At 59.7% G+C, this 57671-nt stretch carries 50 protein-coding genes, 1 tRNA gene, 1 pseudogene and 1 riboswitch (1 of these 53 running past the window's edge); of the genes and pseudogenes, 32 read left to right on the top strand and 20 right to left on the bottom strand.

Going from position 1 to position 57671, the window contains the following annotated elements; translation table 11 throughout:
* The 5 genes from EJ576_RS23300 to EJ576_RS23280 all read left to right on the top strand — a co-directional run.
* On the top strand, nt 1-215 hold the end of the coding sequence (locus EJ576_RS23300; protein ID WP_126571236.1) for an ABC transporter permease. 550 nt of this gene lie to the left of the window's left edge; only the last 215 of its 765 coding nucleotides appear in the window; the start codon falls outside the window, past its left edge; it ends in the stop codon at nt 213-215.
* 24 nt (nt 216-239) lie between these two features.
* The gene (locus EJ576_RS23295; RefSeq protein ID WP_126571235.1) at nt 240-1280 is read left to right on the top strand and encodes an ABC transporter substrate-binding protein; all 1041 of its coding nucleotides are present in this window, start codon (nt 240-242) and stop codon (nt 1278-1280) included.
* Complete coding sequence (locus EJ576_RS23290; RefSeq protein ID WP_126571234.1) at nt 1277-2161, top strand: PhzF family phenazine biosynthesis protein; 885 nt, start codon at nt 1277-1279, stop codon at nt 2159-2161. Before EJ576_RS23295 ends, EJ576_RS23290 begins: the two co-directional genes overlap by 4 nt.
* Nucleotides 2158-2619, top strand: coding sequence for a RidA family protein (locus tag EJ576_RS23285; protein ID WP_123474205.1), 462 nt, complete (start codon nt 2158-2160; stop codon nt 2617-2619). Before EJ576_RS23290 ends, EJ576_RS23285 begins: the two co-directional genes overlap by 4 nt.
* A 70-nt stretch (nt 2620-2689) precedes the next feature.
* On the top strand, nt 2690-3310 hold the full coding sequence (locus EJ576_RS23280) for a hypothetical protein (protein WP_126571233.1): 621 nt from the start codon (nt 2690-2692) through the stop codon (nt 3308-3310).
* 51 nt (nt 3311-3361) lie between these two features.
* Here EJ576_RS23280 and EJ576_RS23275 read toward each other — a convergent pair whose 3' ends face one another.
* The 4 genes from EJ576_RS23275 to EJ576_RS23260 form a co-directional block, all read right to left on the bottom strand.
* Complete coding sequence (locus EJ576_RS23275; RefSeq protein ID WP_164393618.1) at nt 3362-4534, bottom strand: hypothetical protein; 1173 nt, start codon at nt 4532-4534, stop codon at nt 3362-3364.
* Nucleotides 4535-4548: 14 nt separating this feature from the next.
* Nucleotides 4549-5436, bottom strand: a complete 888-nt coding sequence (locus EJ576_RS23270) for a nitrilase family protein (RefSeq protein ID WP_126571232.1) — start codon at nt 5434-5436, stop codon at nt 4549-4551.
* Nucleotides 5437-5527: 91 nt separating this feature from the next.
* A complete protein-coding gene (locus EJ576_RS23265; protein ID WP_126571231.1) occupies nt 5528-7498 on the bottom strand; it encodes an FAD-dependent oxidoreductase in 1971 nt (656 codons plus the stop codon).
* Nucleotides 7499-7669: 171 nt separating this feature from the next.
* Nucleotides 7670-7915 carry a DUF6124 family protein gene (locus EJ576_RS23260; RefSeq protein ID WP_126571230.1) on the bottom strand — a complete coding sequence of 82 codons (246 nt, stop codon included), beginning with the start codon at nt 7913-7915 and terminating at the stop codon, nt 7670-7672.
* Between the two features lie 400 nt (nt 7916-8315).
* On the opposite strand from EJ576_RS23260, the gene EJ576_RS23255 reads away from it, so the two are divergent.
* The 7 genes from EJ576_RS23255 to EJ576_RS23225 all read left to right on the top strand — a co-directional run bounded on the left by EJ576_RS23255 (nt 8316) and on the right by EJ576_RS23225 (nt 18229).
* Nucleotides 8316-8660: an FKBP-type peptidyl-prolyl cis-trans isomerase gene (locus tag EJ576_RS23255; protein WP_092249737.1), complete on the top strand. Its 345-nt coding sequence runs from the start codon at nt 8316-8318 to the stop codon at nt 8658-8660.
* Nucleotides 8661-8671: 11 nt separating this feature from the next.
* The gene (locus tag EJ576_RS23250; RefSeq protein ID WP_126571229.1) at nt 8672-9274 is read left to right on the top strand and encodes a GNAT family N-acetyltransferase; all 603 of its coding nucleotides are present in this window, start codon (nt 8672-8674) and stop codon (nt 9272-9274) included.
* A 420-nt stretch (nt 9275-9694) separates the two neighbouring features.
* Nucleotides 9695-12400, top strand: a complete 2706-nt coding sequence (gene mgtA / locus EJ576_RS23245) for a magnesium-translocating P-type ATPase (RefSeq protein ID WP_126571228.1) — start codon at nt 9695-9697, stop codon at nt 12398-12400.
* 16 nt (nt 12401-12416) lie between these two features.
* Nucleotides 12417-13133: an MgtC/SapB family protein gene (locus tag EJ576_RS23240; RefSeq protein ID WP_010211291.1), complete on the top strand. Its 717-nt coding sequence runs from the start codon at nt 12417-12419 to the stop codon at nt 13131-13133.
* Nucleotides 13134-13432: 299 nt separating this feature from the next.
* Nucleotides 13433-14059 (top strand): response regulator transcription factor, encoded by a 627-nt coding sequence (locus tag EJ576_RS23235; RefSeq protein WP_126571227.1) that lies wholly within the window; start codon nt 13433-13435, stop codon nt 14057-14059.
* Between the two features lies 1 nt (nt 14060).
* Nucleotides 14061-17675, top strand: coding sequence for a transporter substrate-binding domain-containing protein (locus tag EJ576_RS23230; protein ID WP_126571226.1), 3615 nt, complete (start codon nt 14061-14063; stop codon nt 17673-17675).
* A gap of 134 nt (nt 17676-17809) precedes the next feature.
* Nucleotides 17810-18229 (top strand): chemotaxis protein CheY, encoded by a 420-nt coding sequence (locus EJ576_RS23225; protein ID WP_122724323.1) that lies wholly within the window; start codon nt 17810-17812, stop codon nt 18227-18229.
* Here the strand turns inward: EJ576_RS23225 and dkgB are convergent.
* The 4 genes from dkgB to EJ576_RS23205 form a co-directional block, all read right to left on the bottom strand.
* The gene (gene dkgB / locus EJ576_RS23220) at nt 18226-19044 is read right to left on the bottom strand and encodes a 2,5-didehydrogluconate reductase DkgB (RefSeq protein WP_122724325.1); all 819 of its coding nucleotides are present in this window, start codon (nt 19042-19044) and stop codon (nt 18226-18228) included. The genes EJ576_RS23225 and dkgB overlap by 4 nt on opposite strands.
* A gap of 87 nt (nt 19045-19131) precedes the next feature.
* Nucleotides 19132-20064: an ABC transporter substrate-binding protein gene (locus tag EJ576_RS23215; RefSeq protein WP_123474197.1), complete on the bottom strand. Its 933-nt coding sequence runs from the start codon at nt 20062-20064 to the stop codon at nt 19132-19134.
* Nucleotides 20061-20420: a ferredoxin gene (locus EJ576_RS23210; RefSeq protein ID WP_122684258.1), complete on the bottom strand. Its 360-nt coding sequence runs from the start codon at nt 20418-20420 to the stop codon at nt 20061-20063. The genes EJ576_RS23215 and EJ576_RS23210 overlap by 4 nt, the downstream gene beginning before the upstream one ends.
* On the bottom strand, nt 20420-22348 hold the full coding sequence (locus EJ576_RS23205) for a TonB-dependent siderophore receptor (protein WP_126571225.1): 1929 nt from the start codon (nt 22346-22348) through the stop codon (nt 20420-20422). The genes EJ576_RS23210 and EJ576_RS23205 overlap by 1 nt, the downstream gene beginning before the upstream one ends.
* Nucleotides 22349-22438: 90 nt before the next feature.
* A riboswitch (cobalamin riboswitch) is annotated at nt 22439-22643 on the bottom strand.
* A 138-nt stretch (nt 22644-22781) separates the two neighbouring features.
* Here EJ576_RS23205 and EJ576_RS23200 point away from each other — a divergent pair.
* Entirely contained in the window at nt 22782-23147 is a 366-nt protein-coding gene (locus EJ576_RS23200) for an outer membrane protein (RefSeq protein ID WP_371923954.1), read from the top strand.
* Nucleotides 23148-23157: 10 nt separating this feature from the next.
* Here EJ576_RS23200 and EJ576_RS23195 read toward each other — a convergent pair whose 3' ends face one another.
* The 4 genes from EJ576_RS23195 to EJ576_RS23180 all read right to left on the bottom strand — a co-directional run bounded on the left by EJ576_RS23195 (nt 23158) and on the right by EJ576_RS23180 (nt 26815).
* Entirely contained in the window at nt 23158-23985 is an 828-nt protein-coding gene (locus EJ576_RS23195) for a hypothetical protein (protein WP_126571224.1), read from the bottom strand.
* Complete coding sequence (locus EJ576_RS23190; RefSeq protein ID WP_122724334.1) at nt 23973-24173, bottom strand: hypothetical protein; 201 nt, start codon at nt 24171-24173, stop codon at nt 23973-23975. The genes EJ576_RS23195 and EJ576_RS23190 overlap by 13 nt, the downstream gene beginning before the upstream one ends.
* A gap of 120 nt (nt 24174-24293) precedes the next feature.
* Nucleotides 24294-24872, bottom strand: a complete 579-nt coding sequence (locus tag EJ576_RS23185) for a helix-turn-helix domain-containing protein (protein WP_126571223.1) — start codon at nt 24870-24872, stop codon at nt 24294-24296.
* Nucleotides 24860-26815, bottom strand: a complete 1956-nt coding sequence (locus EJ576_RS23180; RefSeq protein ID WP_126571222.1) for an FAD-dependent oxidoreductase — start codon at nt 26813-26815, stop codon at nt 24860-24862. The genes EJ576_RS23185 and EJ576_RS23180 overlap by 13 nt, the downstream gene beginning before the upstream one ends.
* Before the next feature lie 131 nt (nt 26816-26946).
* Between EJ576_RS23180 and EJ576_RS23175 the strand changes: the two genes are divergently transcribed.
* From EJ576_RS23175 to EJ576_RS23125, 11 genes are all read left to right on the top strand, one after another.
* On the top strand, nt 26947-27705 hold the full coding sequence (locus tag EJ576_RS23175; RefSeq protein ID WP_028619638.1) for a class II aldolase/adducin family protein: 759 nt from the start codon (nt 26947-26949) through the stop codon (nt 27703-27705).
* A 41-nt stretch (nt 27706-27746) separates the two neighbouring features.
* Nucleotides 27747-28385: a TetR family transcriptional regulator C-terminal domain-containing protein gene (locus EJ576_RS23170; RefSeq protein ID WP_068931796.1), complete on the top strand. Its 639-nt coding sequence runs from the start codon at nt 27747-27749 to the stop codon at nt 28383-28385.
* A 151-nt stretch (nt 28386-28536) separates the two neighbouring features.
* Complete coding sequence (locus tag EJ576_RS23165) at nt 28537-29328, top strand: enoyl-CoA hydratase/isomerase family protein (RefSeq protein ID WP_126571221.1); 792 nt, start codon at nt 28537-28539, stop codon at nt 29326-29328.
* A gap of 27 nt (nt 29329-29355) precedes the next feature.
* Nucleotides 29356-30516 (top strand): acyl-CoA dehydrogenase family protein, encoded by a 1161-nt coding sequence (locus tag EJ576_RS23160; RefSeq protein ID WP_033902111.1) that lies wholly within the window; start codon nt 29356-29358, stop codon nt 30514-30516.
* Between the two features lie 16 nt (nt 30517-30532).
* Nucleotides 30533-32641 (top strand): acetate--CoA ligase family protein, encoded by a 2109-nt coding sequence (locus EJ576_RS23155; protein WP_126571220.1) that lies wholly within the window; start codon nt 30533-30535, stop codon nt 32639-32641.
* Nucleotides 32631-34238: a 5-guanidino-2-oxopentanoate decarboxylase gene (locus EJ576_RS23150; RefSeq protein ID WP_126571219.1), complete on the top strand. Its 1608-nt coding sequence runs from the start codon at nt 32631-32633 to the stop codon at nt 34236-34238. The genes EJ576_RS23155 and EJ576_RS23150 overlap by 11 nt, the downstream gene beginning before the upstream one ends.
* 19 nt (nt 34239-34257) lie before the next feature.
* Nucleotides 34258-35844 (top strand): ABC transporter substrate-binding protein, encoded by a 1587-nt coding sequence (locus tag EJ576_RS23145; protein WP_126571218.1) that lies wholly within the window; start codon nt 34258-34260, stop codon nt 35842-35844.
* A gap of 150 nt (nt 35845-35994) precedes the next feature.
* Nucleotides 35995-36954, top strand: coding sequence for an ABC transporter permease (locus tag EJ576_RS23140; RefSeq protein ID WP_126571217.1), 960 nt, complete (start codon nt 35995-35997; stop codon nt 36952-36954).
* A gap of 3 nt (nt 36955-36957) precedes the next feature.
* Complete coding sequence (locus EJ576_RS23135; protein WP_126571216.1) at nt 36958-37785, top strand: ABC transporter permease; 828 nt, start codon at nt 36958-36960, stop codon at nt 37783-37785.
* 3 nt (nt 37786-37788) lie between these two features.
* The gene (locus EJ576_RS23130; RefSeq protein WP_126571215.1) at nt 37789-39408 is read left to right on the top strand and encodes an ABC transporter ATP-binding protein; all 1620 of its coding nucleotides are present in this window, start codon (nt 37789-37791) and stop codon (nt 39406-39408) included.
* Nucleotides 39409-39417: 9 nt separating this feature from the next.
* On the top strand, nt 39418-40119 hold the full coding sequence (locus EJ576_RS23125; RefSeq protein ID WP_126571214.1) for an NAD(P)H-dependent oxidoreductase: 702 nt from the start codon (nt 39418-39420) through the stop codon (nt 40117-40119).
* Nucleotides 40120-40241: 122 nt separating this feature from the next.
* On the opposite strand, the gene EJ576_RS23120 is transcribed toward EJ576_RS23125, so the two are convergent.
* Nucleotides 40242-41321 (bottom strand): 3-deoxy-7-phosphoheptulonate synthase, encoded by a 1080-nt coding sequence (locus tag EJ576_RS23120; protein ID WP_122724359.1) that lies wholly within the window; start codon nt 41319-41321, stop codon nt 40242-40244.
* Between the two features lie 609 nt (nt 41322-41930).
* Between EJ576_RS23120 and EJ576_RS23115 the strand changes: the two genes are divergently transcribed.
* From EJ576_RS23115 to EJ576_RS23080, 8 genes and pseudogenes are all read left to right on the top strand, one after another.
* On the top strand, nt 41931-42680 hold the full coding sequence (locus EJ576_RS23115) for a carbon-nitrogen hydrolase family protein (RefSeq protein ID WP_126571213.1): 750 nt from the start codon (nt 41931-41933) through the stop codon (nt 42678-42680).
* A gap of 1 nt (nt 42681) precedes the next feature.
* A complete protein-coding gene (locus tag EJ576_RS23110) occupies nt 42682-43113 on the top strand; it encodes a GNAT family N-acetyltransferase (protein ID WP_123474181.1) in 432 nt (143 codons plus the stop codon).
* A 32-nt stretch (nt 43114-43145) separates the two neighbouring features.
* A pseudogene (locus EJ576_RS23105) lies at nt 43146-43332 on the top strand (transcriptional regulator); the annotation flags it as partial.
* Between the two features lie 151 nt (nt 43333-43483).
* Nucleotides 43484-44125, top strand: coding sequence for a UvrY/SirA/GacA family response regulator transcription factor (gene uvrY, locus EJ576_RS23100; RefSeq protein ID WP_016977368.1), 642 nt, complete (start codon nt 43484-43486; stop codon nt 44123-44125).
* A 1-nt stretch (nt 44126) separates the two neighbouring features.
* Complete coding sequence (gene uvrC, locus EJ576_RS23095; RefSeq protein WP_122724365.1) at nt 44127-45950, top strand: excinuclease ABC subunit UvrC; 1824 nt, start codon at nt 44127-44129, stop codon at nt 45948-45950.
* A 32-nt stretch (nt 45951-45982) separates the two neighbouring features.
* Nucleotides 45983-46543 (top strand): CDP-diacylglycerol--glycerol-3-phosphate 3-phosphatidyltransferase, encoded by a 561-nt coding sequence (pgsA, locus tag EJ576_RS23090; protein ID WP_003232771.1) that lies wholly within the window; start codon nt 45983-45985, stop codon nt 46541-46543.
* A gap of 63 nt (nt 46544-46606) precedes the next feature.
* Nucleotides 46607-46682, top strand: a tRNA-Gly gene (locus EJ576_RS23085).
* Nucleotides 46683-46911: 229 nt separating this feature from the next.
* Nucleotides 46912-47373 carry an integrase arm-type DNA-binding domain-containing protein gene (locus EJ576_RS23080; RefSeq protein WP_122724367.1) on the top strand — a complete coding sequence of 154 codons (462 nt, stop codon included), beginning with the start codon at nt 46912-46914 and terminating at the stop codon, nt 47371-47373.
* Here the strand turns inward: EJ576_RS23080 and EJ576_RS30085 are convergent.
* From EJ576_RS30085 to tssI, 7 genes are all read right to left on the bottom strand, one after another.
* On the bottom strand, nt 47336-48100 hold the full coding sequence (locus tag EJ576_RS30085; RefSeq protein ID WP_256656643.1) for a hypothetical protein: 765 nt from the start codon (nt 48098-48100) through the stop codon (nt 47336-47338). The two genes, EJ576_RS23080 and EJ576_RS30085, sit on opposite strands and share 38 nt — an antisense overlap.
* A 120-nt stretch (nt 48101-48220) precedes the next feature.
* Entirely contained in the window at nt 48221-48733 is a 513-nt protein-coding gene (locus tag EJ576_RS30080) for an RHS repeat domain-containing protein (RefSeq protein ID WP_256656642.1), read from the bottom strand.
* Between the two features lie 38 nt (nt 48734-48771).
* Nucleotides 48772-50454, bottom strand: coding sequence for a DUF6531 domain-containing protein (locus tag EJ576_RS30075; protein WP_256656641.1), 1683 nt, complete (start codon nt 50452-50454; stop codon nt 48772-48774).
* Nucleotides 50455-50529: 75 nt separating this feature from the next.
* A complete protein-coding gene (locus tag EJ576_RS23070; RefSeq protein WP_126571212.1) occupies nt 50530-51231 on the bottom strand; it encodes an Imm25 family immunity protein in 702 nt (233 codons plus the stop codon).
* A 17-nt stretch (nt 51232-51248) separates the two neighbouring features.
* Nucleotides 51249-55865 (bottom strand): RHS repeat-associated core domain-containing protein, encoded by a 4617-nt coding sequence (locus tag EJ576_RS23065; RefSeq protein WP_126571211.1) that lies wholly within the window; start codon nt 55863-55865, stop codon nt 51249-51251.
* Between the two features lie 53 nt (nt 55866-55918).
* A complete protein-coding gene (locus tag EJ576_RS23060) occupies nt 55919-56347 on the bottom strand; it encodes a DcrB-related protein (protein ID WP_126571210.1) in 429 nt (142 codons plus the stop codon).
* A 46-nt stretch (nt 56348-56393) separates the two neighbouring features.
* On the bottom strand, nt 56394-57671 hold a 1278-nt coding region (tssI, locus tag EJ576_RS23055; RefSeq protein ID WP_256656640.1), incomplete at its 5' end, for a type VI secretion system tip protein TssI/VgrG.

The following is a 57671-nucleotide window of genomic DNA, read 5'->3' as shown; positions in this document are numbered from 1 at the left end:
TGATCGGCGCGCTGGTGGGCGAGATCATCGCGGCCAACCGTGGCCTGGGTTACCTGCTATCGGATGCAGCCTCGCAGTTCGACACCGCCGGCGTGTTTGCCGCTTTGGTTGGGATCATTGCTTTGGCGCTGATCCTGAACACGGCGGTGAAGGTGGCCGAAAGCAAGCTGATGCCGTGGAAAGCCAATGAAGCGGAACGTGAAGTCGCGGTTTAACCCCCTCTGGTTTGGAGCTTGATCATGCATAAGCGTCTTGTGATTGTCGGTCTGTTGTGCGCTGCCTTCCTGCCCGCCGCCCAGGCCCAGGACCTCACCAAGGTCACCCTGGCGTTCCCCAGCGAAGGCTTTCTGTATGTGCCGATCTATGTCGCGCAGAAACAGGGCTACTTCGCCGAAGAAGGCCTTAATGTGGAAGTGATCGTGTTTCAAAAAGGTGGCTCGGCAGCGTTGACGGCCGTGCTCGGTCGCGATGCCGATGCCTATGTCGGTTTGCCTGCGGTCGCAGTGCGCGCGCGGTCCAAAGGCCAGAGCGTGCAGGCGTTTGCCGCCGTGCAGACCCAGTTCGGCAGCACCGTGGTGATCGATGGCGAGTCGGCGCGCAAAGCCGGTGTGTCGGCCGCGTCGCCCATCTCGGCGCGTGCCGAGGCCCTCAAGGGCTTGAAGATCGGCGTGACTGGCCCCGGCAGCACCACCGACATGTTGGTGCGCTACCTGGCCAAGGACGCCGGCCTGAACCCGGACAAAGATTTCACCATCATGCCCATCGGCGGAGCGCCGAACATGCTGGCGGCGTTTTCCCAGGGCAGCATCAACGGTTTCTCGCTGTCGCCGCCCACCGTCACCACGGCGGCACAGCAGGGCGGGTTTGTGCTGATGGACCTGGCCAAGGGCGAATACAAACCCTTGGACGGCTTCCTGTTCACCGCGATGATCGCCCGCGAGGACTGGTTGAGCAGCAACAAGGCCACCGCCGAGAAACTGGTGCGCGCTATCTGGAAAGCCGAACATCTGATCGCCAGCGAACCGGACAAGGCCCGCGAGTCGGTGCGCCCGTACTTCGCCCACACCGATGCGGCGATCTTCGACGCCGCCTGGACGGCTTCGTTGCCTTCCTATCCGGCCACGCCGCGTATCGAAAAAGACGGCGTCGAGAAGAACATCAGTTTCATGAACGCCGTCGAGAATGACCCGGTGACACTCGACCCGCAGCAGGTCTACACCAACACCATCGTCGACGCCGTGGCGCCGACTGTTTCCACCCTCAAGGGAGAGGCGAAATGACGCCCGAGGTTCATCTGGTCAATGTCTTTCCCGCCACCGCGCGTGGCGGCAACCCGGCGCCCACCGTGGCGCTGGCCGACGGCATGAGTGATGCCGACATGCAGCAAGTCGCCCGCGACTACGGGCATGAATGCGGCTTTGTGTTTGCCGCACCGGCCGGCAGCGATTTCGATTTTGCCCTGCGTTTCTGGGTGCCCAACCATGAGATGGAAATGTGCGGCCATGCCACCGTCGGCGCCATTTGGCTGCTGGATCAATTGGGCATGCTGCACAAGGAGCGCCTGGCGCTGTGGACATTGAGCGGGCGGGTTGATGCACGGATTACCAATGCCGGCACGCCGCAGATTCAAGTCGAAATCAGCCAACCCAAGGGGCAGGTTGAAACCTTGAGCGACCCGCAGGTGGAGGCCGAAATTCTGTCGGTGTTGGGCATCACGTCCAATGAACTGGCGCCGTTGCCGATCCAGAACGCCCGCACCAGCCGGGTCAAGACCCTGGTCGCGCTGAAGAGCGTGGCCGTGCTGGACAGCCTCAAGCCGGACTTCCGCCGCATGGAGCAACTGTGCGAGCGCATTGGTTCCACGGGGTTGTATCCCTACGCGCCGTCGGACCTTGAAGGTCGCCAGTTTGATGCCCGGCAATTCCCCAAATCCTCTGGTTACCCGGAAGACGCCGCCACTGGCATCGCCGCCGCGGCCTTGTCTTTTGGCCTGCTGGAAAATGGCTTGGTGACCGCTGACGATCGTCCGGTGTACATCCGCCAGGGCCGCGCAATGGGCCGGCCTTCGCAGATTTCCCTGCGCTTTCGTCACGATGGGGCAGGGCAGCTACAGGGTTGCTGGTTGGGTGGGCATGTGGCGTTTGTCGAGGAGCCCGCATGAGTATTCGCGAGCGTATCGCCGCCTTGGGCTTGCAACTGCCCGAGGCGCCAGGCCCCAAGGGTGACTACGTGCCGGTGACGATTCATGCGGGTGTGGCCTATGTAAGTGGACAAGTGTGCCGGCTGGGCGATGGCGTGATCAGCGGACCGGTGACGGACCAGACCTCGCCAGCGCGGGTGACACAGGCCGGTCAAACCTGCGCGTTGCGTGCCTTGAGCGTGCTGGATCAGGCGGTAGGGTTGGAGAACGTCGAGCGCATTTTGTTTGTGCGAGGGTTTGTGTTTGGCGGCGAGGGTTTCCAGCGCTTTTCCAACGTGGTCGACGGCGCTTCCCAGGTGTTGATTGATGTGTTTGGCGAGCAGGGCCGGCATGCACGTTCGGCAGTCGGCGTGGCGGGGTTGCCCAGCGGCGGAATGCTGGAATTGGAAGTCACCGCCGTTATCAAAACAACTGGATGACACATCGGCACTCACCTCAATGAACGCGTAAAATGCCGGTCTTTTTACGCGTATCTCGCAAAGGTGCCCCTTGAGCGCAGGCAAAGCCGTCGGACTGTTACTACTCACCTCCCTGTTGGCGGCGTGCGGCACCTCGCCGCCACGCACGCCCAATGACCTCTGCGGCATCTTCCGCGAAAAGGACGACTGGTACGACGCCGCCAAAGTCACGCAAAAACGCTGGGGCGTGCCGATTCAGGTGCCGTTCGCCATCATGTACCAGGAGTCCGGCTTCCGCCAGGACGCCCTGGCCCCCCGCAAATACCTGCTGTGGATCATCCCCTGGGGCCGCGTCTCCACCGCCGCCGGCTACGCCCAGGCCAAGGACGAAGTGTGGAACGACTACCGCAAGAGCACCGGCCGCAGCGGCGCCAGTCGCCAGGACTTCGACGACGCCATCGACTTTGTCGGCTGGTACATGGACAAGACCTACACCGTCAACGGGGTCTACAAATACGACGCGTATGGCCAGTACCTGAACTACCACGAAGGCTGGGGTGGCTACCGCCAACGCACCTACACCGCCAAGGCCTGGCTGCCGCCGGTGGCGAGCAAGGTGCAGGCGCGTTCACAGCTGTATGCGGCGCAGTATGCGCGGTGCAAGGATGATTTGGGGCGGGGGTTTTGGAGTCGATTTTGGCATTGGCTGTAAGGGGGAAAAGCTGTTCCCACGCTGCATGAAGAATACAGCGTGGGGCAAGGGCTACATCTCGATCAACCAACCCACCAAAGGCACTATCATCAACGTACTCAACGCCATTGAGGTGACATTGCCAATATACGGGTGAAAATGTGCGGGCAAACGACCCGCAATCGCACAAGCCAGCGGCGGCGCGATTAGAGCCCCGAGCAGAGCACTTGAACCGATGACTGTCCAACTACCACCATGAGTTAATACAGCTGCTGGCACTGCAGAGACCAATGGAACGTAGGTCGGAAACCATCCTCGTTTCATCCACTGTTTTCGCCAGATCACGACGCCCAGAGCCGATGTTAGCGCCTGGGCCGCGAGCAGGTGCAATACCAGGCCTGATCCGTACGCCGGGCTGATCGGGTTCAGTGCATAGGCCACCAACACACCTGCCAGCAACCCGAGACTCGCGAGTTCGTTTCCGAAAAATGGCGCTTCGGAGAAATCTGCCAACACCCGACGCAGGCCCCAGACGATACCGTAAGTGGGCGGCTTCGCGGGTGCCGGCTTGGCGGGGGCTATGTAATCAGAACTCACCAGCGACGGCACTCGACGACACGCTACAAATGCAATGACACTGCCGATCGCCATGCCCACCACATTGCCGATCACTACTGGAAGACCCAGTGGAACGCACACAAAGTTCACGATCAGCAGGCAAATGGGGGTCACCAGCAATGCGCCTAACACTGCACCGTTTACGGCAACTTTCCAGCCGCCGCCGAACATCAGTACCATGGCTGCTGGTAACGAGACGAATGCCGCAAACGTTGGTTGCCACGTCTGTGCGGTGACGCTCCAGCCCCACAGTAGATTACTCAGCATTAACCCCATCAGTGAACTGGTTACCAACCAAGGCCATAACCCTGTTCCGTAGGAAATAGAAAATCCCTGCCAGGCTTTACCGTGCTTGCTCGCCCACCATGCCAGGTAGGCGCCGCCCAACAAACCGAGCGATGCCAGTTCGTGCTTGTAGAAGGCTACTTCACTGATATCCCCGACTATCCAACGTAGCCAGGCAACAGGGTGGGGCAGGCTTGCGACCATCTCGGCGTAGCCTGGCCAGGACCATTGGTTGCTGAGCGCCACCCACAGCACCAGTAGCACACTCGCTAACCCCAGTATCAGGACGGTGAGATCTGCCCTGGACCGGTTGGACCTTGTTTCGGTAATGAGTGTTTTCATAGCACACCCTCTGATCAGCGTGGAAGGGCAGGGTGTTGGGAGTAGCCGAGCATTTGATCGTAGAGATCATTGCGTCGATCACGCTGCAGGTCATTGAGGCTGTTCCAGATCGGAGCACTGCGGGCGCTGGTGATATCAATGTCGGCGAACAGGATTTCCTGACGATTGGCTGAAGCTACCGCGCCAATCGGCCAGCCGTTGGTTCCGGTAATCAACGAGCATCCGAGGTAACGTGCTTCCCGCTCTTCGCCAATGCGGCTGGCGGCAGCGATAAACACGTTATTGACGTGGGCGGCGGTCATCGTCAGGTACGACGCCATGCATTTGCCGGCGTCATCGAACAGGGGAGGGGGCGTCCACACCCAGTTGTTCAGGCTGCAAATAATATCGGCGCCCTGCTGGCTGAGAATACGTGGCACCTCCGGGAACCAGATATCCCAACAAATCAGCAGGCCAATACGGCCTATCGGGGTTTCAAATACTGGAAATCCGGTATCGCCAGGCGTGAACCAGAGCTTTTCCAGGTTCCATAGATGCGCCTTGCGGTATTTGCCGATAAACCCATCGGGGCCTAGCAACACAGCCGTATTGAACAACTGCATACCGTCTATTTCACACAGGCCTGCCACCAGGTACACCTGGTGCTTACAGGCAAAATCTATCCACGCCTGCACACTTTCGCCGCCTGGAACCAGTTCGGCATGATCAAAGGCGTCCTGGCGACTGCTGAAGAAATACCCGCAATTGGTAAGCTCGGGCAGTACGATCAGGTTCGCTCCACCGTTTGCGGCTTCGGTCGCCAGTGCAAGACTTTGACGCAGATTGTTGGCTCGGTTGTTCATGCCAACCTGAGGGTCCAGTTGGATGACGGCTACGCGTGCGGGGCTTGCTGGTTCGCTCATGGCGGTGACCTCTTATTGTTATACAACCGTGATTCGGTTGGGCGTTTATAAGAGGCGAGCAAGCGTTTAATTAAAAGTCAGGTGATTCCCGTTACGTTGTAGTCTCTTTCTTTTCCGGTTCGGCTTTATAGGTTGGATAGTCGTCCATAGTAAAACCTCCGTTGAAAGCGGCTTGCGTTCTATTACAAATGTTTATCACGGTATCGATTGCTCCCCTGAAGCAGGGCTCCGTCCAGCCCGCATCTACAGAGAAGGATTCACCACAGAGGTACAAGCCTGACTTGTGAGAAAAGTCTCGATTGTATTTCAGTAGTTTCATGGCGTCGTAATAAGTACCTGCACGATAAAGCTTTGCGCAGCCAAGCGAGTTTTTATCATTCATCCATCGTTGAACAACCGCGTGATTACGTCCGATGTAGGGTGATATTTTTTCTTTGATATTGGTAGATTTCAAAAGGATTCTGTCGAGGTCTTCGATGCATCTATCAACGAGTTCTTCATCGGTGAATACCGATAGCTTTGTGGCGTCGTCTTCCCATGTGTAGCTGAGAAGAATGCAGTCGTAGGTGTTGTTAGGGTTGTAGCGGTAGGTATATACATCATGAACCAAGCTATCCGTCACGATGGCTTGAGGGATTTTTTTATTGTGAGAGAGAAACGTTTTTTTGAGTGGTGCGTACACTTTACAGCTGGTTTCCCAGTGAGCTGTTTTGTAGGCTTCTATGATTTCAAAGGGGAGCATTTCCGGGTTGAAGTTTTCAATTGATATTTGCGTTTCGATCAGCCATGAAGGTAGTGTTATTACTACAGAGTCATAATCGATGAATTCTTTTTTTACGTTTTCTTTTTGTGTAACGTTCCAATCGAGATAGACGCGTGTTTTCCCGCTTTTCAGTTTCTTGATCTTTGTTACTGCACAATTGGTCATGAGCCCGGAATGACTTTTTATGAGATGCTCGTATAAAGACTCATGTGCTTCTTCGGGTTTGATGAAGAGTATGGATTCGGCCAGGGATCCAAGTCCGATGTAGTTGGGTTTTTTGAAAGCTAGACCTCTCGAATCCAAGAGCTCGGGATGGTCTAAGTAAGGCGACGCCATCGGTGTGCCGTCCGCGTTCACACGCCCGTGGATTAATTGCAGATGACTGCTGAATCCAAATATCGCCGTGCGCAGGGGGTAAAGTGAACATACGTCATAGAATGCTCCCCAACTGCCATCACCAATGCCGATGGAGTAGAAAACCGCGGATTTCTCTGCAGTCATGCCCATGCCACCGAAGTTTCCAGGGGCACTTGATTGCCAGCTATCGATGCTTGGCATTTTGACCAAGTCGCGGAAGGAAACACTTTCGTATTTTTTGACTATTAAATTCCATATGTTCTCCCAGCCTTCAGTACCGTAATGTTCGGAGACGATCAACGTCATGCGCTCGGCGAAGGCTTTCCATTTTGCGAAAACATTGCCCAGTGTTTGACCTGGAGGCGGTGTTTTTCCATCCGTGTTTTTCCAGATAAGCATGGTGGGTTCTGCGCTGTCATCGACGCTCCCTTCTCGTAGAAATATACCTGTGGATCGCACCGCAGGGCTGCCTGGATTGGGGAAGTCTGTGTGGCGCAATTCGAATTCGTTGGCGTAATAGGCCATGAGTGAACGCCCATCTTTAGGCGGTTCGTCTGATGTGTTGAAGAACGGCATTCTCATTGCGCCCATCTCGAAAGGCGGTCTGCCAACGGTGTGGGTATTGTTATTCCCAAGAGGGGTGAGGTGCCTGCCGCCAATACGCTTTGACTTTTCAATTAACGTAATATCTGTGAAGCCGCACCGGTGAAGTTCACGTGCCGTTGTTAAGCCTGTAATGCCAGCGCCAATAATGCATATTTTATGATGGGGCTCAGTAGCCTGGGCAATTCCATTGACCTGCTCCACGAGCGCGCGGTAGTCGAAACACAAATCAGGTGGATTGGGGAACCTGGCTGCCCATTTGCTCTTGTTGGATCGCTTTTTTCGATGGGGGTGTTGGGCTGTGTCTGCGGGGTAATTGAAGTTGGAACCGATGGTCATTCTGATATTCCCAGTTCAGAGTTAATGGACTCGGAACAGGATGGCCATGAGTGTTGCTAGCCAGAAATAGGCTAGCGTTGGATTTTGGCACAGTAAATTCGTATTTTTTCGTAGGGGCAGTGCAAGCGATTAAAGTGGGGAACATGCTCCCTCACTCTGAGCGACATTGTGTTAGCTCGGCTGCATACACTCCAGCGACCGATCCACCCTCACACTGGCCATGTCCACCAGGTGCATGATCGACAGCACCAACGTGCGTGAAGTCCCTTCCAGTTGATCCCCGGCCGTTTGCGCCGCAACGGCGGCACAACGCAACACGCTGCTGGCGTGGGCCAGGGCGTCTTCGAAGCTGAGGTCTGGGGTGGTGGTGAAGAATTGCAGTTCTGAAGCGGGTGGCGCGGGGACAGGTTTGTCCATGGGTTCAACTCCTAATCAACGTTAGAGAGCCGTTACCTTCGCTACTAAACGGGGCGGCGGCGGGGTGGCGGCCGTACGCAGGTTAGTAGACCGGTGATTAGGACCCGGCGCACCCGAAGGTGCCCTGCGCACGGCCACCATAACGCAGGGCCGAAAAAAGGCGCCTTGCATAAGGGGGCGCTTGGCGCCTAATCACATCGTGGGCTACTAAACCCGGTCACTGAATGGGCAGTGACCGACGAAGACTAGCCACGTGATTTGAGCGGCGCAAGCGGTTGGGATTCTCTCGGAGACGTCCTGCGAGTTAAAGGGAAATGTCATCGCAGCGACTCTTCCTACACTTGCCAAACCTACCCAATTCTGGGAAAACCCCACCCTTTGTACCGTCAACGAGCGCCCTATGAGCCCCGAAGAACTCCAAATCACTGACATCCGCCCCGGCACCGGCAAAGCCGTGGTCAAGGGCGCGTTGATTACCACCCAATACACCGGCACCCTGGAAGACGGCACGGTGTTCGATTCGTCCTGGGAGCGCGGCAAGCCGTTCCAGTGTGTGATTGGCACCGGGCGTGTGATCAAGGGCTGGGACCAGGGGTTGATGGGCATGCAGGTGGGCGGTGTGCGCACCCTGTTTGTGCCGGCGCATCTGGCCTATGGCGAGCGGTCGATGGGCGCGCATATCAAGCCCAACAGCAACCTGCGTTTTGAGATTGAGTTGCTGGAAGTGCTGACGCGGGACGATTGAGGACGATGGACATGGAAGTTGATTCACACGGGTTGCCGGCGTGTTCCGTCGTGGGCATTCAGGTCGTTGAGCTGGGTGATCGCGATGAGGTCGAGTTGCAGCGGTTTTTTGAGCGGGCGCCGGATTACTTCATCGCGGTCAACGGCGAACCGGCCAATGCGACCGAAGCGCATGAGGAATTGCAGGGACAGTTGCCCGCAGGGTGGGCGTGCAGTCGGATGTATTGGCTGGGTTACCGCGATCTGGAACACCAGCTGGTGGCGGTGGTGAACATTGCGGCGGACTTGCTGGCTGTTGGTGTTTGGCATATCGGGCTTTTGCTGGTGGATGCTCGCTTGCATGGCACCGGGCTGGCGCGGCAGTTGCACGCGGATCTTGAGGCTTGGGCTGCGGGCAACGGCGCTCAATGGCTGCGTTTGACGGTCGTCATTGGCAATGCCAAGGCCGAACGTTTCTGGCCTAAGCTTGGCTATGTGCAGGTACGCACCCGCGAAGGGATCACGATGGGGCGTCAGGTGAACAGCGTATCGATTCAGGTCAAGGCCCTGACAGGTGGGCAGGTGGGTGATTACCTGACGTTGGTGCCGCGAGATCAAGTGGATGCACCTTCCTGAACCCATCCTGAAGAATCTTCTTATTCCCCATGCGGAAACTTTCCTACGGTTTACTCTCCTTTCATCGGGGCGTAAGCTTCGCGCGTTTTCATCAATAGCGGAGACCCTCAGTGGGTACTTGTTCGAGTGACAGTAGTCGGCCGGTTTCGGTAACCGGCAAAGGCTTGGCAAGGTAACGCGCATTTTTCCGATGCCGTTGTCTCGCCACTAAAAGCGAGAAGCGGCATCCCGGCAGCGCCAGTCCTGGCACCTGCCCGAATCCCTCTCATCGACGCTGACCAGCACCCGCCTCACCTCGGGATGCTACGGACGCGCCTGTCTTTTACGACAGGCGGGCCAAGCTGGCTGTGCCTATAAAACGGGCGCGGTGCAGACGGCGGTACCTGCACGACGGTTTTTTCCTCGCGCAGGAGTAACACCATGAACCTGACTCTGTTGAAAGAGTTCTTTGCCGGCTTCCTGCGGACCCGGCACATCGCCCGGCATTTCCGCCGCCTGGCGATGCTCGACACCGTGACCGACGCCAGCGTCAGCCGCGAAGTGCCGCCGACCCTGGCGCAAACCCTGGTGGTCTCGGCCAACAGCAGTGCGGTGCAATTGCTCGGCACCCTGGGCAGCCATTCCGAGGGTTTGACGACTCAGGAAGCCGATGCCCTGCGCGTGCAATACGGCCTCAACGAAGTCGAGCATGAGCAACCGCTGCCATGGTGGGTGCACCTGTGGCACTGCTACAAAAACCCGTTCAACCTGCTGCTGACGTTGCTGGCGGTGATCTCCTGGCTGACCGAAGACATGAAGGCCGCCACGGTGATTTTCTCCATGGTGGTGCTGTCGACGCTGCTGCGTTTCTGGCAGGAGGCCAAGTCCAACAAGGCGGCCGATGCGCTGAAAGCCATGGTGAGCAACACCGCTACGGTGCTGCGCCGCGATGAAGCCAAGCGCATCGAACTGCCAATCAAACAACTGGTGCCGGGCGACCTGATCGTACTGTCCGCTGGGGACATGATCCCCGCCGATTGCCGCGTACTCAGCGCCAAGGACCTGTTTGTCAGCCAGGCGGCAATGACCGGTGAATCGATGCCGGTGGAGAAGTTCGCCCAGCAGCAGGACGCCAAGACCCGCAACCCGCTGGACCTGGAGAACATCCTGTTCATGGGCACCAACGTGGTGTCCGGCGCGGCGACGGCGGTGATCCTGACCACCGGCAACAGCACCTATTTCGGCGCCTTGGCCCAGCGCGTGACCGCGACTGATCGCGCCACCACCTCGTTCCAGCATGGCGTGAACAAGGTCAGCTGGTTGCTGATCCGCTTCATGTTCGTGATGGCGCCGCTGGTGCTGTTCATCAACGGTTTCACCAAGGGCGACTGGACCGAGGCACTGCTGTTCGCGCTGTCGATTGCCGTGGGCCTGACCCCGGAAATGTTGCCGATGATTGTCACGTCCACCCTGGCCAAGGGCGCGGTGTTTCTGTCGCGTAAAAAAGTCATCGTCAAGCGCCTGGACGCGATCCAGAACTTCGGCGCCATGGACGTGCTGTGCACCGACAAGACCGGCACCCTGACGCAGGACAAGATTTTCCTGGCGCGTCATGTGGACGTGTGGGGTGAGGAATCCGATGACGTGCTGGAAATGGCCTACCTCAACAGCTACTACCAGACCGGCCTGAAAAACCTGCTGGACGTGGCGGTGCTGGAGCATGTGGAGGTACATCGCGAGCTGAAAGTCGGCACGGCGTTCCAGAAGGTCGATGAGATCCCGTTCGACTTCAACCGCCGCCGCATGTCCGTGGTGGTGGCCGAGCAGGGCCAGCCGCACCTGTTGATCTGCAAGGGTGCTGTGGAGGAGATTCTGTCGGTGTGCAACAACGTGCGCCATGGCGACGTCAATGAAGCACTGACCGATGACCTGTTGGCACGCATCCGTCAGGTCACCGCCGCGTTCAACGAAGAAGGCCTGCGCGTGGTCGCCGTGGCCGCGCAACCGATGGCGCCGGGGCGTGACACCTACAGCCTGGCGGATGAGAATAACCTTACGCTGATCGGTTACGTCGCGTTCCTCGACCCACCCAAGGAAAGCACCGCGCCTGCGCTCAAAGCCCTCAAGGCCCATGGCGTGGCAGTGAAAGTGCTGACCGGCGACAACGAACTGGTCACCGCCAAGATCTGCCGCGAAGTGGGCCTGGAGCAACAGGGTCTGCTGATGGGCAACGACATTGAGGACATGACCGACGCCGAACTGGCCAAGGCCGTGGAAACCACCAATGTGTTCGCCAAGCTGACGCCAAGCCACAAGGAACGCATCGTGCGCTTGCTCAAGGCCAATGGGCATGTGGTCGGCTTCATGGGCGATGGCATCAACGATGCGCCGGCGCTACGGACCGCCGATATCGGCATTTCGGTAGACAGCGCGGTGGATATCGCCAAGGAAGCTGCCGACATCATCCTGCTGGAAAAGAGCCTGATGATCCTGGAGGAGGGTGTGCTGGAAGGCCGGCGCACCTTCGCCAACATGCTCAAGTACATCAAGATGACTGCCAGCTCCAACTTCGGCAACGTGTTCTCGGTGCTGGTGGCCAGCGCGTTCATTCCGTTCCTGCCGATGCTGCCAATGCATCTGCTGGTGCAAAACCTGCTGTATGACATTTCGCAGATTGCGATCCCGTTCGATCACGTCGACGACGAGATGCTGAGTAAACCCCAGCGCTGGCAGCCAGGAGATGTCGGCCGTTTCATGCTGTTTTTCGGGCCGATCAGTTCGATCTTTGACATCACCACGTTCGCACTCATGTGGTACGTCTTTGACGCCAATACCCCCGACCACCAGACCCTGTTCCAGTCCGGCTGGTTCGTGGTGGGGTTGCTGACCCAGACGCTGATCGTGCACATGATCCGCACCCCGAAAATCCCGTTCCTGCAAAGCCGTGCGGCGATGCCGTTGATGGTGATGACCGGCGTGATCATGGCCGTGGGGATTTTCCTGCCGATGGGGCCGCTGGCGCATTACTTCAAGTTGCAGGCGCTGCCGTCGCTGTACTTCGTGTTCCTGCCGGTGATTCTGCTGGCGTACATGGCGCTGACCCAGGCGGTGAAGGGCTACTACATCCGTAAGTTTGGCTGGCAATGAACAGGGAAGATTTCCTATGCAAGCAATCAACAACATCAACCTTGAATCCCTGGTCGACACTCTGGTCAGCCTCACTGCGGCCTTTGTCCTCGGCGGCTTGATCGGTTTCGAACGTCAATACCGCCAGCGCACGGCGGGCCTGCGCACCAACGTGCTGGTGGCAGTGGGCGCGGCGATTTTCGTCGACATGGCTAGCCGACTCGGCGGCGCGGAAGGCGCGGTGCGGGTGGTGGCCTATGTAGTCTCGGGCATCGGCTTTCTCGGTGCCGGTGTGATCATGCGTGAAGAGGGCAACGTGCGTGGGCTCAATACGGCGGCCACCCTCTGGGCATCGGCGGCGGTGGGCGCCTGCGCGGGGGCCGACCTGGTGCTCGAAGCGCTGCTTGGCACGCTGTTTGTGCTTGCGGCCAACACCTTGCTGCGACCGATTGTCAACAACATCAACCGTCAGCCGTTGGACGTGGTGTCGGCAGAGGTCACCAACATCTTGTATGTGATCGCCCGGCGTACCCAGCAGAAAGCCGTACTGGCTTTGCTGGAAGCGGAGCTGGCACGTTGCAACTACCCGGCCAGCGATGTGGACGTGCGTCCCTTCGGCACGGAAGAAGTGGAGATCGAAGCCACCTTGGCCGTGACGTCGGTGGACGGTGACGAACTGGACGCGCTGGTGGCGCGAATTTCGATGTCGACCCTGGTGGTGCAAGCGTTCTGGAGCCCAAGTACTACCGAGTAATCCCCGGCTGTCTGGGATTGTCCCGCGCAAAGCTGACTATGCTGTTGCGAGGAAAAGTCCTACAAGCAATCGAGACTATCCCTTCATCTGATAAGCCACACCGTTGTTAACGTTGCGCCCTTGCGCCTTAGAAACCAAGGCGCATCTGACCGTATTGACAGTGTTTTATCAAAAGGAGGGGTCTGTCCTACCTGAAGTGTCATGCAGAGTAATCAGTACCGTTTGTCGGAACTGTTACTTTTCACAGGTAGATGGGTCCCGTGTGATATGTAAGCGTACTGATCCCTCGGGGGAGTCTTATGAGCAAAGCTTTAATTGTGGATGATCACCCTTTTATCCGTGCCACCGTGAAGTACCTGTTGAAGCAAGAAGGCTTTGTTGAAATCTATGAAGCGGGCAACGGCGCCGACGCCATGCAGTGCGCGCGTGAGCAGCGCCCGGACCTGATCATCCTCGACTTGGCTATGCCCAAGCTCGGCGGGCTGGAGGTGATCAGCCGGATCAAGTCGCTGGAGCTGCCTTGCAAGATCCTTGTGCTGACCTCCTACCTGGCGGTGTTCTTTTCCACCCGCTGCATGCGCGCCGGGGCCATGGGCTTCGTGGCCAAGACGGGTGAACTGGACGAGTTGCAAAAGGCGATCAGGGCGATCCGCTCCGGCTACAGCTGCTTCCCGAGCGTGGCCACCAGTTCAGTGCGCCGTGACGATTTGCAGACTACCGAGCAAGAACTGGTCGAAGCGCTGTCGGACCGCGAATTGACGGTGCTGCAAAAGCTGGCTCTGGGCCTGAGCAATAAGGAAATCGCCGAGGATATGCTGCTGAGCCACAAAACCATCAGCACCTACAAGACGCGACTCAAGGAGAAGCTGCGTATGTCTTCGGTAGTGCACCTGTCCAAGTTCGCCCAGCGCAATCGTCTGATCTGAAATGGCCACCTCCCGGCTGTTGAGATTCACGGCCATCCTGTTGATCGGGTTGTTTTCCCATGCAGCGATGGCCCTGGATGAGCCGCACTCCCTACGGCTCCTCGGTCACGCCACACTTGAGAACCCAGGCGTGGCGCTTGATGAAAGCGACTGGCGCTGGTTGCGCCAGCGGCGCACGTTGGTGATGGGGGTGTCGGCGCCGGACTACGCGCCTTTCGACCTTAGCAACAACAATGATTTTGAAGGTATCACCGCTGACTACGCGTGGTTGATCAGCCTTATCTTAAGCGTGCCCATTGAAGTTCGACGCTATGACACCCGCGATGAGGTGATCGAGGCACTCAAGCTGGGAGAAGTGGATTTAGTAGGGTCGGCCAATGGCTACGAAGCCGCCGACAAGGACCTGATACTGTCTCGTTCCTACGCCAATGATCAACCTGTGCTGGTAACCCGCGCGGGTGACAGTCATTTGCTGAGCGCCGATCTGGCCGGCAAACGCGTGGCGATGCTCTACCACTACATGCAGCCTGACGCGGTGCAAGCCTATTACCCAGCGGCACAACTGCTGTTGTACGGTTCGACCCACCAAGCCATCGGCGCCGTCGCTTTTGGCCAGGCGGATGTGTACCTGGGCGACGTCATCAGTACCCGTTATCTGATCCAAAAGAATCACCTCAATAATGTGCGCGTGGCCGACTTTTCCGGGCTGGAGGTCAACCCGTTCGGGTTCGCTTTCTCCGGGGATAACATCCGCCTGCTGAATATCATCAACGCAGCGCTGGCCGTGATCCCGGCCAACCAGCAAATGAGCATCCTGCGCCGCTGGAGTGCCGGAGACAGCGGCTTCCTGGAGGCCGACCGGTTGCGCCTGAGCGACAGTGAGCAGCGTTGGCTGGAGAAGCATCCTCGGGTAAAGGTCGCGGTGCTCGACAAGTTCATGCCGCTGTCATTCCTGAATGAGCAGGGGCAATTCGCAGGGCTGAGCGATGAGGTGTTGTCGCGGATCAGCTTGCGCACGGGTTTGAAGTTCGAGATGGTCCACAGCAATTCTTTACCTCGGCAAATTGACGAGGTCAGCAACGGGCAAGTGGACATGCTTGCGGTCATTACGCCTAGCGTCGAGCGTGCCGAAAAAGTCCGCTTCACCCGACCTTACCTGTCCAACCCCTATGTGCTGGTGGCGCGTGCCAGTGATGAACGGCTGCTCACCCTGGAAGACATGCCCGGAAAACGGCTGGCGTTCATTGGCGGCAACAGCCTCGGTGCACAGATAGCCCGGGACTATCCAGGTATCAAGTTTGTCGACGTCGAAAACCCCGAGGCCGCCATGGACCTGGTCGCCAAGGGGAGTGTCGATGCGACTATTGTTTCGTTGATCAGCGCACGCTACATGATTGCGCGCAATTATCGAGACCGTCTGCGTATCACCACCACGATCGGCACGGAACCGGCGCGCATTGCCTTCGGTGTCAACCGCAGCCAACTGGAGCTGTATTCGATCCTCGAGAAGGCGTTGTTGAGTATCACGCCTGAAGAAATGGACGAACTGACCAACCGTTGGCGCAGCGAGATCATCATCGAAGACAGCTACTGGAGCAGCCACCGCAATGTGATCATCCAGGGGTTTGGTCTGGCCGCGTTGCTGCTGCTGGTGACGCTGGGTTGGGGGCTCTACCTGCGCAACCTGATACGCAAGCGCGCCCAGGCAGAGCGAGCCTTGAGCGACCAGATGCGATTCATGAGCGTGCTGATCGACGGCACACCCCATCCGATTTACGTGCGCGATCGCCAGGGCCGGTTAATGGCCTGTAACAATGCTTACCTTGATGTGTTTGGCTTCAGGTTGGAGGACGTGATCGGCAAGACTGTGGTGCAAACCGACACGGGCAACCCGCCGCAGGCCCAGTCGTTCCATGCCGATTACCTGGACCTGATGGAGCGGGGCGAGCCGCAGATCCAGGATCGCGTACTCAAGGTGCCAGGTGGTGGTGTGTTGACCATTTACCAGTGGATGCTGCCGTACCGTGACAGTAATGGCAGCGTCGTGGGCATGATCGCCGGCTGGGTGGATGTCAGCGAGCGCCAGCGCCTGCTTGGCCAGTTGCAGGAAGCCAAGGAGGAAGCCGACGCCGCCAACCGTGCCAAGACAACCTTCCTGGCGACCATGAGCCATGAGATTCGCACACCGATGAATGCGGTGATCGGTATGATCGAGCTGGCCCAGAGAAACGCCGAGCAGGGCCGTGTCGATCAGGACGCGCTAGAGGTGGCGTCGATGGCGTCCCGGAGCATGCTGGAGTTGATCGGCGATATCCTCGACATTGCACGGATTGAAACCGGCCACCTGTCCTTGAGCCTGGAGCAGGCCAATCTCCATGAGTTGTTGGCCTCCGTGGCGCGCGTTTTCGAGGGGTTGGCTCGGGATAAGGGGCTGCAGCTGCAAGTCGAGCTTGATCCGCTGATCGATCGAACGGTGCTGATCGACCCTTTGCGTTTCAAGCAAGTGGTGTCCAACCTGCTGGGCAATGCCATCAAATTTACCGCCGCCGGGCAGGTGCGTATGGGCGCTCAGAGCACACCGGCGTTGGTCGGTGACCACTTGGACCTTCGGTTGTTTGTGGAAGATACGGGGATTGGCATCAGTGCCGAAGATCAGCAGCGCTTGTTCAACCCGTTTATCCAAGGCAGCAACAACGACCAATCGGCGCGCAGTGGCTCCGGCCTCGGGTTGGTGATCAGCCGCAACCTGTGCGAGATGATGGGCGGCGAATTGCATTTGACCAGTGTACAGGGCAAGGGAACGCGAGTGGACGTGACGTTGGCGCTGGCGCTGACCACCGAAACGACGGTTTCTTTACCTGTTCAACCTGCGCCTGCGACACCTGCATTGAACCTCCTGGTGGTCGATGATTACCCGGCCAATCGCTTGCTGTTGACTCGACAACTGAGCTTCCTGGGACATCACATCGTCACTGCCGAGGACGGCGCTGAGGGCTTTGCCCTGTGGCAGGCCGGGCAGTTTGATGGCGTCATCACCGACAGCAATATGCCAGTCATGGATGGCTACACATTGGCACGTGATATCCGTGCCCAGGAGCGTCAGCGTGGCCTGGTGCCGTGTCTGCTACTGGGGTTTACCGCCAACGCGCAACCGGAGGAGACCGAGCGCTGCCGGCAGGCGGGCATGGACGGTTGTCTCTTCAAACCGACCGGCCTGGATGATCTGCGCACGGCGTTGGCGTCGCGCACCGCGGCACCGAGGGTGAAAGAGGGCATGCCGGTATGTGACTTGAGTACGCTGGTCGCTCTGACAGGCGATGATACTGCCGGGCTCAATGAGTTGCTGACGCCATTGCTCAGTAGCCTCGCGATGGACCGCTTGCTGCTATCGGCGCTGCAAGAACACGCGGACTTTGGCAAGTTGCATGACCTGGCCCATCGCGTCAAAGGTGGGGCGCGCATGGTCAAGGCGGCGGCGCTGGTCGCTTGTTGTGAAGCGCTGGAGGGCGTGTGTGAAAGGGGGGACCGTGATGCGTTGGCGGATTCGGTTGAAGCCATTGGCCACGCCATTGATAGTTTGCATCATAGCTTGAGCACCCGCATCAAGCAGGCTTGACTGAAGTGGATGGCTATCCGGTGGGTTTGGGAGAATTCCTACGTGGAACAGGAATAAACCTGATTTTGTCTTCGGGGTATGTCTGGAAAATGGGGCTCGCTCACTGACGAGCGCTGCCTGCCCAGGGATTCGCCATGCCAAATAAAGCACTGACCATCCTGATTGCCGATGAACAACACCTGCAACGTTTGTATATCGAGAAAATGCTCAATCGGTTGGGATACTTCAGGATCGTACCGGTGGAAACCGTTGAAGAGGCCCAGCTGCTCACCGCTATTCCGGCCCTGCCCTTTGATGTGCTGATCATCAATGCGGGCCTGACGGCTCATGCTTGCGGGTCTCAACTCCAGGCGCACCATGTGCTGGTCTACGATCACTTGGACCTGAGTACCCGCGCTGACGTAACGTCGGCGGTGCTGGTGCGGTTGCCCGGCGTGCCTGACAACGTCAACCTTGAACACTTCATGGACATCATTGACCCACCCGCAGCCACTGCCGGCCTGCGGGTGTTGCCGTGGTTGCGCGAGTTATCCCAGCCAACAGCCGGGGTTTAATCCCATTTCGGTGCGATACCCTTGGGGCTGGTCAGGCGATGGCCGCGTTCCAGCTCGGCAATCTGTGCCATGTCGGCAGTACTCAAGGTCAGTTGCAGGGCCTTGAGGTTACTCTCCAGGTTGGTGCGCTTGGTTGACGACGGGATGACTGCGTAGCCCAATTGCATGGCCCAGGCCAGCGTCACTTGCGCTGGGGTCGCCTGATGGCGTTCGGCGATTTGCTGGATCACAGGGTCCTTGAGCACTTCGCCGTAGGCCAGGGTCATGTACGACGTGATCTGAATGCCGTTGGCGGTGGCGAAGTCCACGACCTTGCGGTTTTGCAGGTAGGGGTGCAGTTCGACCTGGTTGGTGGCGATGTTTTCGGCGCCAACGGCTGCAATCGCTTGTTTCATCAAGTCGACGGTGAAGTTGGAAATGCCGATCTGGCGGGTCAGTCCCAGGCGCTTGGCTTCCAGCAACTGGTCCATGAATTCGGCAACAGGCACCTGGTCTTCCGGCGAGGGCCAGTGGATCAGGGTCAAGTCCAGGTAGTCGGTCCTCAGTTTGCTCAGACTTTCGCGCAGGCTTGGAATCAGCTGGCCTTCGGCGAAGTTGGCGATCCAGATCTTGCTGGTGATAAACAACTGGTCACGTGGCACGCCGCTGTCGGCAATTGCCTGGCCGACGTCGGCTTCGTTCTCGTAGATCTGCGCGGTGTCGATCACACGGTAGCCCAGTTCCAGGCCGGTGCTCACCGAGTCGATCACCACCTGGCCTTGCAGGCGGAAGGTGCCGAGGCCGAAGGCCGGGATATTGTGAGTTGGGATAGACATCAGTAACTCCTGAAGGGGTATGAACAATGGAGTCGAGTATCCGCCCGTCGTTCCTTCGGAAAAACCACCGAATCCGAAAAGGACTCTTTACCGCAGGTCACGAATTGCCAGCGCCTTGAACCGCTGTGTCAATGACAGAACCACCTGACCGCTGCCCGTGTTGGGCACCACGTGGGTGAAGGGAATGTCGATCAGGCGGTTCTCGCGCACGGCGCGCAGCTTCGAAAGCACCGGGTCGGTGGTCAGCAACTGCCGCTTGCGGGTGGCCGGTGACCACAGGGCGTCGGCCAGCAGGATCACGTCCGGGTCCTTAGCCAACAGGGTTTCATTGCTGACGGTCACCCGTGACAACGGGATATCGGCCAGTACATTGCGTGCACCGGAAGCTGCCAGCAAGGTGGTGACAAAACCCCGTTCACCTTCGCTATCGAGTCCACCCACTTCACTGTCCAGGTAAAACACCGACAGCGGACGGGCATCCCCGATCAGCGCGTGGGCGTGTGCCAGGTCAGCATCCAACGCATCGCTCAGCATTTGAGCGCGCTGGGTTTTGTGCAGCAGGGCGCCGAGGGTAAACAGGTCCTGGCGAATATGTCCAAAATAATCCAGGGAGTGACCCGCGCAGGCGGACTCCAACAGGTACGACGCCACCCCGTTGCTTGCCAGACCGGTGCGCGATGTGACCCCATTACCGAACGCACTGGCAAAGCCGCCGACTACCAAGTCCGGATGCTGTGCATACAGCACTTCACTGGACGGGTATTTCGCCGCGATGACCGGCACGTCAAAGTACTCGCCATGCCGGTGTGCAATGCCGTTGTCGTCCAGGTACGCCACACCCACCAGCGTAGGACCGGCATCCAGCGCCAGTAGCAAATCGGCGGCGTGCTGGTTGAGTGCTACGATTCGCGACGGCGGTGACGGGGGCACGCTCCAATCCTGGGCGCAGTTGCGATAACTGTCTGCCAGCGCCGATGTGCCGCAGAACAGCGCGACTGGCAATAGCCAGGTTTTTTTCATGGTAGGTCCTTGATCAGCAGGTCTTGCACCACATCGCCACCCACCAGGTGCACATCCACCAGGCGCAGCACATCGGCCTTGTTGCGCACGCCATACCAGCAGCGCTCGGGATACACCGTGAGTACCGGCCCGAGGTTGCACGGGAACTGGCAATGGGTGCGCGTCAGCAGCACGCCACCGGGCACTTCGATATGCTCATGTTCCAGCAACCGGCGACGCAGGGTTTTCCACAGCTGCAAGGCGCCGCGCTGCGTACAGCGCGGGCCGGTGCACAGGAATACATGGCGGGCGTGGTCCGGCATACGGGACCAGTCGGGATGGAAGTCCACCCCGTCGATTTTGGTGATCTCAGTCATCAGAAACGATACGTGTAACGCACCTGCGACGTGAACGGGCGGCCGAGGTTATCGACGTTGCTGGCGCGGCTGGTGACGTAGTCGCGGTCGAACAGGTTTTCCACCAGCAGACTCAGGCGGTGCTGGTGGGCGTTGTCGAGGTAGCGATAGGCATCGGCGTCCACCACGGAGTAGTGGCCGTATTCGACTTTTTTCGAGCTGGTGATGTCGCGGATATAGCGGATCGCAGTACCTGCGCCCCATAAGCGGTTTTCCGATTCGAAACCGATCCGTGAACGGGCAAAAAAGCTCGGAATGTCGTTGATAGTGACACCGGTGCGGGACTCGGTGAGGTTGCGCGTCATGTCGGCTTGCAGGCTCCACTGGTCGTCGAGTGCAAGCTTGGCGTCGGCCTCGAAGCCGCGCATCTGGATCTGGCCCTGGCCGTTGACCCACTGCACATCGTCAAGCGTGATCAGGTCGGTGATCTTGCGTTTGAACAGCGTAACGCTGGCACTGAAATCACGTTCGGCCAGCAACCCTTTGTAATCGATACCCAGCTCGGCGTTGCGGCTTTTCTCCGGCTTGAGGTTGCGGTTGCCGATTTCGTCGCCTGGCTCGTTGACGAACAACTGCTCGGCGTTGGGCAGTTTGTAGGCCGTACCGTATTGGCCGCGCAGGGCCCAGTGGTCGTTGAGGTCGTAGAGCGAGGTGAGCATGCCGACGGTGGCGCTGTCGCCGCCGCTCATGGCTTCATGGCGCACGCCGATGCTGGGGTGCCAGTTGGGCAATGCGTCGATCTGCGGCCGCAATTGCGTATACAGCGCATGGGCCTGGGCCTTGTTGTCGTCGATCACGAGTACATCGTCCTGGCCCTTGAACCACTGGTTGTCGCTGCCCACCACCAGCACATGGCCGCCTGGCAATTCGGCCTTGCCTTCGGCCTGCACGCCCCAATCGGTAAAGCCCCAGTAGTCATTGTGATTGCGCACATTGCGGCCGCCATTCGCGGTGTTGTCGATCCGCGTGTAACGCGTGTCCCAGTCGTTGATATGGCCCTTGACGAAGTAGCTCAAGCGCTCGTTGATCGCCTGTTCGAAAGTGGCCGTGGCGATCTGTTGCACGCGGTCGTTAGTGGTCTTGTAGTTGTTCACCGGCCGCGCGAAATCAAGGTTGGCATCGGCATATTGGTAGAACAGTTCCAGGCGCGAGTCATCGCCAAACGACTGGATGGCCTTGGTGCCTAAGGCGGTCACTTCGTACGATCGTTTTTTGTCGCTGACGCGGCCGCTGTAGTCGCTGTTGCGAAACGGCTGGTAGCCTTCGGAGGCGTTGCGGCTGACATACGCCAGCAGGCCGAGGTCTCCCCAGCCGTTGGTGAAGATCTTCTCGACCCGCGCATCGCCGGTGGTGCCGCCGAAGGTATCGACTCCCAGGTTCACTTCACCGGACGCCTGGCGGGTCTGCGGGCTGCGCGTGACGATGTTGATTACCCCCGATACCGCCTGGGTGCCGAACAGCAGGCTCTGGCCGCCCTTGAGCACTTCGATGCGCTCGATGGCGTTGGCCGGCAACGTGTCGAGGTACAGGCCGCCATACAGGCGGTTGTTCAGGCGTACGCCGTCGAGCAGGATCAGCGTGTCATCGTTGCGCCCGCCCAGCAGGGAATAGGTGCCGTAGTCGAATGGGCCGTTTTTCGGCGCCACGTAGAGGCCGGGGATGAACATCTGCATCACCCGCGTCACGTCGGCGGCGGGGCCGGCGCGTTCGATCTGTTCGCGGGTGACGATCTCCACTTTGCTGCCGTACTGGGCCATGGCGGCGACGGTGATGGATTCCACGGAGGGGGCGCAGATGATCTGCTGGTTGAGTACCAGGGTGTTGTCGTCGGCAAGCAACAGGGGGCTGAACAGCGAGCCGAACAAAGGGATCAGGGAACGTCGAATCATAGTCTTCTCGAAAGTATCTTCGCAGAAGCACGCAGGAGAAGGCATCGCGCACACGCCGACACCGGCCCATGCCCGCCCACCGCAGGAGTTTGCCTAACAGAAATTCCAGGCCGGTCTCCGGGCTCTCGCGTATGGATCCCTTCACCTTCCCATGGCGCGCAGGCCACAGTGGTGTGTCGAAGGGGTCACGCGAATACCGTTGCGGGGGCAGCACCGGACTGGCTCAAAGAGCGTACCGGTTTCCCGTTTCACCCCAAGCACGGCGGCAGGGGGCACCTGAAACAGGGCGGCATCTGAACATTCGCATGACCGTTCGTCAACTCCGTCATCCAGGATTCTCAGGCTTTACTTGCCAGCAAGGGGGCGGCGCGGCATCGGCACCGCCAAACTCAATACCCGCCTAGCGCTGAACAACAAATTCGAATCTAAGATCATGTACCTTGGGACCCTGCGCGGTTGCTTCGGTTATGCGTTCGACCACACCCTGGTCTACGGCACGGCTGGTCAGGCCTATGGCGAAACCAGCCAGAGCGTCGACATGTTCGGCCCCGCAGGCAATACCCGGTTCAGCGGCGACCAGAGTCATTTCAAGATGGGTTATACGGTAGGAGCTGGTATCGAACAGGCCATCACCAAGAACCTGTCGTTCAAGACCGAATACCTGTACTACGACCTGGGTGAAGACAAGCTGAACGTCGCGGTGATTCCGGGCAGCGGTGGAGCAGGGACTGGGTATGATCCCAAGTTCAAGAACAATGGGCAGATGTTACGCGTCGGGTTGAACTGGAAGTTTTACTGACGTTGGAGCCTCAGGCGCAGAGGCTTTCAGCGTGCACCGGGCGCGCGGGGCGGTGTTGATGAAACTCGCCTTGTCGCTGCTTGCGGTTTTTTCGGGTATGGACCGCGTTCCAGATCGTGAAGTCGAACTGCGTGGCGGAAACGACATTTTCCTGGATCAGTGTGATGGGCGGCGGGGTGGCTGCATTTGAGTAGTGAGTATTCAGCGTGACCTCCAGTGTGTCCTTGTCTCGGTAACCGCTGAGTATGGGGATCAGCGTGAAGGCATGATCGACACCTTCGGACTCGCTCGGTGTGCCGGCGAACAGTACGATTCCGACGTAGACCTTGCGATCGTTCAAGCTGAACATGTACGGCCGGCACTGCGCGATGGACTCTCTCAGCAAAACTCTGAAAGGTGTACCCTCAAGGACACCCAGCGCCAGCAGCGAGTGGAGCTGGACGTCTGTTTCCAGCTGCAATATTTTCTTCATCGCGCCTGCATAGAACGCTGACCAGAAGAAAGGAATAACCATGGCCGTCAGCCCGACCTGTATCAGGAAAACCCATAGCGTGCCGTTTTTTTCGTTGGCAATATCAAGTTGCACCAATAGCGTGCCCAAGTATCTGCTGTAGTCTGTTGCAATGACATGACCCATGATCGGGACCGCCTGCTTTGACACTGCCAGGACGGCTGCGGTCAGAAGGGTCGAGACGATCAGGCAAGCCATCCCCATTCTGGCCACCTGCAAATAGAGCAGTTGCCCTTGGAAACGGTGCAGGCGCACGTAAAAAAAGGGATGACTGACGCAGACCATGTATCCGCTGACCAGTAATGGGACGATGATCAGCAAGCCCATGAATGATCAGCCTCCATTTTACGTACTTGGTGCAGGGCGTCCTTGTAACCCTGTGACTCCAAGACTTCGGCGGCATCCAAGCCGATGCCTGCGTATACGACTTTCCAGGTTTTACGGCACTTGACCTCTTTCACACGCTCCCACTCGTCCTGGGTCGGCTTCCCAAACAACAAATGCAATAACGACATGGCGACACCCTCGAAGAGAAGTAGCCATTTTTATAGCAAGGGAAAGGGACCCTAACCATTGATGGCCGCCTTGCCACTGTCGCCAGTTCCCGTAGGAAACGTCTCCATTTGTATGGCTGCCTAAAATGTCGGCGGTGTAATCACCCAGATCACCACGGTTTCTACCTTGCCAGGGTTGCCGTATCGATGGGGCTCACGGCTGGCGAAGCTGAAACTGTCACCGGCCTGCAGCAGGAAGTGTCGCTCACTCACCCACAACTCGAACTGGCCGCTCAGTACGTATCCCGCTTCTTCGCCTTCATGGCTGTAGTTCTGCTGGCTATACGTACCCGGCGGGAAGCTTGATTGGAGCATTTCCAGTTGGTGGTTGGGTAACGGCGTCAGCAATTGGTCGACGATGCCGTCCTCGTAATGAATGCTCTGGCGGTTGCCTTTGCGCACGACATAGCCTTCGTCCTCGACAGCGGTTACGGTTTCGCTGGCGAAGAACCACTGGATGGTCACGCCCAGGCTGCGGGCAATATTGAACAATGCGGGAATCGATGGATACGCCAGGTTACGCTCCAGCTGGCTGAGGTAGCCGGCCGTCAATTCGCTAGCCTGCGCCAGGGCCGTGAGGGTCAGGCCACGCGCCTTGCGCAGCCCACGAATGCGCGTGCCGAGAAACAGTTGCTGGGGATTGTCTGTCACAGGTTCCACGCCACTTTGAGTCCTTCGTAGATCGCTTCTTCGGCGGTGCGCGGGGCCAGGCAGTCGCCGATACGATCAAAGGGCACCAAGCCTTGCAGCTCCGCGCCCAGAGTGTCTACCGGCTGGTGGCCTTGGCACAACACCAGCGTGTCGATATTTTCCAGCAGCATCGGCTCGCCGCTGGCGGTGTGTTGCAAGTAGACCGTGGTGTCATCGCAGCCATAGAGGCGGGCGTAAGGGATGATCGGGATGCCCAGCCGATGCAGTTCGCCAGCCAATTGATCGCGTACATACAGTGGCAGGTTTTCCCCACAGTGGGTGCCATTGACCGCCAGTTGCACCTGATGGCCGGCGCGCATAAGGCGCTCGGCAATACCGGGGCCGATCCAGTCGCAACGCCAATCGACCACCACCACCGAGCGGCCCAACGTGACCTGCTCGCGCAGCACCTGCCAGGCATCCACCACCTGAAGCTCGCCACCCTGTTCGAAGGCTGGCCAATAAGGCTCGGCGCCGGTGGCAATGATGACGTGATCGGGCTGTTCCTGTTCCACCCATTTACGGTCGACCCGGGTATGGCGTACCACCCGTACCCCCGCCAGTTCCATTTCACGTTGCAGGTTGGTACTGGCCCCGCCGAATTCGCTGCGCCGTGGTAGCAGTTGGGCCAGCAACACTTGCCCGCCGAGTTGACCGCTGGCTTCGTACAGCGTTACCGCATGCCCGCGTTTCGCGGCGACTGCCGCTGCTTTCATGCCCGCCGGGCCACCGCCCACCACCATGATGCGTTTGGGCTTCACTGCCTGTTGCAACTCACCAAACACCAACTCGCGACCGGTCTCGGGATGCTGAATACAGGAGATCGGCAGCCCCTTGTGAAAATGACCAATGCAGGCTTGATTGCAGGCGATGCACGCCCGCACGTCTTCGGTACGGCCCTCAAGGGTCTTGGCCGGCATCTGCGGGTCGCAGATCAACGCACGCGTCATGCCGCAGACATCGGCCTGGCCCCGCGCCAATATCAGTTCGGCTTCCTGGGGCTGATTGATTCGCCCTGTGACGAATAGCGGAATCGACAGGCTGGCCTTGAACGTCGCCGCCTCGTTGGCGAGGTACGCGGCGGCAATCGCCATGGGTGGCACGATGTGGACTGCGCCGCCCAGGGACGCTGATGTGCCCGCGACGATATGCACGTAATCCAGCTGGGTTTGCAGGTGTTGAACGGCTTCAAGCGACTCGTTTTCAGTGAGGCCTTCGGCGTCGCGTTCATCGGCAGAAATGCGCAGCCCGATAATGAACTGTTCGTCGGTGGCGGCCCTTACGGCTTCGATGATTTCCCTCAAGAACTTCAACCGATGTTCCAGAGAACCGTTGTAATCATCGGTACGCTGGTTTACCCGAGGATTGAGAAACTGCGCCGGCAGATAACCATGGCTGGCAACCACTTCCACCCCATCGATCCCGGCTTCATGCAAGCGCCTGGCAGCGCAGGCATAACCCGCGACGATCTCGTTGATCATCGCCTGGTCCAGCGCTCGTGGCATCACGCGAAAGCGTTCATTCGGCACCCCAGACGCCGAGTACGCCACGGCCAGCAGGCCATCGGCCGACTCCATGATTTCCCGGCCCGGATGGAAGATCTGCGACAGCACCACGGTGCCGTGGGCATGGCAGGTCTTGGCCAATTCGCGGTAGCCGTCAATGCAGCTGTCTTCGGTCGCCATCAGCACATGGGAGGTATAGCGCGCACTGTCATGCACCCCGGCCACCTGTAACACGATCAGCCCCACACCGCCTTCGGCGCGAGCACGGTGGTAGGCGATCAACTGCGCATTGACCCGGTTATCGGTAGGCATAGAGGTGTCATGCCCGCTGGACATGATGCGGTTTTTCAGGCGTTTGCCACGCAGCTCCAGCGGTTCGAACAGGTGGGGAAAGGTCGGGTGCGACATGGTGCGGATACTCCAGGCGCTGTTATTGTTATTTTTCTATAGGAGGCGAGCATCAGTAAAAAATCAACTTGTTTTTTTACTATTGACTGGATTAGCGTCGCCCTCACCAACCCCGTGCCTGGAGAATAAAAATGACTCACTCCATCGAACAGCAGCTGCGTGAACAGCTCGCCGCGTGCTATCGATTGATCGCGCACTACCGCATGAGTGATCTGATTTTCACGCATATTTCGGTGCGCATCCCTGGGCCCGAGCATCACTTCCTGATCAATCCCTACGGGCTGATGTTCGACGAAATCACCGCCTCGAGCCTGGTGAAGATCGGCCTGGACGGTCACGCCGTGGAGCCCTCGGCTTATGCGGTCAACCCGGCGGGCTTCGTGATTCATAGTGCGATTCATGGCGCCCGCGAAGACGCTCAGTGCGTGCTGCACACCCACACCCGCGCAGGCTGTGCAGTGGCGGCCTTGGAGTGCGGCTTGTTACCGGTGAACCAGATCTCCATGGAGTTCTACGGCAAGGTGGCCTACCACGATTACGAAGGTGTGGCCCTGGACATGGATGAGCAGCAGCGGCTGGTGCGGGACCTGGGCGACAAGCCGGTGCTGATGCTGCGCAACCATGGTTTGCTGACGGTGGGTGAGACTGTCAGCCAGGCGTTCCTGCGCATGTATTACCTGGAGAAGGCCTGCGATATCCAGATTGCCGCCCAGGCGTGCGGCAAGCTGGTGCTGCCGTCTGACGAGGTCTGCGCCTACACCGAACAGCAATTCAACAACCCTGGCCGCCCGCTGGAAGAGGGTGAGTTGGTCGACCTGGACGCCATGCAACTGGCCTGGGCGGCGTTGCTGCGGATGCTGGATCGGGTGTCGCCGGGCTATCGCGACTGAGGTAGAGTCGTGATGCCGACTCAATCGTAGGAATTTGCCGCATGACCCAGGAATCCCGTTTTTCCCGGATGGACCCGGAAGTGCGCAAGGCCAATCTGGTCCAGGCCACGCTCACGTGTCTCAAGCGTGATGGTTTCCAGGGTGCGTCGATCCGCAAGATCAGCGCCGAGGCCGGGGTGTCGGTGGGGCTGATCAGCCATCACTATTCGGGCAAGGATGAGCTGGTGGCGGAGGCCTACCGCACCATCACCGACCAGGTCATGAGCCTGCTGCGCGAAACCATGGCCAAGGCGCCGCCGAACCCCCGGGAGCGCCTGTCGGCGTTGTTCCGTGGTTCGTTTTCCGCCGAATTGCTCGACCCGCACCTGCTGGACGCCTGGCTGGTGTTCTGGGGCGCGGTCAAGACCGCGCCGGCGATCAACCTGGCTCACGAACACTCCTATGGCGAATACCGCACCATCATGCGTTCGGCGCTGACCGACATGGCCAAGGAGGAGGGCTGGAAGCACTTCGACGCCGATCTGGCCGCCATCGGCCTGAGCGCACTGCTCGACGGGTTGTGGCTGGAGTCGGGGCTCAACCCCGGCACGTTCACGCCGCAGCAGGGTATCCAGATCTGCGAAGCTTGGGTCGATGGCCTGCAGGCCGGTGGTCGCCAGCGTTATCAGCTCAAACCCTGAGTCTTCAGCAGCCGCCTGAACGCAAGGTTCAGGTCGGCCATTTCCCCTTCTGAAAATATTTGCGGTTTGCCGATTGCCTTCTTACTGAACACTTGTTTAGTATCGCCTCATGTCGCACCCCTCAAGCCAACTAAAATAATTCGAGGAAGCCATGACTACCGATTCGCCCGTGCTTACTCATGTGCAAGCTGGCGTTGCCTGGATCACCCTCAATCGTGGCCCGCAGCGCAACGCCTTGGACATTCCCACCCTCAAGCACCTGCACGCCTTGCTCGACGCCTTCAACACCGACCCCGCTGTGCGCGTGGTGGTATTGACCGGCAACGGTCGCAGCTTTTGCGCCGGGGCCGACCTGGCCGAGTGGGCTGATGCCGAAGCCCGTGGCGCCCTCGAAACCTATGGCTGGACCGAAACCGCCCACGCCTTGATGACTCGCCTGCACACCCTCGACAAACCCACGATTGCCGCCATCAACGGCACCGCCGTCGGCGCGGGCATGGACCTGACCCTGTGCTGCGACTTGCGCGTCGCCGCCCAATCGGCGCGCTTCAAAGCCGGCTACACAGGCATGGCCTACTCGCCCGACGCCGGTGCCAGTTGGCACTTGCCGCGCCTGATCGGCAGCGAACAAGCCAAGCGCCTGCTTTTCCTTGACGAACTGTGGAGCGCCGACCGCGCCCTGGCCGCCGGCCTTGTCGGGGAAGTGGTTGCGGATGATCAACTGCACGCCCACACCACCGAACTCGCCGCGCGCCTGGCCAACGGCCCGACCTTCGCCTTCGCCCAGACCAAGACCCTGATCCGTGAAGGTGCCGACCGCAGCCTGCCCGAGCAACTGCAGGCGGAACTGGCCGCTGGCCTGTTGTGCGGACGCAGTGCCGATGGCGCCGAAGCCTTGCGCGCCTCCCTGGAAAAACGCCTCCCGAATTTCTCCGGCAAATAACAACAACACCCCCGAACAGGTAGCGCCATGAATTTCCAACTCAGCCAAGAACAAGACATGTTGGTGGACGCGGTACGCAGTTTTGTTGCCAAGGAATTGTTGCCCCATGAAGAGGCGGTGGACCGTGCCGATGAGGTTTCGCCCGAGTTGGCTGCGCAGATTCGCGATAAGGCGATTGCCGCTGGGTTCTATGCCTTCAACATGCCGGAAGAAGTGGGCGGCGGTGGCCTGGACTACCTGTCCCAGGCGCTGATCGAGCGGGAGTTGTCCAAAGTCTCGTGGGCGCTGCATGTGTTTGTCGCGCGGCCGTCCAAGATCCTGATGGCGTGCACCGGCTCGCAGATTGGCGACTACCTGTTGCCCTGCGTGCAAGGCAAGAAAATCGACTGTTTTGCCTTGACCGAACCCGGCGCCGGTTCCGACGCCAATGCCATCAAGACCCGCGCCGTGCGCAGTGGCGATGACTTCGTGATCAACGGCAGCAAGCACTTCATCAGCCACGCCGGGCACGCCGATTTCGCCATCGTGTTTGCGGTCACTGATACCTACGAACACAACGGTCGACAGCGCAACGCGGTGACTTCGTTCCTGGTGGACCGGGGGACGCCGGGCATGACCATCCGCCGTGGCCCCAAGTGCGTGAGCAACCGGGGTTATCACACCTACGAAATGTTCTTTGACGACTGCCGCGTACCGGCGTCCAAGGTACTGGGCGAAGTGGGTAAAGGCTGGGAAGTAGCCAACGCCTGGCTCACCGCTGGTCGTGTGATGGTGGCCGCCAACTGCGTCGGCCAGGCCCAGCGCGCGCTGGATGTGTCGTTGCAATGGGCGGCGGACCGCAAACAGTTCGGCCAGCCGATCGGCACCTACCAAGGCGTGAGTTTCAAGTTGGCCGACATGGCCACGCAGATTCGAGCCGCTGAACTGCTGACCTTGCACACCGCCTGGAAAATGGACCAAGGCAGCATGACCGACGGCGAGGCCGGCATGGCCAAGCTGTTTGCCAGTGAAACCCTGGGCAAGGTCGCTGACGAAGCCGTGCAGATTTTCGGCGGCATGGGCTTGATGGATGAAGGGCCGGTCGAGCGCATCTGGCGCAACGCACGGATCGAGCGGATCTGGGAAGGCACGTCGGAAATCCAGCGCCATATCATCGCCCGTGAACTGTTGCGGCCACTGTTGCGTTGAGCGGCGAGGAGAGCGTATGTCCCAGGCTATTCGCGACAACCTCAAGCGTTTGCTGGCGCCCCGGCACCTGGCATTCGTTGGCGGACGCAGCATGGCGCGCGCGCTCAAGCGCTGTGCCGACGGTGGTTTTACCGGGCCGATGTGGCTGGTCAACCCGCAATATGACAGCCTCGATGGCATCCCCTGTGTGCGCCGCGTGGCCGATTTACCGTGTGGGCCGGATGCGGTGTTTATCGCCACCAACCGTGAATTGACGCTGACCTGCGTCGCTGAACTGGCCGCTATGGGCACTGGTGGCGCGATTTGCTACGCCTCCGGTTTTGCCGAAACCGGTGCCAGCGGCGCCGCCATGCAGCAGCAGCTCTTAAAGGCGGCGGGCGACATGGCCTTGCTTGGCCCCAACTGCTACGGCCTGCTGGATTACCTGCACAGCTCGGCGTTGTGGCCGGTGGCCCACGGCGGCAAGTCGGTGGAGAAGGGCGTGGCGGTGCTCACCCAGAGCGGCAACTTCGCCTACAACCTGTCGATGAGCGACCGTTCGCTGCCGGTGGCCTACATGGCCTCGGTCGGTAACCAGGCGCAACTGGGCGTTGCCGAACTGATGGATGTGTTGCTCGATGAGCCGCGCGTCACCGCCATCGGCCTGCACCTGGAAGGCTTGAAGAATGTGCCGGGGTTTGCCCGGGCGGCGCACAAGGCGCTGGAGAAAGGCATTCCGATCATTGCGCTGAAAACCGGTGTGTCGCAGATTGGCGCCGAGCTGGCCTTGAGTCACACCAGTTCGTTGTCCGGCTCCGACGCGCTGTACGACAGCCTGTTTGCGCGACTGGGGGTGATTCGCGTCAGCGGGCCAGTGAGTTTTGTCGAAACCCTCAAGGCTGCCGCATGCGGCAATCTTCCGGCCGGCAATCGCTTGATTGCATTGGCCTGTTCGGGTGGCGATGCGGGGCTGATTGCCGATTATGCCGAACGCAATCATCTGGCCTTGCCGAAACTGGACGAAGACCAACGCGCTGAACTGGCCCAGGTACTGCCCAGCTACGCGAACCTGGTCAACCCGCTGGATTTCACCACCGCCATCTGGGGCGACCGTGAAGCCCTCAACGCCATGCTCGACACCGCCCTGCGAACCGACGCCGATGCGGCCATGCTGGTGCTGGATTACCCGGCTGAATTCACCGGCGAGCGCAAGGAGTGCGACCTGCTGCTGGCGCTGTTCTGCGCCGCGCTCGGTCGCCATGGCAAGACCGGATTTGTCACCTCGGCGTTTCCCGAACTGTTGCCGGCCCATGCCCGCGAGCGCCTGCATGCTCAGGGGATTGCTGCGCTGCAAGGCGTAGAAGATGCACTGGCCGCTTGGGGGCGGATTGCCGACTACTCGAACAACCGTCGCGTGTTGCTGGAGCGAGGCGAGTCGATCCTCGAGCCCTTGTGCCCAAAAGCCCTGGATGACAGCGGCGGGGCCCTGGACGAGTGGGCCTCCAAGCAAGCCCTGCGTGCATTCGGCCTGACCACACCGGACGGCGTGCTGAGTACGCCGGGAAGGGCGCTTAACGATGCAGAGTTGCTGGGCTATCCCTTGGTGCTCAAGGCGGTCAGCGCACAGTTGCCGCATAAGACCGAGGCCGGTGCCGTGGTGCTGAACTTGCAAAACGGCATGGCCTTGACCAGCGCACTTGGGCAGATGCGCGAGCAAATCGCCGCTTATGCGCCCAATGTTGCCTTTGACCAATTGCTGCTGGAGTCCATGGCTACACCGCCATTGGCCGAGTTGATCGTGGGCATCAAGCGCGAAAACGACTTCGGCCTGGCCCTGGTCATCGGCGCCGGCGGGATCCTGGTGGAACTGCTCAAGGACAGTCGCAGCCTGTTGTTGCCGACCACCGACAGTGCGATCCGCAACGCCTTGCTCAGCCTGCGCAGTGCCGCGTTATTGCAGGGTTTTCGCGGGCGGGAAGTGGCGGATATGGATGCATTGGTCGCCGCGATCCGTGCCGTGGCGGACTACGCCTGCGCCAACGCCGGGCAGTTGCTGGAGCTGGATGTGAACCCATTGTTGGTCAATGCCCAGGGCGCCACGGCGGTCGATGCATTGATCCGTCTAGGAGATGAACATGCACAATAAAACCCTGACCGGCGGGCAGGCCCTGGTGCGGTTGCTGGCCAATTATGGCGTCGACACGGTGTTCGGCATCCCCGGCGTGCACACCCTGGAGCTGTATCGCGGCCTGCCCGGCAGTGGCATTCGCCATGTGCTCACACGGCATGAGCAAGGTGCCGGCTTTATGGCTGACGGCTACGCGCGAGTCAGCGGCAAGCCGGGGGTGTGTTTTGTGATCACCGGTCCCGGCGTGACCAATGCCGCCACCGCTATTGGTCAGGCGTACGCTGATTCGATTCCGATGCTGGTGATTTCCAGCGTCAACAGTACTGCCAGCCTCGGCAAAGGTTGGGGCATCCTGCATGAGACCCAGGACCAGCGCGCCATCACGGCGCCGATCACCGCGTTTTCGGCGGTGGCACTGAGCACCGAGGATTTGCCTGAATTGGTCGCCCGCGCCTACGCGGTGTTCGACAGCGAGCGACCCCGTCCGGTGCATATCTCGGTGCCGCTGGACGTGTTGGCCGCGCCGATCCAGCGGGACTGGAGCAGCGAGGTAGTGCGCCGCCCTGGTCGCGGCTTGCCGTCGGCTGAAGCCTTGGAGCAGGCCGTGGCCAAACTCGCGTCAGCCAAGCGGCCCATGATCATTGCCGGTGGCGGTGCATTGGCGGCGGGCGAGGCTTTGCAACGGTTGAGCGCCCAGTTGGCGGCGCCGTGCTTCACCAGCGTGGCCGGCAAGGGTTTGTTGCCCATCAACGACCCGCTGAATGCCGGTTCCACCCTCTGCGTCGAACCTGGCTGGCAACTGATCAGCGAAGCGGATGTGGTGCTGGCGGTGGGCACGGAAATGGCCGACACCGACTATTGGCGTGAGCGTTTGCCCCTCAACGGCGAGCTGTTGCGGGTGGATATCGACGTGCGCAAGTTCAATGACTTCTATCCCTGTGCCGTGGCACTTAAAGGCGATGCACAGCAGACCGTGCTGGCCTTGCTGGAGCGCCTCCCGGCCACATCCCGCAACGCTGACGCCGCCATCGCGTCAGTGGCGGCATTGCTGCAGGCGGTCGAGTTGGGACACGGGCCGTTGCAGTCTATCCACCAAGCCATTCTCGACCGTATCGAAGCCGAACTTCCGGCTAATGCGTTCATTAGCAGCGACATGACCCAACTGGCCTACACCGGCAATTACGCCTACCGCAGCCGTGCGCCGCGCAGCTGGTTGCATCCCACCGGCTACGGCACCTTGGGTTACGGCTTGCCCGCAGGCATCGGCGCCAAGTTCGGCGCGCCACAACGGCCGGGTTTGGTGCTGGTGGGCGACGGTGGTTTCCTCTACACCGCCCAGGAACTGGCCACCGCCGTCGAAGAGCTGGACAGCCCGTTGGTGGTGCTGTTGTGGAACAACGACGCCCTCGGCCAAATCCGCGATGACATGCTCAACCTGGACATTGAACCCATCGGCGTGTTGCCGCGTAACCCGGATTTTGCACTGTTCGCCCAGGCGTTCGGTTGCGCCGTGAACCAGCCCCGCACCCTGGATGAATTGCAGACGGACCTGCGCAACGCTTTCAAACGCAATGGCGTGACCTTGATCGAGTTGAAACATGCCTGTGCCTGTTGACCTTTAGAGAGACAAGACCATGAGCGAAAACAACAACAAAATGACTCAAGCGATGCACCGCCGCGACTTCCTCAAACACAGCGCCGTGGCTGGCGCGGTGGCCGCGGCGTTTTCCATGGGCTTGCCGTTGCAGGCGTTTGCCGCAGACGCCACGCCCAAACCGGGCGGCGTGCTGCGCCTGGGCCTGGCCGGTGGCAGCACCACCGATTCCCGCGATCCGGGGTCCTGGGTCGATACCTTCACCTTTGTCGGTTTTTCGGCGGTGTACAACACCCTCACGGAAATCGCGGTGGACGGCAGCGCGATTCCCGAACTGGCCGAGCGCTTTGAGTCCACGCCGGATGCTCGGGTGTGGACCTTCCACCTGCGCCCTGGCGTAACCTTCCATAACGGTAAAAGTCTGACCGCCGAAGACGTGGTGGCCTCGATCAACCATCACCTGGACGCCAAGTCCACCTCGGCCGCCAAGACCGTATTGGGCGATGTGGCCAGCGTGAGCGCCAAGGGCAGCGATGCGGTGGTGTTCGAACTGCATTCAGGCAATGCCGACTTCGCCTACGTCGTCGCCGATTACCACCTGGTGATCATGCCCGCCAAGGATGGCGTGGCCGACTGGCAAGCCGGCGTGGGCACCAGTGGCTATCGCCTGAAAAGCTTCGAACCCGGCGTGCGGATGGACCTTGAACGCAACCCCGACTACTGGAAACCCGGCCGCGCGCACTTCGCCAGTGCCGAATTGCTTGCCATCGCCGACGGCGCCGCGCGGGTCAATGCGCTGGTCACCGGCCAGGTGGATGTGATCAACAAGGTCGACCTGAAGACCGTGGCCTTGCTCAAGCGCAATCCAGCGCTGGTGATCGAGGAAACCAAAGGCGCCCAGCACTACACCTTCCCGATGCTGTGCGACAGCAACGAGTTCAAGAACAACGACATCCGCATGGCCATGAAGCACGCGATCAACCGTGAGACGCTGTTGGCTTCGGTACTGCACGGCTACGGCCTGGTGGGCAACGACCACCCGATCCAGCCCGGCAGTCGTTTTATCAACGCGGCACTGGAGCAGCGTGCCTACGACCCGGACAAGTCGCGCTTCTACCTGCGCAAGGCCGGTGTGGAGTCGCTCAAGGTGCGCCTGCAAGCTTCTGACGCGGCCTACACCGGTGCGGTTGACGCCTCGGTATTGTTCAAGGAGCAGGCACGCCAAGCGGGTATCGACATCGATGTAGTGCGTGAACCGGCCGATGGGTTCTTCTCCAACGTCTGGATGAAGCAGCCGTTCACCACTTCGTTCTGGTACAGCAGCCTGACCGCCGACCGCATGTTCAGCATCGGCTACGCCAAAGGCGCGGCGTGGAATGAAACCCACTGGGACAACCCGCGCTTCAACCAACTGCTCAACGCCGCCCGTGGCGAGATGAACGCGCCGTTGCGCCAGGAGATGTACAACGAAATGCAGGCTCTGTGCCGGGATGACGGCGGCGCGATTGTGCCGCTGTTTGCCAGCTCCGTGGCGGCGCGCTCGAACAAGGTCAACCACGGGCCGCTGACCGCGCCCTATGGTGAGTTGGATGGGCTGCGGCTGATCGAGCGGTGGTGGCAGGCCTAGAGATCCTCCAGACAATGAAGACCAAAAATGTGGGAGGGGGCTTGCCCCCGATGACGGTGTGTCAGTCACCGAATCGATTGCGGGTCCACCGCTATCGGGGGCAAGCCCCCTCCCACAGTCGAACGGTGATGGTTTCTGGAAGGTGTCGCTATGAATAGCCTGTTGAAGCTGGTCCTGCAACGCCTGGCCCTGGGGGTGCTGTCGTTGTTCGCCGTGTCGGTGATCATCTTTCTCGCCGTGGGCATGCTGCCGGGGGATATTGCCCAGGCCATGCTCGGCCAGTCCGCCACACCGGAAACCGTGGCGGCGTTTCGCGCGCAGTTGGGCCTGGATCTGCCGCCGTTCACGCGCTTTGCGCACTGGTTGCTGCGCCTGCTGCACGGCGACCTGGGGGCGTCGCTGGCCAACCAACGGCCCATCGCCGAGCTGATCGGCGCGCGATTGGGTAACACCCTGAGCCTGGCTGCATTGGCGGCGTTGGTTTCGGTGCCCACGGCGCTGGTGCTGGGCATGCTGGCAGCGCTGTACCGCAACAGCTGGTTCGATCGCCTGCTCAATACCTCGGCGTTGAGCGCCGTGTCGTTTCCGGAGTTCTTCGTCGCCTACCTGCTGATCCTGGTGTTCTCGGTGAAACTCGGCTGGTTCCCCAGCCTGTCCAATCTGGCGCCGGATGCCACCTTTGGCACGATCCTGGAACGCTCGGTACTGCCGGTGGCGACCCTGAGCCTGGTGGTGATCGCGCAGATGATGCGCATGACCCGCGCGTCCCTGATCAACCTGCTCGCCAGCCCCTATATCGAAATGGCTCGCCTGAAGGGCATCCGTCAGTCGCGGATTATCTGGCGGCATGCGTTGCCCAACGCGCTGGCGCCGATCGTCAACGTGATCGCGCTGAACCTGGCCTATCTGGTGGTGGGGGTGGTGGTAGTCGAAGTGGTGTTTGTCTATCCGGGCCTTGGCCAGTTGCTGGTGGACTCGGTATCCAAGCGCGACATCCCGGTGGTGCAGGCGTGCAGCCTGATCTTTGCCGCCACTTACATCCTGCTCAATACCGGGGCGGACGTGTTGTCCATCGCCAGCAACCCACGCCTGATGCATCCCAAGGGGTAGCCCATGAACCTGTTGAGCCAAGTGGCCCGTGCGCCGTTGAGCGCCAAGTTCGGCTTGCTGATTATTCTGTTGTACATCGCGGTGGCTGTGTTCGCGCCGTTGCTGGCGCCCTATGGCGAAACCCAGGTAGTGGGCGAGGGCTTTGCGCCCTGGAGCGGCCAGTTCCTGCTGGGCACCGATAACCTGGGGCGCGATATGTTCAGCCGTTTGGTGTACGGCGCGCGCAACACGCTGGGCATTGCTTTCCTGACGACTACGCTGGCGTTTTTGTTGGGTGGATTGAGTGGCTTGGTAGCGGCGATCAAGGGCGGTTGGATTGACCAGGGCTTGTCGCGGGTGGTGGATGTGCTGATGGCGATCCCGCAACTGATCTTCGCCTTGCTGATTCTCAGCGTAGTGGGCACCAACGCCACGTCGTTGGTGTTGGTGATTGCGTTGCTGGATTCGACACGGGTGTTTCGCCTGTCCCGTGCGGTGGCAATGACCGTGGTGGTGCAGGACTTTGTCGAAGCCGTCCGCCTGCGCGGTGAAGGCCTGTGGTGGCTGGTCACCCGCGAAGTGTTGCCCAACGCTGCCGCGCCGCTGATTGCCGAATTCGGCCTGCGCTTCTGTTTTGTGTTCCTGTTTATCAGCGCGTTGTCGTTCCTTGGCCTGGGCATTCAGCCGCCCACTGCCGACTGGGGCAGCATGGTGCGTGACAACGCGGTGTTGATCACCTTCGGCGACATCAGCCCGTTGCTGCCGGCCCTGGCGGTGGCGTTGATCACCGTCAGCGTGAATTTTGTCGTCGACTGGATGCTGCACAAATCCAGCGGCCTGAAGGAGTGTTGAAGGATGGACAAGCCATTGCTGGAAATCCGCAACCTGCAGATCGAAGGGCATTACGAAGACGCCTGGCACCCGCTGATCAAGGGCATCGACCTGACCTTGCAACGCGGTGAAGTGCTGGGTTTGATCGGCGAGTCGGGGGCGGGCAAATCCACCCTGGGGCTGGCGGCGATGGGGTATGCGCGGGACGGTTGCCGCATCATTGGCGGCTCGGTGTGTTTTGACGGCATCCAATTGCTGCAGGCCAAGCCCGAGGCGCTGCGCAAGCTGCGTGGCCTGCGCATTGCCTATGTGGCGCAGAGCGCGGCGGCGTCGTTCAACCCGGCGCATCGCCTGATCGATCAGCATGTGGAAACGGCGGTGATCAATGGCGGTATCGATCGCGCCCAGGCCGAGCGTGAAGCGGTGGAGTTGTATCGCGTGCTGCGCCTGCCCAACCCGGAAACCATCGGCCAGCGTTATCCTCATCAAGTCTCCGGCGGGCAGTTGCAGCGTGTCATGACCGCGATGGCCATGGCCAGTCACCCGGACCTGATCATCTTTGACGAGCCCACCACGGCCCTCGACGTGACCACCCAGATAGACGTGCTGGCCGCGATCCGCGATGCGGTGAAAACCTACGGCAGTGCCGCGCTGTACATCAGCCACGACCTGGCGGTGGTGGCGCAGATGGCCGACCGTATCATGGTGCTGCGCCACGGCAAGTTGGTAGAAGAGGCGGACACCCGCAGCATGCTCAGCCAGCCGCAGCAGGACTACACCAAATCCCTGTGGGCGGTGCGCAGTTTTCGCACCGAGCCCAAGGCCTGTCCGACGCAGGAACGGCCACTGCTGGAGGTGTGCCAAGTGAGCGCCAGTTATGGGCATCAGCCGGTGCTGCATGACGTGTCGATGAGGCTCTATCGCGGCCAGACCCTGGCAGTGATCGGTGAGTCGGGCAGCGGCAAGAGCTCCACAGCGCGGTTGATTACCGGACTGTTGCCGGCCACGGCGGGGCAGGTGCTGTACGACGGCGAGGCGTTGCCAGTCGACTTTCGTCAGCGCAGCAAGGAGCAATTGCGGCGGATCCAGATGATCTACCAGATCCCCGACACCGCGCTGAACCCGCGCCAGCGCATCGTCGACATCATTGGCCGGCCGCTGACGTTTTACCTGGGGCTCAAGGGCAAGGCGATGCGCGCTCGTGTCGCCGAGTTGCTGGAGATGATCGAGTTGGACCCGGCGGTGTTCATGGAGCGCCAACCGAGGGAACTGTCCGGTGGCCAGAAACAGCGTATCTGCATTGCCCGCGCCTTGGCAGCTGACCCGCAACTGATCATCTGTGATGAAGTCACATCGGCCCTCGATCAACTGGTGGCCGAGGGCGTGCTGAAGTTGCTCAACCGCATCCAGCAGCAACTGGGCGTGGGCTACCTGTTTATCACCCATGACGTCGCCACCGTGCGCGCCATCGCCGACGAAGTGGTGGTGATGCAGCGGGGCAGGGTGGTGGACCAGGGCACTCGCAGCGCGATTTTCACCCCGCCGTACCAGGACTACACCGGCCTGCTGTTTTCATCGGAGCCCGAGATGGACCCCGACTGGCTCGATCATTTGCTGGCCCAACGGGCGGCGCACACCGTTTGAGGAGTTTGTATGAAGGTTTTGATTGTTCACGCGCACCCCGAGCCGCAGTCATTCACCGCTGCCTTGCGCGATCAGGCGGTGGCCACACTGGAAGGCCAGGGGCATGAGGTAAAGGTCAGCGATTTGTACGCCATGCAGTGGAACCCGGTGGCGTCGGCGGCGGACTTTTCGACACGGGAAAACCCCGAGTACCTGGTGTATGCCCTGGAGCAGCGGCTGGGGGTGAAGAAGCAGTCGATCGCCGCGGATATCCAGGGCGAGTTGGACAAGTTGTTGTGGGCAGATCTGCTGATCCTCAACTTTCCGATCTTCTGGTTCTCCGCACCGGCCATGCTCAAGGGCTGGATTGACCGGGTGCTGGTGTCGGGCGTGTGTTACGGCGGCAAGCGCTTTTACGATCAAGGCGGCCTGGCGGGCAAGCGGGCGATGGTCACGGTGACCCTGGGCGGGCGCGAGCATATGTTTGGTGCGGGCGCGATTCATGGACCGCTGGAGGACATGTTGCGGCCAATTCTGCGCGGGACGTTGGCGTATGTGGGGTATGACGTGCTGGCGCCGTTTGTGGCGTGGCATGTGCCATACATCAGCGCCGAGGCGCGGCAGGATTTCCTGGTGGGGTATGCGCAACGGCTGCAAGGGCTGGCGGATGAGCAACCCTTGGTGTTTCCGAAGCTTGAGCAGTTTGATGAGGCGCTGTATCCCCTGTCGTGAGCCAAACACTGATCAAATGTGGGAGCTGGCTTGCCTGCGATAACGGTACATCAGCTACAGATTTGTAGCCTGACACTCCGCCATCGCAGGCAAGCCAGCTCCCACATTTCGATCTCGACCAGTCAGTTGGTTTTGTGTTGTTGCCGCAAACGCTCGGCAGCACGGCGCAGCAACTGCTCAGTGCCATCCCAGCCCAGGCAACCATCGGTCACTGACACGCCGTATTTCATCGACTCACTCAACGGCTGGCAGCCTTCGAACAGGTGGCTTTCGAGCATCATGCCGATCAGCGAGGTGTCGCCCTGCAACCGCTGTTCCAGCACCTCGTTGAACACCCCCGGTTGGCGCAATGGGTCTTTGCCGCTGTTGGCGTGGCTGCAATCGACCATGATCCGCGCCGCTACCTTGGACTTGGCCAGGTCGTGCTTCACCTGCGCCACGCTTTGCGCATCGTAGTTCGGCCCACGGTGCCCGCCGCGCAGCACCAAGTGCGTGTCGGGGTTGCCTGGGGTCTGGATGATCGCCGGGTGGCCCTGGCTGTCGACGCCGAAGTGACGGTGCGGGTGGGATGCCGAGCGCATCGCGTCACAGGCAATCGCGACGCCGCCGTCGGTGCCGTTCTTGAAGCCCACGGGCATGCCCAGGCCGCTGGCCATTTCGCGGTGGATCTGCGATTCGGTGGTGCGCGCGCCAATCGCGACCCAGCTGAGCAGGTCATCGAAGTAGCCGGCTGCCATAGGTTGCAGCAGCTCAGTGGCGACCGGCAGGCCCAGGCGCAGCATTTCGCGCATCAATTCGCGGGACAGGGTGAGGCCGGCGGCCATGTCATCGCTGCCGTCCAAATGAGGGTCGTAGGCCAGGCCTTTCCAGCCGATGGTGGTGCGCGGTTTTTCGACGTAGGCGCGGATCACCAGCAGCATCTGGTCGCTGACTTCCAGCGCGAGTTTCTTCAGGTTGCGTGCGTATTCCATGGCCGACTCAGGGTCGTGAATCGAGCACGGGCCGACAATCACCAGCAAGCGGGAATCTTCGCCATTGAGGATGGCACGCACGGCTTGGCGATGGGCGTGGACTTGTTCGTTGAGGAACGGGCTGAGAGGCAGTTGGTGCTTGAGCTCAAGGGAGCTGGGCAGGCGCTGGGTCAGGGCTTCATTGGCGCTGGTCAGTGCAGAAATCGGCAGAGCGGCGGTGGCAGAGTTCATGTTCAAGGCTTCCTGGGCAAGCGGCGGGCTGTTCCCGCGCGCTCTGCCCTACTGGGGTGTTCGACAATTGGCCGTATTGGCTACGTGTGTTGGCTTGCCACCAAGAGGTGACCGATCGGAGGCGGCAGGCTGTCCCGAGCGGAGCTGGCTAAATCGCCATGCAGTGGAAGTGTCGTAGCGGTAATAGGTGGCGTAGTTCATGTCGTGTGTCCTTTAAGTGTTCTTCAAAAAGTTTTAGAGGCTGAAAAAACAAAACCCCCGGTCGGGGAGCCGACCGGGGGTTAGATTTCTCTGGTAGGCGACCCCTTGAGTAGTGGGCGCCGATTTCAGGTATCAGGCGCGCCAGTGGCTAAACCAATACCCAAAATAAAAGCTGACCAGTGCGCTCGAACCGTTCACGCGGGTAGCCGACACCGAGCGCGGGGCGCTGGCAGCAGAGCAAACCTGAGTGTGGGTGAGTTGCAACATGGTGTGTCTCCAAATGATGGGCAGAGCTTACTCGACGCGCACGGGTGGTTTCAATCAGAAATTTCTATCGTCGTGGGGGACTTACGGCTATGGGAGAGTGCCGATATGCTGATCACACTCTGACAATGCTGGAACGCGACCATGACCGCCTTGACCATTGCTGCTGCACAATCCGTTTCTATCGCGGGCAATCTGCCGGCCAATATTGAGCGGCACCTGGTGTTCATGCGTGCGGCGGCGAAGCAGGGTGTGCAGTTGCTGGTGTTTCCAGAGCTTTCGTTGACAGGTTATGAACCGTCCCTGGCGGCCGGGTTAGCGATTGAGCCAGGCGACACGGTCTTGACGCCGCTGCGCGAAATGGCGCGGGAGCTGCGGTTGACGGCGGTGGTGGGCATGCCTATCCGCCTGTCGCCTGGCTTGGGCGTGTTGATCGGCGCACTGGTGCTGGGGGTGGATGGCTCGCTGGCGATCTACACCAAACAGCATCTGCACCCTGGCGAAGAGGTTGCGTTTGTCCCAGGGCAGGGCGGTTCGGCCTTGGAGTGGGGGGATGATCGGATAGCTTTGGCGGTATGCGCGGACTTCTCCCATGCCAGCCATCCACGTCGGGCGGCTGAGGCGGGTGCTACGATTTATGCCGCTGGTGTGCTGATCAGCGAGGGCGGCTACGCGACCGATAGCACATTGCTCCAAGGCTATGCGGTCGAACATGGGCTGCTGGTGTTGATGGCCAACCATGGTGGTCCATCCGGTGGTTATGTCTGCGCTGGTCGCAGCGCTATCTGGGCGGCTGATGGCGGTTTAGTCGCCGCCGCCTCCGGTGTCGGCGACTCGCTGGTGATTGCCCGTCGTGAGGGTGGGCAGTGGGCTGGGCAAGTGATGGCTGTCTAAAATGGCGTTCCAACTGCGCGCGGCAACTGATCGGGACCTGCCATTCGCCCGAAGCCTGACCTTCGAGGCCATGAGCCGCTATTACCAGCAATACGACCTGATGTGGTCCAACGATGGCTTCGACGTCGCTTGGGGCGGCCGTGAAAACTGGCTGATCTGCAATGACGACGTGGTGATGGGCTTTGTCAGCCTGAGCCGCGATAGCCGCGCGCTCTATATCCGCGAGCTGCACATGCTCGAGACCTGTCGCGGACTTGGCGCAGGCAGCTGGGTGCTGGAGCAGATGGCGTCCAAAGCGCAGGCGTTGGGTCTGTTGCGTTTGACCGTATTCAAGACCAATCCGGCCAGGAGGCTTTATCAGCGCAGGGGCTTGAGCATTGTCGGTGAGGAGGATTGCTTCTGGCGCATGGAGCGTGCCTGCCCATCCAGCTAATTTCTGTGGCCCATTCCAATACGCGCATACTGGTCAAGGCTAATGCACAAGGGAAATACGAAAGTGGGGGACGGGCACCTAGGGCGGGAGAAAGTCCTGGCGGACTACCGCGCCATGTTCAAGGAGGACCAAGACGCGATCCGCCGTTTGACCTCGACCCTGGCCGAGCATTCTTTTGCGCATAACGGAAAAACCAAGCCGCAGCCCCAGGATTCCTGACCCGCTGCCCAGTAAATAGAGCCGTCCACTTCTCGGTGGGCGGCTACTGTGTGTTCAAACACTATATATATGACGCTTGCAGCTAGGTCTGCGCCTTGGTTTTTTGCTAAGGTGTTCAGCAACCTATAAGACCATATCGCGAGGTGTCTGCTTGATTAGGGTGCTAGTAGTCGATGACCATGATCTCGTTCGTACAGGCATTACACGAATGCTGGCTGACATCGATGGCCTGCAAGTAGTCGGCCAGGCCGAGTCCGGGGAAGAGTCCCTGATCAAGGCTCGGGAGTTGAAACCCGATGTGGTGCTGATGGACGTCAAGATGCCCGGTATAGGCGGTCTTGGTGCCACGACCAAATTGTTGCGCAGCCATCCGGACATCAAAGTCGTGGTGGTCACTGTGTGTGAAGAAGACCCGTTCCCGACGCGCTTGTTGCAGGCTGGGGCGGCGGGTTACCTGACCAAGGGCGCAGGCCTGGCGGAGATGGTGCAAGCCATTCGCCTGGTGTTTGCCGGCCAGCGTTACATCAGCCCACAGATTGCCCAGCAATTGGCCATCAAATCCTTCCAGCCCGTCAGCGACTCACCGTTCGATGCGCTGTCGGAGCGGGAAATCCAGATTGCCTTGATGATCGTCGGCTGCCAGAAGGTGCAGAGCATCTCTGACAAACTGTGCCTGTCGCCCAAGACCGTCAACACCTACCGCTATCGCATTTTCGAGAAGCTCGCCATCAGCAGTGATGTTGAATTGACCCTGCTCGCGGTGCGCCACGGCATGGTGGACGCCAGCGCCTGACATGACCACGCCGTTTGATCCCAGTGCCTTTCTCTCGACCTGCAGCGGCCGTCCCGGCGTGTACCGCATGTTCGACAGCGAGGCGCGCCTGCTTTATGTCGGCAAAGCCAAGAACCTGAAGAACCGTCTGGCGAGCTACTTTCGCAAGAGCGGTCTCGCGCCGAAAACCGCTGCGCTGGTGGCGCGTATCGCTCAGGTCGAAACCACCATCACCGCCAATGAAACCGAAGCGCTGCTGCTTGAGCAGACGCTGATCAAGGAGTGGCGGCCGCCCTACAACATCCTGCTGCGAGACGATAAATCCTACCCCTATGTGTTTTTATCCGACGGCAACTTCCCACGGCTGAGCATTCACCGTGGCGCGAAGAAGCAGAAGGGCAAGTATTTCGGACCCTATCCCAGTGCGGGCGCGATCCGCGAGAGCCTGAGCCTGCTGCAAAAGACATTTTTTGTGCGCCAGTGCGAAGACAGTTTCTACAAGAACCGCACACGGCCTTGCTTGCAATACCAGATCAAGCGTTGCAAGGCGCCTTGTGTGGGCCTGGTCGAACCGGCGGAGTACGCCGAGGATGTACGCCATTCGGTGATGTTCCTTGAAGGCCGCAGCAATGCCTTGACCGATGAGCTCTCCGGTGCCATGGAGCAGGCCGCCAGCACCCTGGACTTCGAGCGCGCCGCCGAGCTGCGTGACCAGATTTCGCTGCTGCGCCGCGTCCAGGACCAGCAGAGCATGGAAGGCGGCACCGGCGACGTCGACGTGATTGCGGCCTTCGTCAACCCGGGCGGCGCCTGTGTGCACCTGATCAGCGTGCGTGGCGGGCGGGTATTGGGCAGCAAGAACTTCTTCCCGCAGACAGGTATAGATGAGGAAGTGGCCGAAGTCATGGCAGCGTTCCTTGGCCAGTACTACGTCAGCAGTCCCGAGCGCGATTTGCCGTCGGAGCTGATCGTCAACGTGGTGCATGAAGATTTCCCCACACTGATCGAGGCGATCCACGAACTGCGCGGCCGCGAGTTGGATATCAGCCACCGTGTACGCGGCACCCGCGCGCGCTGGCAACAACTGGCCGTGACCAATGCCGAACAGGCTCTGGGTGCGCGCCTGGCCAATCGACAGCACGTCGCCGCGCGCTTCGACGCCCTGGCCGAAGTCCTCAACCTGGACGAGCCGCCGCAGCGCCTGGAGTGCTATGACATCAGCCACTCCAGCGGCGAAGCCACCGTGGCGTCCTGTGTGGTGTTCGGGCCGGAAGGGCCGATCAAATCCGATTATCGGCGCTATAACATCGAAGGCGTCACCGCCGGCGATGACTATGCCGCCATGCACCAGGCCCTGACACGGCGCTTCAGCAAACTGAAGGACGGCGAGGGCAAACTGCCGGATATCCTGTTGGTGGACGGCGGCAAGGGGCAGTTGTCCATGGCCCGTGACGTGCTCAACGAGCTGGCGGTGCCGGATCTGATCCTGCTCGGCGTGGCCAAGGGCGCCACGCGCAAGGCCGGTTTCGAGACGTTGTACTTGAATGATGCCGCCCATGAGTTCACCTTGAAGGGCGACTCACCTGCGCTGCACCTGATCCAACAGATCCGTGACGAAGCCCACCGTTTCGCCATTACCGGCCACCGTGCCCGGCGTGGCAAAACCCGACGAACCTCAACCCTGGAAGGGGTGGCGGGGGTCGGGCCGACACGGCGACGCGACTTGCTTAAACATTTTGGTGGCTTGCAAGAGCTATCCCGTGCCAGCATTGACGAAATAGCCAAAGCACCCGGTATCAGTAAAAAGCTCGCTGAGTTGATTTATGCGAATCTGCACAGCGAATAGAATGCCTTTCCACCTCGTAGCCAGTTGTGCCGATGAATATCCCTAATCTGATCACCGTTCTACGCGTCCTGCTTATCCCGATTTTCATTCTGTTGTTCTATTTGCCGTACGAATGGAGCTATGCGGCCTCCAGTTCCGTGTTCGCCTTCGCGGCCGCCACCGACTGGCTCGACGGCTACCTGGCCCGTCGCCTGGAGCAGAGCACGCCGTTCGGCGCGTTCCTGGACCCGGTGGCCGACAAGCTCATGGTGGCTGTCGCGTTGGTTCTACTGGTGCAAGAACACGGCAACCTGTGGCTGACCTTGCCAGCCGCCGTGATCATCGGTCGCGAGATCGTCGTCTCGGCCCTGCGTGAATGGATGGCCGAAATCGGCGCCCGCGCTCACGTGGCCGTGTCCAACATGGGCAAGTGGAAAACCGCCGCGCAAATGCTTGCGCTGGTTATCCTACTGGCCAACCCGTCGGACTTCTCCTTCTGGGTCCTGACTGGCTACGCCTTGCTGCTGATCGCCGCTGGCCTGACCTTGTGGTCCATGCTCCAGTATTTACGCGCGGCCTGGCCGCATCTGCGCACTACCGTTGAAAAGAAATAAAACTTTTTTGAATCAAAGGGTTGACGGGTTCTGATAATTCTATAGAATGCGCATCACCAAGACGCGGGAATAGCTCAGTTGGTAGAGCACGACCTTGCCAAGGTCGGGGTCGCGAGTTCGAGTCTCGTTTCCCGCTCCAAATATCGATCTACAGAGTTCCATGGAAGTCTGTAGGTTATTGAAAATAGACGCTTAGGCGTCTTTTTTCGTTCCAGTGCGATCCACCAGAATCCGCCTCCAGCCACGTTTCTTAAGTACAGTTTTGAGTACATAGAATCCGGGCAGCGAGCGCAGCGGTTTTTGGGGGGAACGCCCCGGTCCGGCATCGATATACATCTCCTCGGCCCTACGAGACGGGAGATGTACTCATGGCCTTGACCGATACCGCCGTTCGCCAGGCGAAACCTACCGGTAAAAATTACACCCTCAAAGACTCGGGTGGGCTTGCGCTGTTCGTGGGTCTCAAGGGTGCCAAGCAATGGCACTTCCGCTTCTATTGGCTGGGCAAGCAAGCGCGTATTTCACTGGGCGTTTACCCGGCAGTCAGTCTCAAAGACGCGCGCACGGCGCAGGACGAAGCGCGTGCGTTGGTCGCCCAGGGTGTTGACCCTCGTTCCAATCGCCGTGAAGCGCGACTGGCCGCCAGTGCCTCGACGGAGAACTCTTTTCGTCGCGTTTTCACAGACTGGCGCGCGTTTAGGGCCTTGAGCCTGAAGGCCGGACGCCAGAGCACCTTGTCGCAGATCGATCGTCACTTCGACAAGGACATCCTGCCTTGGCTGGGTGATCTGCCTATCGTCGAAAGATGCTCAGCCCGGTCTCATAGGTGAGCTGTTCCGGCAACCCAGCGAGGTTGGTGTGGAAGTAGAAGATCTCTTCACTACCGGGCTTGCCATCAATCCGCGCCAGCGGTTCGTAGCTGTCGGGATTGGCATACACATACACACTGCCGAAGCCGTGTTCCACCTCCTGCAACAGCCGTAGCCCTTGCCACACAAACTGCACATCGCTTTGTGCCTGCTCGCTGTCGTTGCGGTACACCCGTTTGCTGATGCGCCGTCCCAGCGGATCATAGCTGTACTCACTGCGCAGGCGTTGCCAGCCCTGATCCTGCTCGACACAGACCAGCCGCTGTTCGGCGTCGTAACGAAAGCGTTGCACGGTGTGGCTGCCGATACGCTTTTCACTCAGGCGCCCGAAGCGGTCATAACGGTAGCGTTTGTCCTCGAACACCTGCACGCGGTTGTGCTTGACGTAACCGCTGCCCCGACCGCTTTGCATCAGGTTGGCGGCGGCGTCGTAGTTATAGGTTTCGCGGTGCAGTTCCGGATTGTGCGGGCTGCTTTGGCGGTGGTCGCGCAGGCGCTCGGTGGCGTCGTAAGTGTAATGTTCTTTGCCTTCGACACTTTTGCCGTGGCTCTGGCCGAGAAAGCGCCCCATCAGGCCATCGTCCGGCAGCGGCTGGCGGGGATCGCTGCCACCGCGACGCTGGGTCTGGGTCAGGCGCTCGATGATCAGGTTGTCGCTGGCGTCGTACTGGTAGTTTTTTTGCAGCACGGGCAGTTCTTCGCGGGCTGCGTTGCGGTAGTGCAGGGCTTTCCGGCTGAGACGGCCGCTGCGGTCGTAGCGGGTACGGGTCAGCAGGCTGCCCTGGGTGCGCAGGACTTCGTCGTGCAGTTAGTCGCGTTCGAGGTCGCAGATCACCCGGCCATTAAGGTTGAGTTGATGCAGGTGGCCGCTGCCGTAGTACAGGTGATTGAGCTGGCGTTGGTCGGGTAGGGTCAGGGTTTCCAGGTTGCCCAGGGCGTCGTAGCGATAACCCAGTTCACCGGCATCGCTGCTTTCGCTGAGCAATTGGCCGAGGGCGTCATAGCGGAATTTCAGTTGCTGCTGTTCGCCGTTGTGAGCTTTAAAAGTGATCGCCAGCAGGTTGTCAGCGGGATCGTAGGCATAGTCGGTGATGCCATCGTCAGTCGTTTTACGCAGCAACCGGCCTACCGCATCGCGGGTGAAGCGATGCTCGATCGGCATGTCTGACTCGTACGGTGGCGGGCCGTCCTCGGAAGTGTTGCGCGGTTCCGGCGCTGGCGTGGGATGAGCATCGGTGCCGGTGATGTCGTCCACCGCGTTGTAGTGGTAAACGCGGTAGCTACTGTCCAGATCGGTCTGGGTGGTCAAACGATCCAGCACATCCCACTTGAAACGGTAGGCCTCGTCGTTCTCATTGCTCAGCTGTTGCAGGCGTCCATAGGCGTCATAGCTGAATCGTACTTTAAGACCGAGCGCGTCAATACGCTGCTGGATCCCCCGCTCGGATCGTAGTGGTACTGCGTGCGCAGGTTGGCCGGGTCGATGTAGTCAGTGAGCTGGCCGGTCAGGTTGCGTTGGTAGCGGTCGACGCACCCGTCCGGGCGTTCGCTTTCGATCAGGTGGCCGCGAGTGTCATACCGGTACTGGGTGGTCTCGCCTCGGGCATTGGTGCTGGCGCACAGGTAGCCGCGCTCGTCATAGCGGTAGTGGTTTTCTGAATTGGAGCAATCGCGGTACAGCAGTAGTTGCCCATAACGGTTCCACGCCAGGGTCTTGTACTTATCGTGGGCGTCGATGATTTCCACCACTTGGCCCTGGGGGGCATAGCAGTAACGGGTGGTGTGCCCGAGTGGATCTTTTTCACTGAGCAGATTGCCGCGTTCGTCGTAGCTGAAGGTACTGGTGTGGCCGCCACGGTCGGTGATGCTCAGGGGCAAGGCCCAGTGTTCGGTGTAGAGGATGTATTCGCTGCGCCCGAGCGGGTCACGGGTGTCGATCAGGCGTCCGATGTCATCGTAGACGTACTGCCATTCGCCACCCTGCGGGTCGGTGGTTTTGAGAAGTTGTCCGGCGAGCAGGTCGCTGTGCCAGCATTGGCCCAGCGCGTCGATATGGTGGTAGACCTCGTACAGCGCGCCCCAGTAATAGCGTTCCTCACGGCCAAGGCTGTCGACGACGCGGGTTTCGCCCTTGGCCAGGTCGTATTCGAAGCGATAGTCCTCGCCATCGCTGCCCCAGTGGCGGGTGACCCGCCATTCGTGGTCGGGCTGTGGTTCCAGCAAGGGCGGGAGGGTGTAGGGCGTGCCGTCGGCGCGGACGGGTTGTGGCCGTTCATCTGGGACGGCGAAAGACGCCCATGCATAGTGACGTGTGGCGCCAGTGGGCAACGTGTGGCTGCTCATGGAACGTTCGGGCGTGTAGGTGAAACGCCGCAGCACCTGGTCGCGGGTATCAAGTACCGTGCTCAAATCGCCATGGCTGTCATAGAGGTAGCGCACCAAGGGTTCGGTACGCTCCAGATGGCCGGGGTCTTCGTCACTGAAGTACAGGCGCTCAACCTGCTCAACTCGGCGTGGGTGCAGGTCGTTGTAGCGCAGGCGGACGGTGATGCGGCTGTTGGGGTCGAGCAGATGCAGCAATCTGCCCTGATCGTCATAGTGCAGGTTGACGGTATTGCGGTTGCGGTCGCCCAAGCGTACGAGACGTGAACGTCGCGGGTTGTGCGGATCGGTTTCAAACACCTGATACAGGCCGTCATGAATGTCCTCGACCACCGTCAAACCGTTACCCATCTCGAAGAACGCCAAGCCATCGAGGGTGCTGATAAAGCGATTGCCGGGCTTGAGTTGCCCCAGTTCCAGGCGCTCGCCCCCGGCGTTGATGTACACCCACAGGTCGCCGCCGTCCGGATGAGTCACGCGCACGATCTCAACTTCGTAGAACACGCTCCAGCCGACGCCGAACAGCCCGTTGTCGCGGCGGTCGAGGCTGTTGTAGCGGCGTGCCCACACGATGGGCAGGATGCCAGGGAGGGTGAAGTCCAGATTTTCCGGGCCATCCTGGAGCTTGCTGCCAGTGGACACCGCCACCGGGTTGCCCACCGAGTAGATCCGGTAGCTTATCTTTGGCCAGTTGTTCAGGCATCCCTGCGGAATCGGATAGGGTGTCCTTAAAGTTTATATTTTTATTGGGTGTTGAGCGGCATATCTGGTTGAGGTCTCAATGAATGCGAACTCTGCAAGAACGGATGAGAGGTCAAATGGTGGTGTTAGATAATCTTTAAGGAAGTCGGATGATGCTTGAGAAGTGCTATTCAATATGTCTGGCGTAACATCTTTTATGTGTTTGATTGTTTTTGAAAGGCTTTTTCCGCTTTTTTTGTATAGGCTTATTAATTCGTTGTGGATTTGTGGAAATGTGTGGTGTTGTTTTAGTTGCTCGTAGGCTTCTAGAAAATGATGATAAGCCATCATTCGCTGTGCGGTGGTATGGCTTGTTGCTACGAGGGAAGGGAATAGTAATTCTTCTTGTACAGCGTTTGCAAGCGCGTCAGCGTGGGGGATAAGTCTAATGATGCGCTGCTGGCATTTCGATAAAAAATCTGGGTCTTCTTCATACGTTATACCAATTGCTATTTTGAATGCGCTGCAGTTTGAATCTAGTGAGCTGTCTGGATAGTTGATTGGGCCTACCCACAGATCGGTCGTGAGAGAGTCATCTTTATTTGTTGTTATGATTATGTAGCAGTAATGCTTGCTGTCAGGTATTGCCCGGCAAAGAGAAGTTATGTTTTTTGACCATAGAGGGTAAGCTGGTGCGAATTTGTGCTCAAAAATAAGAGTGTGTAAATTCTCTATAATCGAATTTGCTCGAGGCATATAGGTATCTCGTGATATTAAAATGGGGCTTTCGGGCCAAATGTCCAAGGAATATTGGCGTTTTCTAGCTTTTGTAAAACGCTGCCCATCTCGGGCGCTACTCTTGGGTCATGCTCAAAGTGCCAGTGTGGATTTGCACCCTGCGAATTTTTTAGTGTAATGTCTTTGTCAATTTGTTTTGTCATTCGGTTCAAGCTCTCTGTCGAGCGAGGGCCTTTTTTGAAGTTGTCGGATTTATATTCAATATCCCGACCTTTGTAATGACTGTCATATGAGCGTTGTCTGCCGAAGTTTCTACCCTTTTGAGGGCCGAATATTTCTATTACGCGCTTGTCATGCCATTTTTTTGCCCAGCTCAGGAATCCTCTCCCAGACTTTCCACATTCCCAGCCCCAGGGATCGATCCAGCCTGTTGGATTCGGCGCGTATTGATAAGGGTTAATCCCACCCGCCAACCCAATCGGATCCGGCTGGGTAAACCGCCCCACATCCGGATCAAAAAACCTGAAGGTGTTGTAGTGCAGCCCGGTTTCGCGGTCAAGGTACTGGCCCTGAAAACGCAGATTCTGCTCACTTCCCGCCTGCCAATCATGCCACTCGTCCCGGCTCTTGCCCCAGGCCTGATACTCGCTGTGCCACACCGTGTTGCCGTCGGTGTCGGTCAGCTGTTCCGGCAGCCCGGCCAGGTTGGTGTGGAAGTAGAAGATCGCCTCGCTACCTGGCTTGCCATCGATACGGGCCAAGGGCTCATAGCTGCCCGGATCGGCATACACGTACAGGCTGGGCCTGCCGTCCTGTACCTCTTCCAGCAGGCGCAAGCCCTGCCAATGGAACAGCATGCGGTGGCTCGGTTCGCTGGCGTCGTCGTGATACACCTGCTTGCTGATGCGCCGCCCCAACGGGTCGTAGTTAAAAACAATGCGCTGGGCCATTGATCCCTGATGCTGGCGGATACAGATCAGCCGGTGTTCTGCGTCGTATTCGAAGTGCTGGATGCGGCTGCTGCCGCTGCGCTTTTCACTCAACCGCCCAAAGCGGTCATAGCGATAACGCTTGTCTTGGTAGACATGCACGCGGTTGTGCTTGATCAGGCCGTTGACCCGGTAGCCATCGAACAGATTGCCGGCCGCGTCGTAGTTGAGGCTCTCGATGTGCTGGCCCAGCGACGCGGGGCTGCTGCGGTGCATGCTCTGGATCTGCTCGACCGGGTTGTAGCCGTATTGGGCGCTACCTTGATAGCTCTTGCCGGTCGATGATTGGTTCTGGAAGCGACCAATCAGGTTGTCGTCATTGGCCGCTGCGGTCGGGTGATTAGCGCCTGGGCGCTGGGTCTGGGTGAGTATCTCGGCCACCAGGTTGTCGCTGACATCGTACTGATAGTCCTTCTGCAACAACGGCAGCACCTCCCGGGCGACGTGCTGGTAGTTCAGGGCCTTCTGGCTGAGCCGGCCATTGCGGTCGTAGCGGGTGCGGGTGTGCAGGGCGCCCTGGGTGCGCAGCACTTCGTCGTGCAGTGCATCGCGCTCAAAATCGCTGATCAGCCGGCCGCCCAGGTTGATTTGATGCAGGTGGCCGCTGCCGTAGTACAGGTGGTTGAGTTGGCGCTGATCGGGCAGGGTCAGGGTTTGCAGGTTGCCCAGTTCATCGTAGTCATACTGCAGCAGACCGGCACTGTTGGTTTCGCTAAGCAATTGACCGAGAGCATCGTAGGTATAGTCGAGCCGCTGCTGGTCACCCTGGTTGTCGGTGAAACTGATCGCCAGCAGGTTATCGGCGTTGTCGTAGCCGTACTCGGTGACCCCATCGTCGGTACGTTTGCGGGTCAACCGTCCCAGGGCATCACGCTCGAAATAGTGCACCAGTGGCATGTGCGGTTCGGCGCTGTCCTTGCCATCCAGCTCGGACTCGGCATTTGGCGCGGGGATATGACGGATACCGGTGACATCACCCAGCGGGTTGTACTGGTAGATGCGCCCGCTGCCATCCAGATCTTGCTGGGCCAGCAGGCGGTCCAGCACGTCCCACTCGAAGCGGTAGCGTTCGTTGTTTTCATTGCTCAGGTGCAGCAGGCGGTCATAGGCGTCGTAGCCAAACTCGACGCTGTGGCCGAGGGCGTCAACACGCTTGATCAGACGACCACTGCGGTCATAACGTAGGCGGGTGATACGCTGGGCCGGGTCGGTATAAGCCGTAAGCTGGCCGGCGGCGTCGATGTCGTAGCGGTCGATGCGGCCATCGGGGCGCTGGCTTTCGATCAGATAGCCACGGGCGTCGTAGCGGTAATGAGTGTGCTCGCCGCGGGCATTGATGGTTTCGCTAAGCAGGCCGCGCCGATCATAGCGGTAGTGGGTCTCGTTGTTGGAGCAGTCGCGGTAGTTGAGCAATTGCCCGTGTGCGTTCCAGCGCAGGTATTTATGCTTGGCCAGCGGGTCGGTGATGCATTGGACTTGGCCTTGGCTGTCATACCGGTACTGGGTCTTTCGACCGAGGGGATCTTGCTCCCACAGCAGATTGCCCTGGCTGTCATAACCGAAGCGTTGGGTGCGCCCGGCGCCATCGGTGATACTCAGAGGTAACGCCCAGTGGCGGGTGTAGCGGATCCGTTCGCAGCGGCCCAGTGGGTCGCGGGTTTCGATCAGGCGGCCGAGTTCGTCGTAGCCGTATTGCCATTCGCCGCCTTGCGGGTCGATGCTCTTGAGCAGTTGGCCGCTGAGTACGTCTTCCTGCCAGCAGTGGCCCATGGGGTCTATGTGTTTGTAGATCTCATAGAAGGGTCCCCAGTAGTAATGGTCCTGGCGCCCGAGGCTGTCGGTGACGTGGGTTTCGCCTTTTTCCAGGTCGTATTCGAAGCGGTAGTCCTCGCCATCGCTGCCCCAATGGCGAATGACCCGCCACTCATGGCTGGGCTGAGGTTCGAGCAGGGGTGGAAATTTGCAGGGGCTGCCGTCTGCGCGCACCGATTGAGGGCGTTGTGCGGGAACGTCGAAGCGTTGCCATTGATACTGCCGAGTCGCCCCACTGGGCAGGGTGTGGCTATCGAGGTAGCCGTGCGCCGTGTAGGTGAAGCGACGCAGGACTTGGCCGGTGGCATCGAGCACTTCCTGTAACTGGCCGGCTGGGGTGTAGCGATAGCTGGCAAGGACTTCGGTGTGTTCGATCCGGGGATCATTGCCCAGCTTGATGTAGAGTCGGTCCACTTGGCTGACCCGTCTCGGGTGCTGCGTGTCATAGCTCAGCCGAACGGTGGTTTGGCTCAAACCGTCGCACACGTAGTGCAGTCGGCCTGTTTGATCGTAGAGAAGCCCCAACGTATTCAGGTTACGATCGCCCAGCCTGGTCAGGCGTGAGCGTCTCGGGTTGTGCGGGTCGGTCTGGAAGACTTGGTAGAGACCGGTGTAGATGTCCTCGACCACGGTCTGTCCGTCTTCCAGGTGAAAGAACGCCAACCCATCGAGAACGCTGACAAAGGCATCGCCTGCCTTTAGCCGACCCAGTTCCAGGCGGGTGCCTTCTTCGTCGACATAGATCCACAACTCGCCGCCCTCGGGGTGGGGCACGCGCAGAATTTCCACTTCGTAGGGCACACTCCAGCCCATGCCAAACAGGCCGTCGCTGCGCAGGTCGTTGCTGTCGTAGCCCCTGGCCCATTCAATGGGAAGCAGGCCGGGCAATGTGAAATCGTGATCCTCAGGGCCGCCCAGCACCTTGCTTCCGGTTGAAACAATCACCGGGCTGCCTTTGCACGGACGGATGCGCGGCTGCGGTTTTGGGCTGCCCTTCGGTCGCGGCCGAAGCTTGATTTTGCGCGAGATCAACATCCCGGCCACCATGCCGGTGAACTGCGCAATCTTGCTTTTGCCATTGCGGATATCCCGCACGGTCAGTGGCTCGCCACCTATGCGAACGTTGGGAGACACATTGGCATCGCTGTCGATGGCGGCATCACACGTGGTCTTGTCGCCGGCTCGGGCGGCAGGCTGCCCGTTGATGAACACCTTGCTGGACCCCTGCGCGATGTAGGCATCGGGCATAGGGGGATGGCGTTCGCAGGTGACCTTATCCTGTTCCGCCGGCTCCGTTCCCGGGGCTGCTGGCGTTGTGACAGGAGGATTGAAGATGTCGTAGATCGCCATGCCCAGGCCGAGCACAGGTAAGAGCATGGGCGCGGCGGACATTGCCATTGCGCCTACGTTGTCCAGAAATGACGGTTCTGACTCCTCTTCGGGTGCGTCCGCACCGCCACCTCCGGAGCTGCGCCCTGCAGCCCGAGCAGCGGCCTTTCCGTTGACGTGGGTATCTTGCGAGCCGCTTTCGATCTTGCCGAATGGCTCTGCCGGGAACACGCTGTTGGCGAGCGAATCACACCCATCGGTGATGGCTTCACCGATGCTCTTATCGCCTATGGGAATCATGCTGGCACCGCCTACCAGTGCTCCAGCAATCACAGGAACCAGCACTGCCGCCGCACCGCCCGTACCCACCACCGCGACAACGGTGCCGGCGATAGCCGCCGCAACGAGAGCGGTCGCGGCGGCGTAGACAACCGCTTCTGCCAATGCACTCATCAGCTCGGCAGCCAGGGGGGGGTGAAGGATCACGTCTCCTTCCCTGGCGGCATGGACGTTCTGCGCCATTGGTGTGTGCTCCTTGCTGAACTAGCGTGTATGCAAATGGGGGAGTGAACTGATCAGGTAAAATGCAGGCTGTCTTTGATCGCCCGCCAATGGCTGATATCGGCTTCGGTAAGCGCGCTGTGTTTGCTGTAGTTCAGGACCAGCAGGCGTTGTTGCCCAGGCAGTTGGCAGGCCAACTGAAGCTGGTACATAGGCTGATTTCCGTGCGTGAACTGGAGTGCTGCTTCACGACCTTCGATTTGCTTGTCTTTCCCAATAAAAACGGTCACAGCATCAGTGCAGGTCAATGCAGTGAGCCGTTTGTGCAGCAAGTCCAGTTGAAACGTGTACGCGTCATCCAGGCTCTGGTGTTCTGGTAGCGCGCTACGAGCGATGACCAAAGTGGTTTGTCGCTCGCGAAACTGGAGCATGTTCAGTGTTGTGTCTTCGGGCATCTCATCGCCGAGGTCGACGTTGAGATCCTGAGTCAGGTATCTGGCCATTCAGGTGTTCCTTATTTGGGGAAGTACGGGTCAGTCATCAACGGTCTCAGTCGTGCTGAAAATGGCTGTTGGCTTCGTCTTGGAGCGCACTGGTATCTCGCCCGTCAGCGGAAACGGCAGCAGTGCCGCCTTCCACGTTGAGATCCAGCATGCCGTCGGGGGTGTTGATTTGGCCGGACTTCAACCCGGTGATATTGAAGTTCTCGCAGGTGATGTTCAGCGTGCCGTTGGCATGCAACTCGATCACCGTCTTGCCGCATTTCAGGCGTAAAGCGTTGCCCACTTCGACGGTGTAATCGTCGGCGACTGAGTCACTTTTGCTGCCGCCCACTTTCAAGGTGTCATTGGCCTTCACCACCCGCATGCGGGTGCGGCCGACGGTGATGGTTTCGTCCTGGCCGACCTGGCTGCTTCGGTCCGCGCCAATCGATTGGGTCTGGTTGTTCTTGACGATGGTGTTCTGATCTTTCTGGGCATGGATAAACACCTCCTCCTGGCCCAGCTCATCCTCAAAGCGCAACTCATTGAAGCCTTCGCCCTTATGGGTGCGGCTCTTGATGGTCATCCGCGTCTTGTGTTTGGGCAGCTCGTAGGGCGGCAGGTTGGTCTGTCTGTAGGCGGCCCCAGTGGCGATCGGCTGGTCAGGATCTCCATCCAGGTGGCTGATCACTAACTCCTGACCCACACGTGGGATCGCCATGGAGCCCCAGGTCGCCCCGGCCCAGCCTTGGGTGACACGGATCCAGCACGAGCTGTGGTCGTTGTTTTTGTCCGTGCGATCCCACGGAAACTGCACCTTGACCCGGCCCCATTCATCGCAATAAATCTCTTCCCCTGGCGGGCCGACCACCGTTGCGATCTGCGGGCCGTCGATGCAGGGTTTACTGCGTAACGGGGCTTTCCAGTCCGAGGTCCAGCGGATGGCGCTGGCTTCCAGCGTGTAAGAGGTGCCGAGGCCGCTACCGAACGATTCTTCCTGCAGGCTGGTGTGCTGTTTGCCCTCGTGCTTGATGGCGATGGTGCGCCAGCGATCATTGAAGTCTTCACGCGGATGATCGTTGAGGTCGAAGGCCAACCCCGGTTGCAGGCGTTCATCGTCACCTTCCAGATGCGCCAGCTTGGCGTCGTTGCGTAACGCGGCCAGGCGGGTCTTGGTGAATGGCTTACCGGCGATGTCGCGTTTGTAGCGGCCGGGGTAGTCGTAGCGTTCGTAATCCTTGTGTTGGTTGTTCAGGTCCTGGTCGCCGGTGGCGGTGTGCTGTTGGTTGTAGCGCGGATGGGTGAAGGTGTAGTCGCGCTGCACCTGCACGGCGGTGCGCACTTG

It is taken from the genome of Pseudomonas sp. C 49-2 (genome assembly GCF_003970195.1).
GTDB classification, from domain to species: domain Bacteria; phylum Pseudomonadota; class Gammaproteobacteria; order Pseudomonadales; family Pseudomonadaceae; genus Aquipseudomonas; species Aquipseudomonas canadensis.
This window is presented reverse-complemented; position numbering and strand designations above follow the sequence as displayed.

Bases quoted from the DNA above. Each gene is read 5' to 3' on its own strand.
- EJ576_RS23295 (WP_126571235.1), top strand. From the start codon at position 240: ATGCATAAGCGTCTTGTGATTGTCGGTCTGTTGTGCGCTGCCTTCCTG.
- EJ576_RS23290 (WP_126571234.1), top strand. From the start codon at position 1,277: ATGACGCCCGAGGTTCATCTGGTCAATGTCTTTCCCGCCACCGCGCGT.
- EJ576_RS23285 (WP_123474205.1), top strand. From the start codon at position 2,158: ATGAGTATTCGCGAGCGTATCGCCGCCTTGGGCTTGCAACTGCCCGAG.
- EJ576_RS23275 (WP_164393618.1), bottom strand. From the start codon at position 4,534: ATGAAAACACTCATTACCGAAACAAGGTCCAACCGGTCCAGGGCAGAT.
- EJ576_RS23270 (WP_126571232.1), bottom strand. From the start codon at position 5,436: ATGAGCGAACCAGCAAGCCCCGCACGCGTAGCCGTCATCCAACTGGAC.
- EJ576_RS23265 (WP_126571231.1), bottom strand. From the start codon at position 7,498: ATGACCATCGGTTCCAACTTCAATTACCCCGCAGACACAGCCCAACAC.
- EJ576_RS23260 (WP_126571230.1), bottom strand. From the start codon at position 7,915: ATGGACAAACCTGTCCCCGCGCCACCCGCTTCAGAACTGCAATTCTTC.
- EJ576_RS23255 (WP_092249737.1), top strand. From the start codon at position 8,316: ATGAGCCCCGAAGAACTCCAAATCACTGACATCCGCCCCGGCACCGGC.
- EJ576_RS23250 (WP_126571229.1), top strand. From the start codon at position 8,672: ATGGAAGTTGATTCACACGGGTTGCCGGCGTGTTCCGTCGTGGGCATT.
- mgtA (WP_126571228.1), top strand. From the start codon at position 9,695: ATGAACCTGACTCTGTTGAAAGAGTTCTTTGCCGGCTTCCTGCGGACC.
- EJ576_RS23240 (WP_010211291.1), top strand. From the start codon at position 12,417: ATGCAAGCAATCAACAACATCAACCTTGAATCCCTGGTCGACACTCTG.
- EJ576_RS23235 (WP_126571227.1), top strand. From the start codon at position 13,433: ATGAGCAAAGCTTTAATTGTGGATGATCACCCTTTTATCCGTGCCACC.
- EJ576_RS23230 (WP_126571226.1), top strand. From the start codon at position 14,061: ATGGCCACCTCCCGGCTGTTGAGATTCACGGCCATCCTGTTGATCGGG.
- EJ576_RS23225 (WP_122724323.1), top strand. From the start codon at position 17,810: ATGCCAAATAAAGCACTGACCATCCTGATTGCCGATGAACAACACCTG.
- dkgB (WP_122724325.1), bottom strand. From the start codon at position 19,044: ATGTCTATCCCAACTCACAATATCCCGGCCTTCGGCCTCGGCACCTTC.
- EJ576_RS23215 (WP_123474197.1), bottom strand. From the start codon at position 20,064: ATGAAAAAAACCTGGCTATTGCCAGTCGCGCTGTTCTGCGGCACATCG.
- EJ576_RS23210 (WP_122684258.1), bottom strand. From the start codon at position 20,420: ATGACTGAGATCACCAAAATCGACGGGGTGGACTTCCATCCCGACTGG.
- EJ576_RS23205 (WP_126571225.1), bottom strand. From the start codon at position 22,348: ATGATTCGACGTTCCCTGATCCCTTTGTTCGGCTCGCTGTTCAGCCCC.
- EJ576_RS23200 (WP_371923954.1), top strand. From the start codon at position 22,782: ATGTACCTTGGGACCCTGCGCGGTTGCTTCGGTTATGCGTTCGACCAC.
- EJ576_RS23195 (WP_126571224.1), bottom strand. From the start codon at position 23,985: ATGGGCTTGCTGATCATCGTCCCATTACTGGTCAGCGGATACATGGTC.
- EJ576_RS23190 (WP_122724334.1), bottom strand. From the start codon at position 24,173: ATGTCGTTATTGCATTTGTTGTTTGGGAAGCCGACCCAGGACGAGTGG.
- EJ576_RS23180 (WP_126571222.1), bottom strand. From the start codon at position 26,815: ATGTCGCACCCGACCTTTCCCCACCTGTTCGAACCGCTGGAGCTGCGT.
- EJ576_RS23175 (WP_028619638.1), top strand. From the start codon at position 26,947: ATGACTCACTCCATCGAACAGCAGCTGCGTGAACAGCTCGCCGCGTGC.
- EJ576_RS23170 (WP_068931796.1), top strand. From the start codon at position 27,747: ATGACCCAGGAATCCCGTTTTTCCCGGATGGACCCGGAAGTGCGCAAG.
- EJ576_RS23165 (WP_126571221.1), top strand. From the start codon at position 28,537: ATGACTACCGATTCGCCCGTGCTTACTCATGTGCAAGCTGGCGTTGCC.
- EJ576_RS23160 (WP_033902111.1), top strand. From the start codon at position 29,356: ATGAATTTCCAACTCAGCCAAGAACAAGACATGTTGGTGGACGCGGTA.
- EJ576_RS23155 (WP_126571220.1), top strand. From the start codon at position 30,533: ATGTCCCAGGCTATTCGCGACAACCTCAAGCGTTTGCTGGCGCCCCGG.
- EJ576_RS23150 (WP_126571219.1), top strand. From the start codon at position 32,631: ATGCACAATAAAACCCTGACCGGCGGGCAGGCCCTGGTGCGGTTGCTG.
- EJ576_RS23145 (WP_126571218.1), top strand. From the start codon at position 34,258: ATGAGCGAAAACAACAACAAAATGACTCAAGCGATGCACCGCCGCGAC.
- EJ576_RS23140 (WP_126571217.1), top strand. From the start codon at position 35,995: ATGAATAGCCTGTTGAAGCTGGTCCTGCAACGCCTGGCCCTGGGGGTG.
- EJ576_RS23135 (WP_126571216.1), top strand. From the start codon at position 36,958: ATGAACCTGTTGAGCCAAGTGGCCCGTGCGCCGTTGAGCGCCAAGTTC.
- EJ576_RS23130 (WP_126571215.1), top strand. From the start codon at position 37,789: ATGGACAAGCCATTGCTGGAAATCCGCAACCTGCAGATCGAAGGGCAT.
- EJ576_RS23125 (WP_126571214.1), top strand. From the start codon at position 39,418: ATGAAGGTTTTGATTGTTCACGCGCACCCCGAGCCGCAGTCATTCACC.
- EJ576_RS23120 (WP_122724359.1), bottom strand. From the start codon at position 41,321: ATGAACTCTGCCACCGCCGCTCTGCCGATTTCTGCACTGACCAGCGCC.
- EJ576_RS23115 (WP_126571213.1), top strand. From the start codon at position 41,931: ATGACCGCCTTGACCATTGCTGCTGCACAATCCGTTTCTATCGCGGGC.
- EJ576_RS23110 (WP_123474181.1), top strand. From the start codon at position 42,682: ATGGCGTTCCAACTGCGCGCGGCAACTGATCGGGACCTGCCATTCGCC.
- uvrC (WP_122724365.1), top strand. From the start codon at position 44,127: ATGACCACGCCGTTTGATCCCAGTGCCTTTCTCTCGACCTGCAGCGGC.
- pgsA (WP_003232771.1), top strand. From the start codon at position 45,983: ATGAATATCCCTAATCTGATCACCGTTCTACGCGTCCTGCTTATCCCG.
- EJ576_RS23080 (WP_122724367.1), top strand. From the start codon at position 46,912: ATGGCCTTGACCGATACCGCCGTTCGCCAGGCGAAACCTACCGGTAAA.
- EJ576_RS23070 (WP_126571212.1), bottom strand. From the start codon at position 51,231: ATGCCTCGAGCAAATTCGATTATAGAGAATTTACACACTCTTATTTTT.
- EJ576_RS23065 (WP_126571211.1), bottom strand. From the start codon at position 55,865: ATGGCGCAGAACGTCCATGCCGCCAGGGAAGGAGACGTGATCCTTCAC.
- EJ576_RS23060 (WP_126571210.1), bottom strand. From the start codon at position 56,347: ATGGCCAGATACCTGACTCAGGATCTCAACGTCGACCTCGGCGATGAG.